Consider the following 42,780-nt stretch of genomic DNA (forward strand, 5'->3'; position numbering starts at 1 on the left):
ACGGTCCAGGTACCCGCGGGCGAGCTGCACCCCGGCGAGGTACAACTCGCCGGGAACGCCGGCGGGGACGGGCCGCAGGCGGGCGTCCAGGACGAGCGGGGACACGCCGGCGAGGCCCCGCCCGATCACGCTGCCGGGGGAACGCGCTCCGGTGTCCTCGACGCCGAGCGCCGCGCACGTCGCGTACACGGTCGCCTCGGTCGGGCCGTACATGTTCAGCAATACCGGCGCGGTGTCCCCGTGCCCGGCGTACCACGCTCCCAGCCGCGTCACGTCCAGCGCCTCGCCCGCGAGCACCACCATGCGCAGGGCGAGGTCCACCTCGGCGTCGGTCCGCATGAGCTGGTAGAAGGCCGACGGGGTCTGGCCGAGTACGGTCACCCTCTCCGCCGCGAGCAACCGCAGGAGGTCCGCGGGCGACCGGGATACCTCGAAGGGGACCACCACGAGCCGGCCGCCGTGGAGCAGCGCGCCCCACAGCTCCCACACCGACACGTCGAAGGAGAAGGAGTGGAACCAGGCCCACACGTCGGGCGAGCCGATGCCCAGCCGCTCACGGGTCGCGGCGAACAAGGACACGACGTTCTCGTGGGGCACGACCACGCCCTTGGGGCGGCCGGTGGATCCGGAGGTGTAGATCACGTAGGCCGGATGGGCGGGCAGCAGGGCGCCGTCCCGGTCGCTGTCGGACAGGTCGGTGCCGTCCGTGGCCCGGAGGCGGGCGAGGACGGCAGGGTCGGTCACGTCGATGAACGGCACCGCGTCAACGGGCGGCGTCGCCTCAACGGGCGACAGCGCGTCGACGGGCAGCACGGCGTCAACGGACGGCGTCGCGTCGACGAGTGGCACCGGCTCGCCGCCCGGCGCGCTCCCGTCCGTGATCAGCAGGGTCGCCCGGGAGTCGGCCAGCATGTAGGCGACGCGCTCGGCCGGGTAGGCCGGGTCGATCGGCACGTACGCCGCCCCGGACTTGACGACGGCCAGCAACGCGACGACCAGGTCGGCCGAGCGGTCCATCATGACCGCCACCCGGCGCTCCGGCCCGGCGCCGCGGGCGACCAGGAGCCGGGCCAGCCGGTTCGCCCGGCCGTTGAGCTCGGCGTAGGACAGGGCGCTGCCCTCGTGGACGACCGCGGAGGCGCCGGGAGTGCGAGCCGCCTGCGCCTGGAACAGGTCCGGCAGGGTCACCGCCGGCACCTCGGGCGCGGTGTCGTTCCACTCCACCAGCACCCGGTGACGCTCGGCCTCGCCCAGCGGTTCGAGGTCGTCGACACGGCGGGCGGGATCGCCGGCCACGGCGCCGAGCAGCCGGACGAACCGCTCGGCCAGTGTCTCGACGGTGTCGTGGTCGAACAGGTCGGCGGCGTAGGTGACGGTGCCGGTCAGGCCGGCGTGGGTCTCGTGGAGCTCGATGTCGAGGTCGAACCTGGCCGGCCGGTCGCCGGTGTCGAGCCGTTCGACGTCCAGGCCGGGCAGGTCGAGGCTCGCGGGCGCGGTGTTCTGCAGGACGAGCATGGTCTGGAAGAGGGGGTGGCGGGCCATGGACCGGGTGGGGGCCAGGTCCTCCACCAGCCGTTCGAACGGCACGTCCTGGTGGGCGAGGGCGTCCAGGGTCCGTTCGCGCACCCGGTGCAGGAGTTCGCGGAAGGTGGGGTCGCCGGACAGGTCGGTGCGGATGACCAGGGTGTTGACGAAGAAGCCGACGAGGTCGTCGAGGTTGTGGTCGGTGCGTCCGGCGACGGGGGTGCCGACGGGGATGTCGGTGCCGGCGCCGAGGCGTGACAGGAGGGTGGCGAGGGCGGCCTGGAGCACCATGAACATGGTGACGCCCTCGGCGCGCGCCAGCTCGGCGAGCCTCCGGTGCAGGTCGGCGTCGACGCGCACCTGCACGGTGCCGCCACGATGGGACGCCACCGCGGGCCGCGACCGGTCGGCGGGCAGGGAAAGCTCCCCGGGCAGGTCGGCCAGGGCCTCGCGCCAGTACTCCAGCTGGCGGTGAAGGGCGCTCGCCGGGTCGTTCTCGTCGCCGAGCAGATCGCGCTGCCACAGGGCGTAGTCGGCGTACTGCACCGGCAACGGCTCCCAGGCCGGAGCCGCGCCACCGGCCCGCGCGGCGTAGGCGGCGGACACGTCCCGCGCCAGCGGGGCGAGCGACCAGCCGTCACTCGCGATGTGGTGCACCACCACGAGCAGCACGTGCTCCCTCGGGCTCACGTGGAACAGCCACGATCGCAGCGGGATCTCGGCGGCCAGGTCGAACACGTGGCCCGCCACCGCGCCCACCGCCCGCCGGAGGCCGTCCCGCGTGGCGGGGACCACCGGCAGCTCAACCACCACGTCGCCGGCGGGCAGGATCCGCTGGTAAGGCCGGCCGTCCGTGCCGCCGAAGACCGTCCGCAGCACCTCGTGCCGCCCGACCACGTCGTGCAACGCCGCGCGCAGGGCGTCGACGTCCAGCTCGCCGGTCAGCCGCAGCACCATCGGGATGTCGTACGTCGCCGACGGCCCCTCGAGCTCGCCCAGGAACCACAGCCGCCGCTGCGCGAACGACAGCGGAACCCGCTCCGGCCTGTCGGCCGCTACGAGAGGGCTCCGGGCGGAACCCGGTGTCCCCAGCCGCCGCGCGAAGGCCCGCGGGGTGGGTGCCTCGAACAGCGCCCGGATCGGCACCTCCACCCCGAACACCGGCCGCACCCGGCCGGCCAGGCGCGTCGCCAGCAGGGAGTGCCCGCCCAGGTCGAAGAAGTCGTCGTCCACGCCGACGGCGGGCAGTCCGAGCACCTCGGCGAACAGCGCGCACAGGATCTCCTCCTGCGCCGTCGCCGGACCCCGGCCACCGGCGCCCGCACCGTAGTCCGGGGCCGGAAGCGCCCCGCGGTCGAGCTTGCCGTGCACCGTGAGCGGCAGTTCGTCCATGACCACCAGCGCGGCCGGGACCATGTGGTCCGGCAGCGCGCCGGCCAGGTGGGAGCGCACCTCCGCCACGTCGACCGGGTCGCGCAGGACCACGTACCCGGCCAGGCGCCTGTCTCCGGGCCGGTCCTCGCGCACCGTCACGGCCGCCCGGGCGACCGCCGGGTGGGCGAGCAGCGCCGCCTCCACCTCGCCGAGCTCGATCCGGTACCCGCGGACCTTCACCTGGTCGTCGGTGCGGCCCAGGTACTCCAGGTCGCCGTCGGCGTTCCAGCGGGCCAGGTCACCGGTGCGGTACATCCGCTCGCCGGGAGTGCCGTAGGGGTTCGCGACGAACCGCTCCGCGGTCAGGCCCGGCCGGTCGAGGTATCCCCGGGCCAGCTGCGCGCCGGCGAGATACAGCTCGCCGGCCGCACCGGGCGGCACCGGGCGCAGCGACCCGTCCAGCACGAACACCGCGGTGTTCCACACCGGGCGGCCGATCGGAACGCCGCCGTGAAGATCCGGACCCCCGGGGCGGACCTCGTGGGCGACACACCCGACGGCCGCCTCCGTCGGGCCGTACTCGTTGACGATCACGACTCCGGGGTGGGCGGACCGCCACCGGGCCAGCTGCTCCCCGGTCAGGCCCTCGCCGCCCAGGACGAGGTCGCCCGCGGGGAGGGACCCGGCGGGCCACTCCGACAGCACGCCCAGGTGGCTCGGCGTCGCCTTGACGAAGGTGGGGGCCTGATCGGCGGGGATCTCGTCGTGGATCCCCGCGACGTGCACGGTGCCGCCCGACGCCAGCGTCCCGTACAGCGGGGTGACGGTCAGGTCGAAGGCCGCCGACGAGTGCAGGAGGGTGCGTCCGGCCAGCGCCGGGTACGCGTGCGTCGCCCAGGCGAGATAGTGCGACACCGCCGCGTGGCTCACGACCACCCCCTTGGGGCGGCCGGTGGACCCGGAGGTGTAGATCACGTAGGCCGGGTGGGCGGGCAGCAGCGCGGCGCGCCGGTCGGCGTCGGACACGTCCCCGCCGTCCAGCCCGTCCAGCTCCCGGGCGGTGGCCGGGTCGTCCATCTCGACGCGCGTCACGCCCGCGCCGGTCGCCACGTCCGTGCGGGTGATCACCAGGTCGGCCCGGGAGTCGGCCAGCATGTAGGCGATCCGGCCGGCCGGGTAGTCCGGGTCGATCGGCACGTACGCCGCCCCCGACTTCACCACGGCGAGCAGGGCGACCACCAGGTCGGCCGAGCGGTCCATCATGACCGCCACCCGGCCCTCGGGCCCGGCCCCCCGGGAGATCAGCCACCGGGCCAGCCTGTTCGCCCGCGCGTTCAGCTCCGCGTACGTCAGGCTCAGGTCCGGTGACGCCACGGCCGTCGCCGAGGGGGTGCGCGCCGCCCGCGCCTCGAACGACGCCGTCAGCGTCGTGGCGGGCACCTCCCTGGCGGTGTCGTTCCACCGGAGCAGGATCCGGTCCCGTTCGGCGGCGTCCAGCACCTCGACCCGGGCGAGTCCCACCGGCGGCGCCGACTCCAGCGCGGACACGACGGCCTCGGCCGCCGTGGTCACCAGGGCCGCCAGGGAACGCGGATCGATCGGGGAGGCCGCCTGGACCGTCACGGCGAAGCCGTCGCCGGTGTCGTCGACGTTGACGGCGACCGGGTAGTTGGTGCGCTCGTGCGCGTGGAGCAGTTCCACGCCCTCCAGGCCGATGCCGGGGGCGTCCGCCTGGCCGTGCCGGTAGTTGAACAGCGAGGTGAACAGCGGCGTCTGCGCGGGGACCCCGGCCGCCCTCTGCGCCAGGGCGAGCGGCGCGTGCTCGTGCGCCAGCAGCTCCGCGAGCTGCCGCCGCATGCCGTCCACCGCGTCCAGCACGCTCCCGGCGCGCACGTCCAGCCGTACGGGAAGCGTGTTGATGAACAACCCCGGGACGCGGTCGGCTCCGGCCCCGGCGTCCATCCGGCCGAACAGCACCGTGCCGAAGACGACGTCGTCACGGCCGGAGGTGGCGGCCGCCACCCGCGCCCAGGCGACGTGGAACAGCGTCGCCGGGCTGACCGCGAGCCGCCGCGCCTGCTCCCGCACCCGCGCGGCCACACCGGCGTCGAGCCACGCCCGCGCCTCGGAGACGCCCCCGCCGTCGCCGTGCACGTCCAGCAGCCCGTAGGGCGCGGTCGGCTCGGTCACGTCGCCCAGCAGCCGGGCGAAGAACCGCTCGTGCTCCCGTGCCGGCGTCCCCAGCCGCGCCCGCGCCACGAACTCCCGGTACGGCAACGGCTCGGGGAGCGCGTCCTGCCGCCCCTCCAGGAAGGCCGCCAGCTCGCCCAGCACCACGTCCAGGGCCGTGTGGTCCTGGATCAGGTGGTGTGACCGCAGGGCCACCAGCCACCGGCCGCCGCCGGGCTCCCCGGCCACGTGCGCGTGCAGCAGCGGGGCGCGGGTGAGGTCCATCCGCGCCGGAAGCCCCGCCACCAGCCGTTCCACCAGCTGTTCCGCCGGCCCGCCGTCCAGGTCCGTCTCCCGAACGGGAAGCCGGGCCTCCCGCAGCACCACCTGGACCGGTTCGCGCAAGCCCTCCCACACGAACGCCGTGCGCATGACGTCGTGCCGGTCGATCACCCGCTGCAGGGCGGCGAGGAACGCGTCCACCCGTGCCCGGGAGTCGAACCGCAGCACCACCGGCATGATGTACGGATCGGCGCTGTCGCCGCCCTCCACCAGGTGGTGGAAGAAGATGCCCTCCTGCAGCGGCGCGAGCGGGTAGATGTCGGCGATGTTGGCCGCGCCGCCGGGAACGGCTGCCACGATCCGGTCGATCTCCCCGGCGGTGAGGCCGGCGAGGGGCGCCATGTCCGGCGTGATCACCGTGGTGCCGGCCGGGATCCCAGCCGGCGGACCCGCCGGCCGGACGGCCGTCTCCTGGACCGCCGTCTCCTGGACCGCCGCCGCGAGCCCCGCGACCGTCGGCGTGACGTACAGCGCCCGCGCGCTCACCGGGACGCCCCGCCGGCGCGCCCGCTCCATCAGCGTCACCGCCAGCAGCGAGTGCCCGCCCAGCTCGAAGAAGTTGTCGTCAGCGCCCACCCGCTCCACGCCGAGCACCTCGGCGAACAGGGCGCACAGCGCCTCCTCGCGCGGCGTGGCCGGCGCCCGGAACTCCGTGTCCCCGACGTGCTCGGGCGCGGGCAGCGCCTCGCGGTCCAGCTTGCCGTTCACCGTCAGCGGCAGCGCGTCGAGCACGACGATCCCCGCCGGGACCATGTACTCGGGGAGCGTCCCCTCAAGGTGGTGACGCATCTGGACGGCGTCCGTGCCGGCCGGCGCGACGACGTACCCCACCAGGCGCCTGTCGCCCGGCCGGTCCTCGCGCACCACCGCCGCCGCCTGGGAGACGGCCGGGTGGGTGCTCAGCGCCGCCTCGACCTCGCCGAGCTCGATCCGGAAGCCGCGGACCTTCACCTGGTCGTCGGTACGGCCCAGGTACTCGACCTGACCGCCGGCGTTCCAGCGGGCCAGGTCGCCGGTGCGGTACATCCGCTCGCCGGGAGCGCCGTAGGGGTTGGCGACGAACCGCCCGGCGGTCAGGCCGGGACGGTTCAGGTATCCGCGGGCCAGCTGGGCGCCGGCGACGTACAGCTCGCCCGCCGTGCCCACGGGCACCGGCCGCAGCCAGGCGTCCAGCACGAACACCCGGGTGTTCCACATCGGCCTGCCGATCGGCAGGACGCCCTCACCGTCCCAGCCCGCCTCCACGACGTGGTCCAGGCAGCCCACCGTGGTCTCCGTCGGCCCGTAGTGGTTGACCACGGCCACACCGGCGTGCTTCCCGATCCACTCCAGCACCTGGGTGGCCTGCGCGGCCTCACCGCCGACCATCAGCCGGCCTGTCGGCACGTGCGCGTCGCCGAACTGCCTCAGGAAGGCCAGATGGCTCGGCGTGAGATGAAGGAAGTCCGGCCGCTCCTCGCCCAGCACGGCCGGCAGGCGCTCGTCCAGCCCGGCCACGTGCACGCGACCACCGGAGATCAGCGCCCCGTACAGCTCGGTCACGCCCGCGTCGAACGACACCGACGTGTGGTAGACGACGTTGCCGGCCACCTCCGGGTACGCGCTCACCGCACGCGTCACGTAGTTGACCACGCTGCCGTGCTGGACCACGACACCCTTCGGACGGCCGGTCGAGCCGGACGTGAAGATCACATAAGCCGGGTGTCCCGGCAGCAGTCCGCCGCCCCGTTCGGCATCGGTCAGGTCCTCCCCGGACAGCGCCGACACGGCGGCCACGACGTCCGGGTCGTCGACCACGACGCCGGGCAGGCCGTGCCCGGCGGCCGGACCCCGCCGGCCGAGCACCAGGGCGGGCCGCGCGTCGGCCAGCATGCGCGCGATCCGCTCGGCCGGGTAGGCCGGGTCGACCGGCACGTACGCCGCCCCCGACTTCAGCACCGCCAGCAGTGCGACGACCAGGTCGGCGGAGCGGTCCATCAGCACCGCGACCCGCTCCTCCGGACCCACGCCACGGGAGACCAGCAACCGGGCCAGCCGGTTCGCCCGGGCGTTCACCTCGCCGTAGGTCAGGGCGCTCTCCGGTGTCACCACCGCGAGCGCCGAGGGAGTGCGGGCCACCTGCGCCTCGAACAGCGCCGTCAACGTCGTGGCGGGCACCTCGCGGGCGGTGTCGTTCCACTCCACCAGCAGCCGCTCGCGCTCGTCCGGGGCGAGCAGGTCCAGCCCGGCGATCGGCGCGCCGGGCTCCAGCCGGGCCAGCGTCGCGAGCAGGTTCAGGAAGCGCTCCTGGTGGGCGGCGTTCTCCTCGGCGGTGTAGCGCGCCGGGTTGGCCGCGAAGTCCACCCGCAGGCTGTCGTCCGACCGCTCGTAGACGAGGATCGTCAGGTCGTCCACCGCGCCGTTCGTCAGGTACGTCCGCGAGGTGGTCTCACACCGCCCGAAACGCGGGCTCTCGTCCGACGGCAGGATGTTGACGACCGGCCCGGACATCCGCCTGCCCGTGGCCGCGAGCCTCAGGTCGCGGTACAGGTCCCCGTGGCGGTACCGCTGGTGGGCCAGCAGCCCGCGGGTCCGCGCCGAGGCGTGACGCGCCAGCTCGCGCACGCTCATTCCCGGCTCCGGGCTCAGGCGGAGCGGAAGGTTGTTGGCCATCGTCGCCACCGTGCCCGCCACCCCGGACCCCTTGCGCGCGGGAACGGTCAGGCCCAGCACGACCTCCGGCGCCCCCGCCATCCGGTGCACGTACAACCCCGCCGCGCCGATCAGCAGCGCGGGCAGCGCGACGCCCGAGGACCGGGCCAGGCGCCGCAGCGGCCCGGCGATCCCGCCCGGTACCACCGCGCTGCGGCGATGGGCCGACGCCGACGCCGGCGCCGTCCCCGCCGTGAGCGAGACGGCGTCGGGGGCGTCCGCCATCTGCTCCGCCCAGTACGCCCGGTCCCGCGCGAACTGCTCGCTGCCTCGGTAGAGCTCGTCGTCGGCCAGGACCTCGTCGAGCGTCGCGAACGGCGACAGGGGGCAGGCGCGCCCGTCCTCCAGCGCGGAGTAGATCTCCGCCACCCGGTCCAGCCACAGCGTGTAACCCACGGCGTCCAGCGCGATGTGATGGGCCCGCAGGTACAGCACGGTCCGGTCCTCACCGACCCGGAACGCGGTGATGCCGAAGATCGGGCCGGCTTCGAGGTCGGCCGGGCGGGCCGCGTCGGCACGCATCCACGCCTCGGCGGCCGCCGTCGCATCGGGTTCGCCTCGCAGGTCCACCACGGGAAGCCGGTAGTCCGGCGGAGGCTCGACCATCTGCCAGGGGTCGCCGCCGTCCTGGCCGAAACGCAGGCGCGCCACCTCGGTCTCGGCCAGCGCCTGCCGGATGGCCTCCTCCAGCAGGGGAAGCCGCAGGTCCCCGGATATGTCCAGGTACTCCACCATGTTCTGGGCCGGGCTCTCCGGATCGAGAGCCTGGGCGGACCAGATGCCCCTCTGCGCCGCAGTCAGAGCCTTCTTCGCGTGTTCGAACATACCTCGTCAACCTCAGCTCTGAACTAGAGACGATCTCTATGGGAGTACAGGTGCTCCGGTCCCCGCCGCTCCGGCCGGCCGGAGCGAGAGGTGGGCGGGTACGGGGCGCGGCATCGCCTGACCGGCCGGAGTACGTGCCCTCGCTCCGTTTCCCCGTGGGAGCGAGCCGCCCGCGGAAGGGTTCGCGACGGTCGCCTCGCCCGGAACGAGCTGTCCGAGTGTGCGGTCATCGGTGAGCCGGAACGTGGACGGCGTGTGGCCGGACTGGGCCTGGGGGATGGTCGTTCAGTGTCCGGGCGGCGGTGTCCCGGTGCGGTCACCGTAAGCGAGCTTCCCGCCGCTCCGGGGTGGGCGCGACGGGCGCGTGCCACGTCGCCGTCTCGCGGCCGGATCCCACCGGTGCGCGGGCCTGAAGCCGACCGGCCATGGATCTTTACTCACCGATCGGGTGTGCCGGCTTCCGGCGGGTGAACGGTCGAGCATGCCGTGTGCCGGGCCGGTCGACCATCAACACGCGACGGACGCTCCTCGATCCGGACATGCTGGATACCTCGTTCGCTCGGTAGGAAGGGTGAGCGCAGCGTTCGATATCCGGCTCGCGGAGAGCCTTGCCTGTCCCGGTGACGAAATAGTGAACGATATATGTAGTCATCTTGTCTGTCAGACAAGATGACAGGGGGAGTGTGCCCCATCGGCATTTCGGAAAGGGCGATGTCGGGGGAGCGAACGGACCTGGTTAGGATCCCGTCGGCCGGATCGAGGTCCATCTCACCGGCCGTTCCCGATCGGCAGGGGAGAGGCCAGGATGCTCGACGGTCGCGCCGGAAGATCCGGCGCATGGCTCCGCACCATGACGCGGAGCCCGGTTCCGCGGCTGCGCCTCGTCTGCTTCCCGCACGCGGGAGGCGCGGCGAGCTTCTTCCGTCCGTGGGCGGATCACGTCTCCGCCGAGGTGGAACTGTCCGCGGTCCGCTACCCCGGGCGAGAGGACCGGGTCGCGGAACCGTTCGCCGAACGCCTCGACGACCTGGTCGAACCGGTGGTCCAGGAGTGCCTGCGGCTGGCGGACGTCCCGCTGGCGTTCTTCGGCCACAGCATGGGAGCGTCCGTCGCCTACGAGGTGGCCTTGCGCCTGCAGTTGGATCACGGAATCGGGCTTCGGGGCCTTTTCGTCTCCGCGCGCTCCGCCCCCGGCCACGAAAAGGAGCCGGACCTGGCCGGGGCCGCCGACGACAGGCTGATCGAACATCTGACAGGGCTCGGGGGTACGGACGGCCAGGCGCTGAGGCACCCCGAGTTGCTCGACCTGCTGCTTCCCGCCATCCGGGCCGACTACCGGCTGGCCGAGAGCTACGAGCCGACCATCAAGGGCGCTGCTCTGGACACCCCGATCTCGGTCTACTACGGCGACGCCGAGGAGGACCTGTCCGAGGAGTCCGTCATGGCGTGGTCGGCCGTGACCACCGGCCCCTTCCGGACGCGATCGTTCGAGGGCGGCCATTTCTACCTGGTCGATCACCTTCCGGTTCTCGTCGCGGATGTGCTCGCCGCCTTCGGCCGTACCTGAACGTCTCGCTGTGCGGCTGCGCAAGCATGAAAATCGACTCCTTAAGCAGGATTTCACCCGGCCTTCATCGAGTGATCAACCGAACGATTCGTTCTTCGGGTCGTATGTCGGACGCTGACGGGCGTTTTTGCCCCAGCCGCGATTCCACCTTCTCCTTCAGCCATGCTCTACCAATTGGGGGCCTGTCATGACCAATCCCTTCGAGGATCCCGATGCCTCGTATCTCGTGCTCGTGAACGACGAGGGTCAGCATTCGTTGTGGCCGGTCTTCGTCGACGTGCCCGAGGGGTGGGCCGTCGTCCACGGTGAGGCCGACCGGGCGAGCTGCCTTGAGTACATCGAGACCAACTGGACCGACATGCGGCCCAAGAGCCTGATCGCCCAGATGGACGACGCCACGCGTTGAACCTTGGCGGCGAGCCGCCGGCCGGGGGAGCGGTACGCCACCGGATCCAGGGGGGGCGGAGTGCGGCAGGGCGCGCGGGCCGCGTGCCCGACCGCGGGACGGACGTCCTCGCGCGACCTGTCAGCACGGATCAACTGGCTGCTACCGGTCAATTGTCAAACAATCGGGAAGTATGCTTATAAATCTACATTGTAAAGGCGTCGGCCTGAAATTCAAGATCATTTACAATGGCCTAAAGACTCACCACCTAGAAGCAAGGCTCACCGCCCCGTTTTCGTCGAGCGGGTCGTCCGACAGGGAACTCGGTCGCTCCGCCTGAGGTGCCCAGAGGGTTCGCCTGGTCACTGGCCGATGATCCCCGTCTCCGCTCCTTCGAGTCGGTCACCAGGCTGTCGATCTGGTGGATCCGCCGGCGAGGGTGACCTTCGTGGTCGGTGCCGGGCGACTGCCCGGAGTTCACCGAGCCGACGGAGTTCAGCGTCTCGGTGCTTTCCGGCGGGTCGAGGCCGACGCCGGGGGATTCATGCGAGTTCCGGTGCGACGACGGCGACCGCCCTCCGAGTGGCGTATTGGTGAACGGAAAGTGAATTGTCAATACGTTGTGAGTTCCTCGCTCCGCGCTGTCGTCATTAATCACATAATTCAATTACGACCGCTATTTCATAGCGATACGGGGCAAGCTTTCGAGGAATCACATGAGGCGTTGGATCGGTGTCGGGCTGGCGCTGCTCCTCGGCGCCGCCGTGGTGGCGGCGATCGTGGTGGGCAACGGCGGCGGTGCGGAGACGAGGGAGCTCACCCTGGTCCGGGGGGTGATCGGTTCGGAGAAGAAGCCGTTCTTCGACGATCCGAGGGTGCGGGCGGTCTTCGCGGCGCACGGCCTGCGGGTGGAGGTCGACACCGCCGGATCGCGCCAGATCGCGACCTCGGTGGACCTGGGGAAATACGGCTTCGCGTTCCCGTCCAGCGCTCCGGCGGCCGAGAAGATCAGGCGTGACCGGGGTGCTGCCCGCACGTTCGCGCCGTTCTCCTCGCCCATGGCGATCGCCGCTTTCACCCCGATCGTGGAGGTGCTCACCAGGGCGGGCGTCGTACGGGACTCCGGTCAGGGTTACCAGGTGTTCGATATCCAGAAATATCTAGTTCTGGTGGCGAAAGGCACTCGGTGGGACAAATTGCCGGGTAATACCGCTTACCCGGCGCGCAAGCGCGTGCTGCTTACCACCACCGACATCCGTACCTCCAACTCCGCGGCGATGTACCTGTCGATCGCCGGTTACGTGGCCAACGGCGACGACGTGGTCACCTCCGACGAGCAGGGGGCCAGGGTGGCCCGGGCCATAGCCCCTCTCTTCCTCGACCAGGGCTACTCCGAGACCTCCACCGAGGCGCCGTTCGAGGACTACCTGTCCCTGGGGATGGGGAAGACGCCCATGGTCGTGATCTACGAGGCGCAGTACGCCTCGCGCCTGTTCGCCGGGGACGGCTCGATCCGCCCCGACATGCGGCTGCTCTACCCCTCGCCCACGGTCCTGAGCAAGCACACGCTCGTACCGCTGGGCGAGCGGGGCACCGAGGTCGGCCGCCTCCTGCAGGAGGACCCGGAACTCGGGCGCCTCGCGGCCCTGTACGGCTTCCGCACCGCCGCCCCCCGGGCGTTCGACGACCTCGTGGCGAAGGCGAGGGCTCCGCTGCCACCCGTCCTGGTCGACGTGGTGGAGCCTCCCGACCACGAGCGGCTGGAGGGCATGATCTCCGCGGTCGAGACGCTCTACCGCTCCGGAGCGGTTCCCTCATCCGCCCCCTGACCTCACCTTCCCAGCGTTTCAAGGAGAGACCACCGTGAGCGATCTCGTGCTCAGCCCGCCCGAACCCGTGGCCAAGGTGCCCACGGAGAAGGCGGCCACCATGCTGCCGGTCCCGGAGGGGCGGGAGGCGGAGCTGGCGGAGAAGGCCCGCGGTTTCGCCGAGGAGCTGGGCGGCCTGGACCCCAGATCGCCGGAGTTCGCCCGGAAGGTGTACGACATCATCTCCATGGGCGACTCGGAGATCCGGGCCTCCTCCCAGGTGGCGAACCGCATGCTGGGGCGCCCGGTGGCCGCGCTGGCGTCCGCGCGGGGCGAGGGCCGGGACGCGCAGGCGGCGGTGGCGGGACAACTGGTCGCGCTGCGCCGCACGATCGTCGACCTCGATCCCAAGCAGACGTCCGGCCCGGCCAGGAAGCTGCTGGGACTGATCCCGTTCGGCGACAGGCTGCGCGACTACTTCGCGAAGTACCAGTCGGCGCAGAAACACCTCGACGACATCATCCGCGCTCTCAAATCCGGGCAGGACGAGCTGCGCAAGGACAACGCGGCCATCGAGGGCGAGAAGACCAACGTGTGGGAGTCGATGAAGCGCCTGCAGGAGTACGCCCTGCTCGCCGCCGCCCTCGACGCCGCGGTGGAAGAGAAGATCATGTATGTCGAGGCGGCCGAGCCGGAGAAGGCCACCGCGCTGCGCTCGGACGCGCTGTTCGGCATCCGGCAGAAGCACCAGGACCTGCTGACCCAGCTCGCGGTGTCCGCCCAGGGGTATCTCGCCCTGGATCTGATCCGCAGGAACAACCTCGAACTGGTCAAAGGCGTGGACCGGGCGACCACGACGACGGTCGCGGCGCTGCGCACGGCCGTGACCGTGGCCCAGGCCCTCGCCAACCAGAAACTCGTGCTCGACCAGATCACCGCGCTGAACGCCACCACCTCCGACCTGATCGTGGCGACCAGCGAGATGCTGCGCACGCAGGCCGCCGGCATCCAGACCCAGGCGGCCTCGACCACGGTCGGCATGGACGCGCTGCGCAAGGCGTTCGACAACATCTACGCCACCATGGACATGATCGACACGTTCAAGGCCAAGGCCGTGGAGAACATGGCGATCACCGTGGACAGCCTGACCGTCGAGCTGGATCACGCGCGCACGTACCTGGAGCGCTCCCGGCGCGGCGACGAGCAGGAACTCCCGCGATGAGGGGCCTTGCGCCCGGTGCGTCACCGGACTCCCGCCCGGCCTGGTCGGTATCCGGCGTGCCACTCGGTTCGCGCTCGGCTGGGCCGGCGCTCGGCGTGCGGGCGGGTGGCCGCCGGGTGAGGCGGGCGCTCGCCGTACTGGTCCCGCTGGTCCTGCTGGTGGTGTCGGCCGCGTGCGGCGGAGCCGGCACGCCCGACACCTCCGACACTCCCGCCGACGGCCCCGATGTGCTCCGCGTCCTCGTGGGAAGCGAGGTCGGCGACCTGGAACCGCTGCTCAGGCGGGCCCAGGACGCCGTCGGCGTGCGGGTCACGCTGTCGTACGCCGGAACGCTCGACGGGGCCGACCAGGTGGCGAGCGGTGGCGCGGACGGGCGGTACGACGCGACGTGGTTCTCCTCCAACCGCTACCTGTCGCTGATCGACGGGGCGGCCGCGCGGCTCTCGACCCAGACCAAGGTCATGGTCTCGCCCGTGCTGCTCGGGCTGAAGGCGTCCAAGGCCCGCGAGCTGGGCTGGGACGCCAAGCCGGTGACCTGGAGCGACATCGCCTCGGCCGCGAGCGCCGGGAAGTTCACCTTCGGCATGACCAGCCCCGCCGCGTCCAATTCCGGATTCTCGGCGCTGGTCGGGGTGACGGCGGCGCTCTCCGACGCCGGTGAGGCCCTGGAGGAGGCCCAGATCACCGCGGCGACCCCCCGGCTGAAGGAGTTCTTCTCGGCGCAGACGCTCACCTCCGGTTCCTCCGGCTGGCTCGCGGACGCGTACACCAAGGAGGGCACGGTGGACGGGCTCGTGAACTACGAGTCCGTGCTGCTCGGCCTCAACGCCTCCGGAAGGCTCTCCGAGCCGCTCACGCTGGTCTATCCGGGTGACGGGGTGGTGACGGCCGACTACCCGCTCACGCTCCTGAGCTCCGCGCCCCCGGAGAAGAGGGAGCTGTACGGCAAGCTCGCCGCCTGGCTGCGCACGCCGGAGATCCAGCGGGAGATCATGATCACCACCCATCGCAGGCCCATCGTCCCCGAGGTCAGGCCGGAGCCGCGTTTCGGGACCGCGTCGCTGGTGGAGCTGCCCTTCCCCAACCGGCGCGGCGCGGCCGACGAGCTGATCGGCGTCTACCTCAACCAGGTGCGCAGGCCGTCGCGGACCCTGTTCGTGCTGGACACCTCCGGCTCGATGAGAGGGGAGCGGATCGACGCGCTCAAGCAGGCGCTGACCGCTCTGTCGGGCGCCGACACCTCCGCCAGCGGGTCGTTCTCGCGCTTTCGTGACCGCGAGACGGTCACGATGATCCCGTTCAACACGGGTCCCGGCGCCCCGCGGACGTTCACCCTGCCCGACCGTGACGCCGAACCGGTGCTCCAGCGGATCCGCTCCTACGGTGAGGGGCTGCGGGCCGACGGTGGCACCGCGATCTTCGACAGCCTGCGGGCCGCCTACGAGCAGGTGCGGTCCTCGCCGTCGGAGGACTTCACCTCGATCGTGCTGATGACGGACGGCGAGAACACCGACGGTGGCTCCTACGACGACTTCGCCGCCTACTACGCGTCGCTGCCTGTGAAGTTCCGGACGTTCGTCGTGCTCTTCGGTGACAGCGACGTCGAGGAGATGCGGCGGATCGCCGAGCTCACCGGCGGGGCGACCTTCGACGCCCGGCAGGGGTCGCTGGCCGCGGCCTTCAAGGAGATCCGTGGCTACCAGTAGCCCGGGAGGGCGGATCCTCGCCTACGCCGGGTCGACCAGGAACATCGTCGGGTGTGCGCTGGCGCTCGTCGGGGTGGTCCTGGTCTTCCTCGGCGTCGCCGGGACGTTCTGGCCCGTCGTGGTCGCCGGGCTGTACGGCGTCGGGGCGCTGCTCGCTCCGGCGGACCGGGTGAGGCTGACGATCTCGCACGCAGAGGTGGAGTCGCGGCGGCTGCGTGCGGACCTGGGCACCCTGCTGGCCGAGGTTGGTAAAAACCGGTTCCCCGGCGACGTGACGACGCGCGTCAGCGCGCTCGCCGAGGTGCTGCGTGACATTCTCCGGCGGGCGGACACGCTCACCTCCTCACCCGATCACCTGCATATCGTGTCGCAGACGATCAGGGATTATCTGCCGTCCAGCCTGGAGGCGTACGCGAACCTGCCCCGCTCCCGCGCGCTCACGCGGCGCGGTGAGCGGGAGCGCAGCGCGCACGAGGAGTTGCTCGCCCAGCTCGACCTGCTGGATACCCGGCTGCGCGAGGTGGCCGAGTCGGTCTACCGGGGTGACGAGCAGGCCCTGCGCGACCAGGGCAGGTTCCTGCGGGACCGGTTCGGCGGCTCCGGCCTGGACCTTTGACCTGGTCGTCCGACGTCTCCGTGGGCGGGAATCGGCTGCGGCCTCTTCCGGTTGCGGATTCCCGCTTTCCTGATTCACGGCGAGTGGCACAGCCGAAGGAATCTGACCTGAGCGCGTGTAACTCCCACCGATCCGGTTCGGGTTGATCGGCTCAGTGAATCCGGCACCTGTGGAACCTCATGTGAGGTGCGGCGACGGGAGCGTGGCCGCATGCCGCGTTCGCTGAGCCGGTTCCATGTCTGCTGAGCCGCCGTGCCGACTTCAGCGAGCCGGTGCCAGGTTCACCGAGCCGGGACACCCAGGTCTCGAGCGACCCGCTGGTAGTCGTCCAGAACGACGATCTTCATTCGGACCTCGTGCGACTACGATCATGGGGTGACGTTCGCCGGCAATTGGGATCATCTGGAACCGGCCACCAGGGAGGCCTACCGGCGTTTCGACGCCCTCACCGAGCAGGGCCTCGACCCCGGCCCTGGCACCGACTGGCGCCTCTACGGCACCTATGCCCACACCAAGCTCTGGCTCAGCCCGCAGGGCGGCCACGACTACGACGAGCGTGTCCTGCGCCTGGTCCGCACCGTGGCCGGGCGCGCCGTCGGCTGGACGCCCGACGATGCCTGGAACCTGGCCGAACGCGCCGGCTACTGGGCCCGCCAGGGCCACACCTGCCACGAGGAGCTCTATCGGATCCCGCTGTCGGCCGCTCACCTGCTCCATCCGCAACAGCGCCGTGACCTGTTCGGCCACCTGACGGACCTCGGAGAGCTCCAGCCGCTCCTGGAGAGCCTGCTCACCGAGGAAGGCCCAGCCGGTGCGGTCAGGAACGTGATCGGGGAGGCCGACCCCTTCGCCACGATGCTGGCCGAGGAGTACGGCTCCCGCCTGGCCGGAATGCTGCCGCTGCTGCGCCACTGGGCCACCGCCGACGCACCGGCCCCAGGCGACGGCTGGTTGCCGGTCGTCTGCGATCTGCTCACCCCTGAGGCCATCGCCCTGGTCCACGAGCTGGTCACCCGCCTGGCCGCCTACCGGGGCGGCCCGTTCGTCTGCCACCACGCCGACATCAGCTGGAGCGAGGACCGCTTCCTGAAGGGCCGGACCGTCTCGGTGGCGCGCGGCCTGATCTGGACCTGCGAGGTCATTGACGAACCTTGGGTCCCGTCGCTGCTCGCCGACGCCGCTGTCACCTGCGGCACCGGCCACGATGGCCCCGGCTCCACCTGCCGCAGCGAGACCGTCGCCGACGGGGCCGTCGGCGTGCTGGCCCGCCGGGGCGCAGCCGAGACAGTCACCCCACTGGCGCTCATTCAGACGCGGGTACGGGCGGCGTCCGTACAGGAGAGGGTCGCTCGCGCGCTCGACGCGCTCGCCGACGCGGCCGCGCTGACCCGCGACCAGTTGCTCGACCGCATTCTGCCCGCTGCCGGCGCCACGCCCAGAGAGGTCGAGCAGGCGCGCACGGCCGCGCGCTACCGCCTGGAACAGGCGCTCATCCACCAGCGCGAATGGACCTGGCGTGAGGTCGGCGAGCACTTCCTCGACCACCCCGTCACTGGCCCCGACGCCCGCGCCCTGGTGTGGCGGATCCCCGGCGGTCCCTCAGGCCTGCCGGTCAGGACCGTCGACGGCTGGGAACTGGCCGGGCACCGCCCCGAGGGCACGGTCGCCTTGTGGCACCCGGCCGGCGCAAGCGCCGAGGAGGTGGACGCGTGGCGCGAGAGGGGTCTGGCGCAGCCGTTCGAACAGGTCCTCCGGGAGGTGTACGCGGAAGAGCCGGACCGCGTCGCCGGTCACGTCGTGCGCTACGAACTGGCTCGGACGGAGCTGATCCGGCACGGCTGGACCGGCGTGTCGATCGGCTACTGGGAGCACGACTGTCACGAGGGGCAGGGCGAGGTGGTGCGCGACCTTGCGGACTGGCAGGCCCGCTGGCTCCTGCGCGTCGTCGAGGGCATGTCCGACGAGGGCTGGGACCTGGACGCGCTGTGCGCGACCAACCCGATGACCTTTCACCGCGAGGGCCAGGAGAGGTGCCGGCGGCGTCGGTGCCGCCGCTGGTGCGGTCGGAGATCCTCCGAGAGGCCGACCTCACAGTCGCCGCCGCCTCGGCCGGCCCGGACGCCCAGCACCTGGTCGACTACTACGACGGGTATTGGCACTAGAAGTTATGCGGTATCGACACGACGATGCCCAGGATGACGGCCTCGTCGGCGTCGATGTCGCCGCGGGCGGGGTTGCGTGGTTTGGGGACGACGTCGCCGTCCCGTCGCCGGAACTCCTCGCTCGGCCACGCCCACCTCGACGTCCTGGGCCGCTATGCCATCTCCTCCGCACCGGCCGAAGGCCTGCGCCGGCTCGGCGAGATCCCCGACTTGCCCGACGGCGGGGACACGGCGCGGGGAGACGGTGGAGGGAGAGGGCGTGTAGGCCTCTGGCTTTGCGCCGACGGCTATCAGGATTCTCCCGTGCGGGATTCACCGTGACGGCGGCGTCTTCAGTTCCCCTCGTGGTCGAGGGCGGCGACCTCACGTACGGCCTCGGCGATGGCGCGATAGTCCTTACGCAGGATCGAACCGTGGTTGCTGGCGACTTTCGCGCTGATTTGGATGTTCGGATTGCGGGCGGTCACCGCAGGGAGGCTGGCGCGTATCCGTTCGTGCCCGCCCTGGCTTCCGAAGGACTCCCCAGAAGCGACCACGTAGCGCGCCGGGACGGTGATGCTGTCCAGCACGGGGCCCAGGTCACGCTCGCGGGCGATCTTGCCGACCTCGATGTTGCTGTCTGCCAGCTGGTCGCCGGTCATCCGTGGAGCCATACCGAACGGGCGCAGCAGCTGCATGGGCCACCAGATCCGCTTCCATATCTTGCGCATCCCCGGTTCCATGGACTCGTCGAACCAGTCGTAGGGCTGCGCGCCCTCCACCAAGACCGTGCCCACGGTACGGGCCGGATTCCGGCCGGCCCAGTGCGCCGCGACAAACGCTCCATAGGACCAGCCCACCATCACCGCCCGGGCCACATCCCGGGCTGCGAGGACAGCATCGACATCTCGGATGTTCGTCTCGAACGAATAATCCGCCGAACGCTTCGACTTGCCACGCCCTCGCATGTCGTAGGTGATATGCCGCCACTCCGTTCCCAACTCGGCAAGGACCCGCCGCCATTGCCGCTGAACGGCGGCGTGGCCGTTGAGGTAGATCACGGGGACACCGTCGGTGTCGGTGTCGGTGACGGCTAAGGCCGTATCGTCTACTGGGACCATGCCGGTCCAGGGGGATCGCTTGATGGTCATGCTCTTCCTTTCTCGGAAGTGAATCGGGAACGGTGGCTGGTGCCGGTGGCCAGGTCCCGGACGGCGCGCTCGTCGTAGGTGATGTGCCGGTAGTCGCCGCCGAGGTCAGCGATGACGCGCCGCCAGTGCGACTGGTCGGCATAGGCGCCGTTGAGGTAGACCCTGGTCCTGCACCCCGTCGCCCGCCGACATGAGTAGTGGACGTCCGGGTGTGAAACGACGCCCGCAGGTTAGCCGGGGGGCTCCGCCAGCCGCTCCATCCGGTGCCAACCGGCCCAGCCGCGCTCGCGCATCAGGTCCAGCAGCCGCTCCACCCGCGGGTCGGACTCGACGGCAAGTGCGTCCAGAAGGTCAACCGGTAGGTCGTCGTGCGCGACCTCGTCGGGGTTGATCTCGCCGGAGGTGTATGCCTGCTCGGCCAGGCCGGCCATGATGTCGGCGGCTTCTGCCAGACGCGGGTCGTCGTCGCCTGCGTCGTCGTCTTCGATGATCTCCGACAGGATCCGGTAGAGCCGAACGAGTTGCGGGTCATCGAGCTGCGCGAATTTTGCGGCCATGACCGCGGGGATGTCTTCGGGCCAGGAGGCAGCAACAACCAGGATCCACCCGTCCCGCTCCGCCTCCACCATCCGCTCTCCTACCCCGATCTCCCGAAGCAGATCGAGGTAGGAGATCACCTCCGGCGGGAGCGCCAGACTGTCCCCGGCGGCGAGCTGCGCGATCTGCTTGCGGCTGGTCTCAAGCCGTTCGATCTCGTCGTGCAGGCGACTGTCGATCCGTTGGACTGCTTCGGCAAAGGCCGATGCGTCGGCTTGGAGCATCTGACCGATCTGAGACAGCGGCACGCCGGCGTTGGCGAGGGTTCGGATCTTGATGAGCGACACGACCGCCTTCGCGCCGTAGCGCCGGTAGCCCGAGGCATCCCGGTCCGCTTCGGGCAGGAGTCCGATCTGGTGATAATGCCGCACCGCCCGCACCGTGACGCCGGCATACGCCGCCAATTGACTGATGGTCAGCATGTTCTGATCCTGCTCTCAACTTCGCCTAGACCCGGTCGGCGCCGGCTCAGGAGGTCCTGCGACGGTAGGAGAGATTGGCGAACAGGCAGGCAACGATGACCCACCACATCGGCAGCTGTACGGCCCCGCCACACGGCGGGGCCGTACAGCTGCCGTCAAGGGATCATGTCTGGCCACGTGGCTCCGGAGATTCCCGGCCATTTTTCGCCGGAACTTACATGCGGTCTCCTGGACCTGATCGGTTGTTGGCGGGATGCTCATGACAGCCAGCATGCAGGGTTGACGCAGCGTCAGGGTCAAGTCCGCCGGCAGATTCGTGTGTCTGGTGGCGATGGTAGGCGCACACGAGCCGGCGCGGACATCGTGCCGGTCTCCGAATTGCTCGGGCACGCCTCGCTGAACTCGATCCGGATCTGTACCCTGTCCACCGCTGCCGACCGGGCCCGCGCCGTCGAGCTGCTGCGTACAGACCACTGACCAGCGTCGGCAGGATCGAAAATTTGGCGGGCTGGGTCAGCTGCCCAAGCACCGGGCCGATTCCGACCACAACATCGCCTGCGTCGTCATCGCCCGCCTCGCCCCCGCAGGCTGACCCGGCAGTCCGGCCTGTCGGGACCGGGGTCCCGACAGTAATGGCCGTGAATCCAACGATGTTGCTTCTGACCTGCGGACACTCCTTGGGAAACATGATCACGGGACGGCGGGTCAGGCTCTATCCATGCAGGTCAGACCCATATCCGTTGGATTTTCCGCGATTGCTACCGGGACCCCTTTGATAACTGTCACCCTCCGTGAAGTGATCGCCGCGAATTAAGGCCGTGGGCTCCCTCGCCATCGCGGCCCAGATGAACTCTCCGGCCGGGGGCGGCCGTACGCCTCGATGACTTCGTTGAACAGAGACCTCTTGTCCCCGAACGCCGCGTAGAGGCTGCCGGGGCGCTGCGCGCCATGCTCGCCACCGTAGATCGCACCACCCTGGCCGGGAGGCGCGACGCCGCCGCGCTGCTGCTCGGCTACGCCTGCGCCGCCCGGGTCTCCGAACTGTCGGCCCTGGATGTCGCCGACATCCGCGAGACGCCCGACGGATTGTTGGTCGGCCTGTATCGGCGCAAGCTCAAGCGCTACGACGAGGTCGCAGTCCCCTGCGGCGCCAACCCGGCCACCTGCCCGGTGTCTACCAGGCCGGGCTCAGCCTGCGTCGCGGCCGGCCCCGTCTGCCCGGAGCGGTCGGCATGTGGCTGTGGACGGAGCCGCTGCGGGGCAGGTGCGGCTCGGTGTCGATCTGGCAGGATGAACAAGCCCGGCGCGATTTCGTCGCCTGGCCGGACCACGTCACCGTCATGCGGCGCCACCGAGGGCGGGGACGGCTCAGGTCCGTCACCTGGACAGCCATTCAACCCGACTGCGGCATCTGGGCACAGGCCCGCTCCTACCTGTCCGGCGACGGTACTCCGACACCATGACCGGCGCCGCGAAACGAGAAGGACATATGCAACGCGAACCGGTGACCGAGCCCGGCCGGCATGAGGTGCTGCGCGTCCTGGCCGACCGAATCCGCCACGGCAGCCGCCCGGGTGAGCGCCGAGACGGCCACCGGGTGGCCCTGGCCATCGAAGGCGGCGGCATGCGCGGCACGATCTCCGCGGGCATGGCCCTCGCCCTGTACGAAAGCGGAGTGACACACGCCTTCGACGCGGTCTACGGAGCGTCGGCAGGGGCCATCACGGCGGCCTGGCTGCTCAGCGGAACTCCCGAGCACCTGACCGGCTGGGCCGAACCCGTCTACGCGAGAGCGATGATCCGCCCGTCCAACCTGCTGCGCGGCCGGCCGATGGTCGATGTGCGTAACCTCGTCGAGTACCTGTACCTCGAGGTGGCCCGGATGGACTTCGACGCCGTCCTGGCCAACCCCGTCGAATATCACCCGCTCGCCACCGATGTCCGCACCGGGCGGTCCACCGATCTGCGCCCGCATCTGACCGGTCCCGCCGAACTGCGGTTGGCACTGCGAGCCAGTGCCGCACTGCCGTTCCTCGCCGGTCCGCCCATCGAACTGGCAGGGCGGCTCTACTACGACGCGGGGCTCGCAGAGTCCATCCCCTACCGTACGGCCCTGGCACAGGGTGCCAGCCATGTCCTTGTCCTGCGGTCCCGTCCCGCGCCTCCGGCCGGAATCGGAACACCGGCCGCCGGAATCGGAACACCGGCCGCCGGACCCGGCGCGCGCCCGTCCTACGGGGCACGCCTGATCGCCGTGACCGTTCTACGGAACCATCCGGAGGCACTGCACCGAAGTTTCTTCACACGCGGCCACCGCTTGCTACACGACGACGCGCTGCTCGCGCAGTACGACCAGGCCGCGCCGCCGATGACCCGTCCGCCCGCCGACAGCCAGGCCCCAGCGGTATTGTCCGTGCGTCCCGGGCCTGATACCCCGCACATCGGTCGCCTCACCCGCAACGGCAAACCCCTCAAAGCCGCGCTCGAAGCCGGCCGCGCGGCTGTCAACCGTCTGCTGCAGCCACCGGCCGGCTGACCGCCGCGCCGTAGGCGCGACCGGCACGCATCGGGAACCGAGTGCGCCGAGGCGGGGGTTGCCGCGTGGCGCCAACCGGAGGGGATCGACGGTACGCAGCAGCGCGGCCGGCTCATATGTCCCGTCTCATTCAACCTGAGGCACATCGACTAATCCGATTTGTGCTCATATTTTAGAACACATTATCGAGTATTGCTCTACTGGTCGCACTGAAACCGTCTCATTCAACTTGAGGCATCCTGCAGTTTTTCTCATCTACTTGAGGCAGTCGACATCCTGAGCAGGCACGATCGGTCCGATCACCAGGAGCAAACTGGAGATTTACCTCATGATCGATGAAACGGAAAAGCTACCTTTCGAGCTTCATGCGGCAGACGCAGCGTGGCGGCATGACGAAGGAAGCGCATCGTCCCTTCGTAGACGTCGGGCGGCGTATAAGCGCAGAGTTCGTGGCGGCGTGCCAAGACTGTCGGTGGGCCCAGGTCGTTGATGAGGATCTGCATGAGGAGGTAACCGGTCGCCTGCTGGAGTGGCATGTGGTCCACCCGGAGCAGGGGTGCGATCACCTGAGCGACCGCGACTTCGGGACATTCGCCTTTGATGAGTTCGGTCCTTTGGGCATCCGTCCCGCGCACGGCACGAGCTGGGCACCACAGGGCTGTCCGGACCGGCTGCCGGCCACTTACCACCGCACTCATGGGACCACCTACTTCCACGGCTGCTACTCCGTCGGCGACGACACGTTGTGGGGCGTCAACCGGCGCCGCAAAGGCATCGCTCCCACCTGGGCCGCGTTGCGGTCAATCCGTGCCGCCCGCCCGGACGGCGCTCCGATCCACGTGATCCTGGACAACCTGTCAGCGCACAAGAACTGGCGCATCCGCACCTGGGCCAGGCGCCACAAGGTCGAGTTGTGCTTCACCCCGACCTACGCCTCCTGGGCCAACCCGATCGAGGCGCACTTCGGGCCACTGCGGCAGTTCACCATCGCCAACTCCGACCATCCCAACCACACGGTGCAGACCCGAGCCCTGCACGCCTACCTGCGCTGGCGCAACGCCAACGCCCGCCACCCCACCCCCCTGGCCGCCCAACGCCGCGAACGTGCCCGCGTCCGCAGCGAAAAGGGCATCCGCTTCGGCGGACGCCCCCTTCCACTCGCCGCGTGATCGCTCAACCCGGCAAACGTTTCCGGTCACAGCACTAGCCATCGTGACGTTCCGCCCGTCACGCCGGGCGATCCGCCTTGGGGTGGTGGCCCGGACGGTTTGCGCCGTCGTGATGTTCCACCCGTCATGCCGGGGGCAGGCCGATCCGCCGAGGCCGGTGTCTACGCGGTGGTGCGACGGCGGGCTCGATCCCTGATCTCCTCCGGCAGGGCGTCGGCGGCGAGCAGCCGGGGCAGCAGGTCCGGTTCCGACGTCATCGCCCGGAAGGTGAGCGCGACGGTCACCTTGTGGGCGGGCCGGTGCACGATCTCGACCGGGTCGGCGGCGCGGATGTCGCCTGGCTCGATCACGCGCAGGTACGCGCCCGGCAGTGCGGCCCGGGTGAATCGTTTGGTCCAGCCCTCGCGCTCCAGCCAGCCCTGGAACGTCGCGCAGGGCAGGCGCGGGCACGACACCTCCAGCACGACGTCCGGCCCGATCCGCCACCGCTCACCGATCAGGGCCCCGTTGACGTCCAGGCCCGCGGTCGTGAGGTTCTCCCCGAAGACCCCGTTCGGCAGCGGCCTGTCCAGCTCGGCCTCCCAGCCGTCGAGATCCTCGCGGGCGTACGCGTAGACGGCCTGGTCGGAGCCGCCGTGGTGTTTCACGTCGTGGACACGGTCACCGGCGAGTCCGACCGCGCCGGTGCCCTTGGGGCCGGGGGCGGTGACCGCGACCGGGCCGTCGACGGGCCGCTTGTCGATGCCCGTCGAGTCGAGCCCCTTCCAGGGGTTGGGGCGTGGCCGGCCGACGTTGACCGAGAGCAGCTTCATAATGGCGACGGTACGTTCCCCCGCCCGTCCGGGCGATACCTTTTCCGCGCGGCGGCGCGTGGGCGTTCACGCCGGGGACGATCCGGGTCCCACCGGGCCCCACCGATCTGCGCCGGTCCGCGCCGGTTCGCGCCAAGGCCGGAACGCCCCGTGACGGGATGCCTGGAGAGGCCAGCCGGTTCGTCGGCCGCGACGCGCCTCGTGGGAGGCTTCCTGCCCGGTGATTCGCGATCTTTCGTTCGTGGTTCACCTCCTGACCGTCGCCGATACATGTCGGCGCCATCTGCCGCGGAGACCTTGATCAAGCACCGGTTTCGTGGTGCCGTGCAGGTGCGAGGCGCGCTCACATCGGTGCGGAGAACGCCGCCGACGAGCACCACGCCGACGCGTCGTCAGGTCATGGAGCAGTCCTTCGAGAAAGCGGAAGAATGCGAAAGCCGTGGTCGTTCACGTCCACCCCGAGGGCATCGAAGTCAGCGACCGGGCCGGAGAGGAGCCCATCCCTTCCCGCGTCCCCCGCGCGCGGGCGTTCCCGGTTCGGGATCGTGCTCGGTGTCACCGTTCTGGGGATCGTCCTCCCCGCGTCGGCGGCCTACGCCGATCCGCCCCGCAACCTGCCCCAGTCGGCCGGAGGGTACGAGTCGTCGTTCTCCCCGGCCTACGACTACGACGGTGACGGCTGCTACGCCACCCCCGGCATCGGGCCGGACGGGACCCTCGCTCCGGGGCTGAACCCGACCGGCGCGGTCAACGGCAACTGCCGTGACCAGTCGGACCTGGACAATTCCCAGACCTACGCCCGCGCCAAGTGCAACAACGGCTGGTGCGCCGTCGTGTACGCCAGCTACTTCGAGAAGGACCAGGCGCTGGCCGGCATCAGCCTCGGTGGCCACCGTCACGACTGGGAGCACGTCATCTCCTGGGTGAACCAGGCCTCCAACCAGGTGGAGTACGTCTCGACCACGCAGCACAGCGGCGTCGTGACCTACCCGCGCTCGCAGGTGCGCTTCGACGGGTCGCACCCCAAGGTCGTCTACCACAAGGACGGGGCGTCCACACACTTCTTCCGGCTCGCCAACGGCAACGACGAGCCGCCGGAGAACCACTACCACAACTGGCGCTACCCGCCGCTGGTGGACTGGAACGGCTGGCCCAGTACTTGGCTGCGCGACAGGCTGATGAACGCGAACTTCGGCTCCGCGACCATCAAGATCAATGACGGCAGGTTCGGGGACCTCCTCTCGCGCTCCAAGCCCGGCGGCATCCCCTTCGACCCCTGGGCCTGACGAAGGTCACAGGGGACGGCGGGCGAGGGGCGGCCGGGTCCGGGTGATCAGCGCCGCCGCGGTCGCCAGGACGGGCAGCCCCACCACCACGGCGACCACGAACGGCCACGGCACGGCGATCGTGGCGGGATCGCCGGCGCCGTGCGTCGTCATCGGCCGGCTCAGCGCCACGCCCGTCACCGCCCCCGCGACCAGTCCCACCAGCGCGCCGAGCCCGGAGATGTAGAGGGCCTGGCCGGCCACGACCATCCGCAAGGTCCCGGGCGGGGCGCCGATGGCCGCCATCGTCGCCCGCTCCGGCCGGGTGTCGGCGGCGGCCAGGCGGGTGGCGGCCAGCGTGCCGCCGACGACGAGGACGAGGGCGCCGACGAGCCAGCCCCACAGCCCGGGGTCGGGGGTGTTGCGGTAGCCCTCCTCGGAGGCGACCGTGACGCGGGGGGTCACCTTGTGGAGGTCACGCCACAGCCTTGAACCGGCCGGCAGGCGGTGCATGGCGTAGAGCTGGCTCTCGGTCGTCGAGAAACCGGCCTGTTCGACCAGGGCACGCGGCAGCAGGGCGCCGCCCTGGTGCTCGTCGGCGGGGGTGGCCAGTACGGCGGGCACCTCCAGCCTGCGCGGGGGGCCGGAGGTGGAGCTCGCCCGCAGGGCCAGCCTGCCGTTCCGCAGCGCGGCGGCGTCGAACACCACGGCCTTGCCGCTCGCCAGCGCCGCGGCCGCCCGCGGGTCGTGGCGCCCCTGCAGGAGCCTGAGCAGGGCCTGGTCGCCGATGGCCGCCGTGCGACGCGTGCGTATCCCGTTCCAGCGCACCGTGTACCGCAGGGCGTAGCGGCGGTTGTCGGCGTTCCTCGCCTGGTAGCCGGTGGCCAGCGGCACGCCGGGCAGTTGGCGGGCCGCCTCGGCGCGGAGTTTTTTCCAGGTCGCGTCGTTGATGGTGCCGGCCCAGATCGCCAGCATGCCGGCCGGGCGTGCCGAGGTGTAGGCGTTGCGCCGGTCCATGTACTCGCTGTGGGTGCCGATGCCCACCGCTACGACCGTGGCGGTGACCGCCATGACGGCCGCCACGGCGCTCGCCGTCCGGGACCGGTGGCGGACCGCGTCGCGGACGGCCACCCGCAGCGGGAGCCGCAGCCGCGCGGCCGGCCGTCCCGTCTGGCGGACCAGCCACGGCGTCAGCGCCACCAGCCCGAGCAGGACCAGCACCGCGGAGGAGAGCACCCACACCGAGCCCGGCTGGCGCCGCGCCACCACGGTCGCGCCCAGTCCGGCCAGTACCAGCGTGGCTCCGAGCAGGGGCCAGCCCCGCCGATCGGGTGCCGTGGGCGCGCGCCCGGCCAGCACGGTCGCGGTGTTCTGCCGGGCGGCCTGTACGGCGGGCACCAGCGCCGCCACGAGCCCGGTGAGCAGGCCCAACGCGGCGACGCACAGGACCGGCGGCCACGGCACTCCCGGCGGGCCGGCCTGCCCGCCCCAGCGTGCCAGGACCGGGGCGCCCAGCACCCCGGCCGCGATGCCCAGCGCCGTCGCGACGAGGGTGGCCGGGGCGCCGAGGACCAGCCCGTCGGCCAGCACGATCGTGCGCAGCTGCCCGGCCGAGCCGCCCTGCGCGGCGATCTCGGCCAGTTCCCTGCGCCGTCTGCGGAGCCCGACCGCGAAGGCGGGCCCGGCCAGCAGGACGGTCACCAGCACCACCATGATCACCATGGCGCCGATCCCGACCGTGTACTGGACCGTCGCGGCCGGGTCGCGAACCGGGGACCACGACGAGTCCGTGATCATGGTGCGGGAGGTGACGAACAGGCCGGCCGCGTTCAGCGCGGGCACGTCGGTCCAGGACACCGGCTTCGCGGTGTCGGCGAGCCAGCCGTCGCCGTACTCGCGCGGGGACCACAACTCGTCCGGCGCCAGGGGGAGGTCCGGGCCCACGACCTTGCGGAGCGAGGGCTGGTGCGGGTGCTCGACCACGCCCACCACCGTCAGCGGCGCCGCGCCGGACGGCCGCAGGAGGTCGCCGGGCCGCAGGCCGAGCGCGGGGGTCACCGCGACCTCGCGGGCGGAGGGGAGCCTGCCCTCGCTCAGCGTCAGCATCCCCCTGGTGAGGGGGTCGCGCAGGTCGGTCTCCAGCGCGTCGACCGGCTCGGTGCCCAGCCGGAGCATGCCGGTGTTGAAGGGGAGCAGCCGGGTGCCCGGTCCGAGCAGTGCCGCCACCTCGGCGGCGCCGGGCCTGGGCGCGGTCGCCCCGTCGTCGCCCGTGCTCCAGTTCCCTCCGGTCGGGTCCTGCTGGAGCACCGTACCCTCGGGTGCCTGCGAGAGGTGGACGTCGGCGGTGCCGAGCGTGGCCACCAGTCCTTCCCGCGGCGTGACCTGCATCGTCTCGGCGAGGGTGAGGAGCGCTGTGATCACCAGGACGGGCAGGCCGATCATCACCATGATGAGCGCGCTGCGTCCCCGGGAACGCCACGCGCTCCGTCGGGCGACGCGCAGCGCGACGCGGACGGCGCTCACCGGGCGCTCTCCAGTGACACGTCCGTGGAATCGGCGATCGTCCCGTCGCGGAGGAACACCACCCGGTCGGCCCAGGCGGCGTAGCGCGGCTCGTGGGTGACGAGCAGGACCGCCGCACCCGCGTCACAGCGGGCGCGCAGTATCTGCAGGATCTCGTCGCCGGCGCGCGTGTCGAGCGCGCCGGTCGGTTCGTCGGCGAGCAGCAGGCGCCGCTCGCCCACCAGGGCGCGGGCGATCGCGACCCGCTGGCGCTGGCCACCGGACAGCTCGTCGGGGAAGCGGTCGGCCAGGTGTGCCACGTCGATCTCCGCCAGCACGGCCACGGCCTCCTGCCTGGCGAGGCGTGACCGCACGCCGTCGAGCTCGCGCGGCAGCATCACGTTCTCCGCCGCCGTCAGCGAGGTGATCAGGTTGAGGTCCTGGAAGACGTAGCCGACCCCGCGGCGGCGCAGTGCCGCCAGGTCGCGTACGGCGGCCAGGTCCTGCTCTCCGAGGTGCGCCGTCCCCGACGTGGGCCGGTCGAGCCCGCCCGCGAGGTTGAGCAGGGTCGACTTGCCCGACCCGGACGGGCCCATGACCGCGACCAGCTCTCCCGCGCCGACCTCGAGACTCACGCCCCTCAGGGCGTGGACGGCCGTCGCTCCCTCGCCGTGGACCCTGGTCACCTCGGCCAATCGTACGACCGTCATCTTTCCTCCTTGAGAACGGCCTCGCAGTGGTCCAGCCACCGTTGCTCGGCCTCGGCCTGGAAGATCATGGAATCGAGCACGAGCCGCTGGGCCGCGCCTTCGGTGGCGGTTCGCTCCGTGGCCGCTCGTTTGGCCTTGGTCAGCTGCTGGAGGGCGCGCATGGTCGCGGTCCGCTGCCTGCGGATGACCTCGGCGACGTCCACCTCCTTCGCCGCGACGGCCATGGCCAGCTTGATGACCAGCTCGTCCCGCGGCCGGTCGGACTGGACGACCGGGGTGCCGAACCATCGCGCCATCTCCGCCAGGCCGGCCGCGGTGATCGTGTAGACGACCCGGCCCTGCTCGTCCGACTCGCCCGGCTCGACCAGCCCGTCGCGCTCCAGGCGGGACAGCGTCGTGTAGACCTGGCCGATGTTGAGCGGCCAGGTCGCCCCGGTCGACCCCTCGAACTCCACCCGCAGCTGATAGCCGTGCCGAGGCCCCCTGCTGAGCAGGGCGAGCAGCCCGTGCCTGATCGACATAGATACTAAGTATGCATATTCAGTATGCAGGGCTCAAGGAGATCCGCCATATTCCGCATGAAACGAGGCCGGGTGCCTCCCACGACATGGAGGGCACCCGGCGAGAACGACAGTGGATCAGGAGGGTCAGGAGGCGAGGACCCGTAGCTCCGAGAGCTGGCCGGCAGCCCACGCGGTGTTGGCGGTGAACACCAGCCGGACGTACCGTACGGCGACCATGTTGAAGCTCGTCGACACGGCGTTCCCGGAGGCCGGGTTGAAGGCGTACGCCCGCGAGCCGACGATCGGCCTGTAGGTGACGCCGTCCGTGCTGCCCTCGACGGACAGCGTCTGGGTGCGGGCACCCCACGACGGCGGTATCGCCATCTCCACCTGGTAGATCCGGCAGGTCGCGCCGAGGTCGACGGTCAGGGACTGCGGGAAGGCGTTGTTGGTGCTCTCCCAGTAGGTGGAGGGGTTACCGCCAACCGTGTTCGCCGTGCCGTACCCCGGCTGCGCGCTTCCCCGGACCGGCCGGCCGAGGGCCGCGTTCTTGCCGGCCGCGGAGAACGCCTGCACCTCGGCGATCTTGATGGTCGGCGACCAGGGGCCGCTCGGGAAGCTCGGCGACAGGCAGCACCCGTGGACCGGCGGGAAGGTGATCGTGACCTTGTTGCCGGTGGCCGGGTTGCCGTGCCTCGATCACCGCGATCCGCAAGGCGCTGCGCGGCGCGGGCGCCGAACGGCTCCTCGAGACGCGGGCTGGCGGCTACGTCGCGCAGCCCGAGGCCGGGCAGCTCGACGCGCGGGAGTTCACCGAGCTGGTGGCCGCCGGTGAGCTGCGAAAAGCCCTGGACCTGTGGAGCGGCGAGGCGCTGGAGGACGTGCACGCCCACTACGTCGACGGCGTCCGGGAGCTGTGGCGGGACCGGCGGCTGTCGGCGTACGAGCGCCTGGTGGAGGCCGAGCTCGCCGCCGGGCGGCACGGCGAGCTGCTCGACGAGCTCGCCGCCCAGGTGAGCGCCGACCCGCTGCGCGAGAGGCTCGCCGGCCACCTCGTCCTGGCCCTGCACCGGGCGGGATGCCAGGCCGACGCCCTGGCGGCGGCGCGTTCCTACCGCAGGGCCCTCGCCGACGAGCAGGGCCTCGACCCCAGGCGCGCCTTCACCGAGCTGGAACGGGCGGTCCTGGCCGACGATCCGGCCCTGCGCTCCGACGGCGTGGAGCCGGTGCCCGCCGGCCCCGCCGCGGCGCTCCACCTTCCTGCCCTACGACATCCCCGACTTCTCCGGCCGGGCCGCCGAGCTGGAGCGGCTCGCGGGCGAGTACCGCGGCCCGGCGGTCGTCACGATCGACGGCATGGCCGGGATCGGCAAGACCGCCCTCGCCGTCCACGCGGCCCACCGGCTCGCCGCCCGCCATCCGGACGGACGGCTCTTCATCGACCTGCTGGCCCATACCGCGGACCGCGAGCCGGTCGACCCCGCCGCCGCGTTGGAGGCACTCCTGCGCCGGCTCGGGGTGCCCGCCGACCGCATCCCGGTCACATCGGCCGAGCGGAGCGCCCTGTGGCGTGCCGAGCTGGCCGACCGCCGCGTGCTCGCCGTGCTGGACAACGCCTTCGACGCCGAGCACGTGCGTCCTTTGCTGCCGGGGCGCTCCGACACCCTCGTCCTGGTCACCAGCAGGCGGCGGCTCGTCGACCTGGACGGCGCCCACGCCCTCTCGGTCGACGTGCTGGGGGAGGAGGACGCCGCCGGGCTGTTCGAGCGGATCGTGGGAGAGCGCGCCCGCCGCGAGCCCGGCGCCGTACGCGAGGTGTTGCGGTTGTGCGGGCACCTGCCGCTCGCCATCCGCATCTCGGCCGCCCGCCTGCAGCACCGTCCGCGCTGGACCGTGTCCTACCTGGCGGGCCGGCTGCGGGAGCATCGCCGGCTCCTGGACGGGGTGTCGGCGGCCTTCGCCCTGTCCTACGAGCAGCTCCACGAGGCCGAGCAGCGCATGTTCCGCCTGCTCGGGCTGGTGCCCGGCCGCGACATCGACCCGTGCGGCGCGGCCGCGCTGGCCGGGATCTCGGAGGAGGAGGCGGAGGAGCTTCTCGAAGGACTTCTCGATGCCCACATGCTCCTGCAGCTCGAACCGGGCCGCTACACCTTCCACGACCTGCTGCGCGAGCACGCCCGCTCGATCGCCGAGGACGACGGCGCCGTCATGCGGCTGCTCGCCTACTACCTGCACCGCTCCCGCGCGGCGATGGACCGGCTCTTCCCCGACAGCGTCGGCCAGCGCGAGGGCGTCCCCCAGCCGGCCACCCCGGTCGCGCCCGTCCGCGACGCCGCGCAGGCGCTCGCCTGGCTCGACACCGAACGCTCCAACATCATCGCGACCGCCGTCCACGGCCCCGAGATCTGCCTCGGCCTCCTGGCCCTGACGATGCGCCCCTTCCTCGACCGGCAGGCACACCACGACGACGCGCTCACCCTGCACTCCCTGACGCTCCAGCGCAGCCGCAAGCTCGGCGACCGCGCGGTCCAGGCGCGCGCCCTCGCCGACCTGGCGTGGACCCACTGGCGGCTCGGCGAGTACGAGCGAGCGGAGGAGCACGCCCACCAGGCTCTCGAGGTGTGCGAGGAGGCCGGCGAACGGGCCCTGGCGCTGCTCACGCTGGGCAACGTGGCCCTGCGGCGGCGGGACGAGCGGGCCGAGCCGTACCTCAAGCAGGCACTCGACCTCACCCGGATCGGCGCCGACACCTGGGGCGAGGCCCACGTGCTCGGCATCCTCGCCCTCGTCCTCGACCGGGCCGGCCGTCCGCAGGAGGCCCGGCGCTACCTCGACCTGGCACTGGTGCTGCACCGCAAGGTCGGCAACCCGGCGGGGGAGTCGATGACCCTCGACCAACTCGGCGTCGTCCTGCGGCGTCAGGGCGAGCTCGGCAACACCGCCGACGAGGCGGCCGCGCTCAACGGGCTGGCCGAGGCGGCCGACGACCCCGCCCGGGCGGTCGAGGAGCACACGGCCGCGCTCGCGCTCACCGGCCGGACGCGCAACCGGCCGGAGCGGGCGCGTGCCCACGACGGGCTGGCACGCGCCCACCTCGCGCTCGGGCGCTCGGGGCAGGCCGGGGAGCACGGGCGGCTGGCCCTCAGCCTCTACCGGGAGCTCGGCGTCCCGGAGGCCGAGCAGGTCCGCGCCCTGCTGAAACGGGCCGGGGGCCCGGGGAGCCGGACCGCCCCGCCCGTACCTCATGACGGCTCACGCGTCGGGCACCGCCACCGGGGCGGCCTGGAGGACCTGGTAGGTCACCTCGGCGAGGGCCCGCTGCCCGCTGGTGCTGGGATGGAAGTAGTCCCAGGTGCTGAGCTGCCCGAGCGTGAAGGGGTAGGAGAAGACGGCGCCGCCGTCGTACCTGCACGTGCCGTACTCCGCGCAGATCCGGGCGAGCACGCCGTTGAAGTCGACGACCCGCTGCCTGACCCGGTCACGGCGCGCCTCGTCCTCGGCAGAGGTCGAACGGGGAGCGGCCAGCATCGACTGGCAGATGCCGAAGGCGGCCCAGGCCGTGCGCGCCGAGGAGCTGTCCTTGCCGACGGCCCACAGGCGCTTGATGTCGGGGATGCTGGCGACGAACACCGACGCCTGCGGGATCCCGGCCGCCAGCTCCTGCATCGCCGCCCGGAAGCGGCTCTCGAAGTCGGCGACCGAGGTCATCGACGACTCCGAGGAGGCGCACGCGTCGTTGGCGCCCATCAGGATCGTCACGTAGTCGACCCCCCGGGAGGCCGCGGTCCTCGCCTGCCCGGCGAGGTCGGCGATCTTCGCGCCCGACCGGGCGTCGTTGTAGGCGGTGAGGTCGGGGTTCTGCGTCCTGATCCGGTTGCGGTGGCTGTCGACCGAGGTGCTCGACCCCGTCGACCACGACCGGCTGGTGCAGTCGGCGAACCAGCCGCAGGCGTTGAACCCGCGGGTGATCGAGTCGCCCAGCCCCGACATGGAGCCGGGCGGCGCGACGGAGTCGGAGGTCGCTGTACCGGCGGGGACCACGGTCCAGCCGAGGACCGCGGCGATGACGAGGGCGATGCGGAGGGCATGGCGTTTGGACAAGGGGCCTACCTTTGCCGGGGGGGTGTGCCGGATGTTGATCGTGCATCGCCCGGGGGCCGCCGTACATAGGGAAAACAGAAAACTTACGCCCCGGTCAAGGTCGCGGTCAGAGACGGGGCGCCAGGTGGCCTTGTGCGGTCGGCTCGGGGCGCGGTGTCGGTGTCGCCACCGGTCCGTTTCCCCGAGCCGCCGTCCCGAACCCGCCGTGCGCCTTTCAACGCAACGGGCTCTCCACGTGTCTTGCCCGGTGGTCAGCTTGTCGCCGCCGGTTCGATGGTCCACGGAGTGGAAATGGCCGCTCCGCGGTATCGGTAGCGGACGATCGCGACACTGGACGCGCCGCGGAAGGCCACCGATCCTTCAGCGAACCTCCACCCCTGGTCACAGAATCTTCGCAGCTGACTGCGAAGAATCCGGTGCTTGCGAAGGAGCCATCGCGCGATTCGCTGCCACGCGTGGTGGTCGATCGCGGCGAAGGTCTTCTTGGACACGCCGTGGCGGAAGTAGTTCGCCCACCCGGCCAGCATCCGGTTCAAGCTCGCCAGGAGCGTGCCCAGACTCTGGTTGAGGGTGTGTCTGTAGGTCCGTTCCGAGATCCGGTCCTTGATCGCCTTAACGGCTTTCGCGGACGGCTTGGTGTAGACGACGAGCTTGGCCGTGCCGCGTCTCCGCTGGCGGCGGATGTGCTGGCCGAGGAAGTCGAACCCGTCGTCAACGTGGACCACACGGGTCTTGTCCGTTGCCAGGCGCAGACCGAGTCGGGCCAGGACTGCCGTGATCTGCTCTCGCAGCATCTCGGCCTGATCGGCTGTCCCGGACACCATGACGACGAAGTCGTCGCAGTAACGGATCAGCCGCCAGTTACCCTGCCCGACGCGTCTGCGCTTGGTGCGCTGGTAGCCGGTGCCCATCAGGGTGAGCCACTGGGTGTGGAAGTGCTCATCCAGTGCCGTCAGGGCGATGTTGGCCGGCAGCGGGGACAAGATCCCGCCCTGGGGAGCGCCGGTGAGACTGTCTTTGAACAGGCCGTGGTGCATCACCCCGGCCTTGAGGAACGCCTTCACCAGCGCCAGGACGCGCTTGTCGGAGATCCTGGATCGGATCTGCTCCAGCAACGCGGTGTGATCGATCTGATCGAAGCACGCCTCGATGTCGGCCTCCAGCACGACGTGATAGCCACGCCGGGCCAGGTAGACGATCTCCTCGATGGCGTCCTGGGCGCGCCGGTTGGGCCGAAACCCGTAGGAGACCGGCAGAAAGTCGGCCTCGAAGATGGGTTCCAGCACCGCCTTGAGCACGGCCTGCACGACACGATCCTTCACCGTCGGGATGCCCAGGTCACGCAGCTTCCCGTTGGCTTTGGGGATCTGCGTCCGCCGCACCGGCGACGGACGATAGGTACGGGCCTTCAACTCGTCCCTGAGCTGCATCAGGAACGGCTGCACTCCCAGCCGGGCCTCGATCGCGGCCACGGTCAGCCCGTCGATCCCGGCCGTCTGCGCACCGGAGTTCGTCGAGACGCGTCGCCACGCCTCGGACAGGAACGCCGGATCACAGACCAGGTTGTACAGATCATCGAATTGGCGCAAGTTGTCGGCTCGCGCCCACTGGTGCAAGTTGACCTGCATCCTTCGTACCGAGACGCCGGACCTCCACGAGGAGTTTCCGTCCCTCTCGGCCCCGGTGTTCACCGGGGCGTCTTCGACCATTGCAGTGTGCTCCTTGTCTGACACGCTGCCGCCCTTCCCCAGGTGACCGGCTTTCCCGGCCGCGGAGTACTACGGCGGCTCCGCCCCGTCCGCGCTCTTGGGCGGGCAACGCGCCTATCGCGCCCCAAGACGCCGGATGCGCCCGGGAGCGGGACTGATGCGCGGACGGTTCCCACGTTCACTGCCGACCGAGAGCAATGATCGAAACCTGTGGATCTGCCGGGGAGGGGTGTACCTTCCCGGATCATCCGATGATGGTTTCGAGATAAGGCCGACGTTGGCGCGTCGGTCGGGAAGGCACACCCGTGCCGCTCACCGTAGTGCCCGAACCGCCCGCTGACGACAGCTCATCGACGGCCGCCTCGTCCTCGTTGATCGACCAGATCGTCCGTGAGGGCGCCCGTAAGATGCTGGCCGCCGCGTTGCAGGCCGAGGTGGACGCCTACATCGCCGCCTTCGCCGACGAGCGCGATGCGGCCGGTCGCCGCCTGGTGGTCCGTAACGGCTCCCATCAGCCGCGCGAGATCCTCACCGCGGCCGGCGCAATCGAGGTCACGGCCCCGCGCGTCAACGACAAGCGCATCGACGAGCAGACGGGTGAGCGTCAGCGGTTCTCCTCGGCGATCCTGCCGGCCTGGGCGCGCAAGACCCCGCAGGTCAGCGAGGTGCTGCCGCTGTTGTACCTGCACGGCCTGTCCTCGGGCGATTTCATCCCCGCGCTGGGCCAATTCCTCGGCTCGACCGCGGGCCTGTCCGCGCCGGTGATCACGAAGCTGACCGAGACCTGGAAGGGCGAGCAGCGTGCCTTCGCCGCCCGCGACCTGTCCGGCGCCGACTACGTCTACCTGTGGGTCGACGGCATCCACGTCAACATCCGGCTGGAGGAGCACAAGCTGTGCCTGCTGGTGATGGTCGGGGTGCGCGCCGACGGCCGCAAGGAACGCGTCGCGCTGAGCGACGGCTATCGGGAGTCGGCTGAGTCGTGGGCCGATCTGCTGCGCGATGCCAAAAGGCGCGGGATGCGGGCGCCGGTGCTGGCGATGGGGGACGGTGCGCTGGGGTTCTGGTCCGCGCTGCGGGAGGTGTTTCCGCAGGCCAGAGAGCAGAGGTGTTGGTTTCACAAGATCGCGAATGTTTTGGGGGCGCTGCCGAAGTCCGCCCACCCCGCAGCGAAGAAGGCCCTGGCCGAGATCTGGAACGCCGAGGACAAAGACCATGCCCAGGCCGCGGTCAAGGGCTTCCAGGCCGCCTACGGCGCCAAGTATCCCAAGGCCGTGGCCAAGGTGGTCGACGACATCGAGGAGCTGCTGGCCTTCTATGACTTCCCGGCCGAGCACTGGGTGCACCTGCGCACGACCAACCCCATCGAGTCGACCTTCGCCACCGTCCGGCACCGTACCAAGGTCACCAAGGGGCCCGGCTCACGCGCCGCCGGGCTGGCCATGGCGTTCAAGCTGATCGAGTCGGCCCAGGCCCGCTGGCGCGCGGTCAACGCCCCTCATCTGGTCGCGCTGGTCCGCACCGGGGCGACTTTCTTCAACGGCAAGCTCGTCGAACGACCCGACGACCGAGTCTCATCCGCAGCCGCTTAAAAGATCTTGATCCACAGGTATTGACGATTGCTCTCAGGAGTCGCGGCGGGCATTCCTTCGCGGCGCGACGAAGACGGCCCAGGCGGCCACACCCAGAGCCGGACCCAAGGACGAACCCAGCCCGGCACCGTAGGTGACGTTGTCGAAAAAACCCCCGACGACGACGCCGACGAGGACGCCGAAGGCAGCGCCGAATGCGATCCAGATCCCGAGATTCGCCCAGATCCCGGGACCTGCAGCGGGCGGGGGCGTGTTGTTGCTCGTCATTGCATCTCTCCCAGGGACGCGGGCGGACAGGGTTGACAATCTGGCGGTCCATCACGGCGGATGTCGGCGTTCGCGTGTCCGGTGTCCGGAGCGGCCGAGTGCCCGCCGCGCCTACGCCGTGGCACGGCGGATGAGCCTGTATCCGCCGACCGCGAACGCGGCGGCCACCAGGAGCGGCCAGCCGGCGAGCAGCGCCGTGGGGGACTGGTCGAGCAACCAGCGGCCGATCGCGTGCCATTGCCGGGTCCACGTGATCAGCGCGGCGGCCAGCCCGAGCGCTGTGAACATCAGGGTGAGGCTGGCGAGGACGCCGGTGGTGCCCCAGCGCAGGTGCAACGCGCCGAGCAGGATCCCGAGGTGGGTCACGACCAGCATGGGTACCGCGTACCCGAGCAGGAGCAGCACCGGGTTGGCGTCATCCATGAACGGCAGGCCGAAGAAGCGCATCCCCACCCCCCAGTGGCCGGTGGCCTGTTCCACGGCGCGCAGCAGGCAGAGCACCAGCGCGTAGACCACCGACTGGACGACCGCGAGCAGCGACCAGGCCAGGTAGAACTCCCGGCGGGTCACGCTCATGCCCAGCGCGTACGGGAAGATCTGGGTGACCGAGACGGTGGCCATCGCGATCGCGACGCCGCACAGGCTGACCAGGCCGCCGGTGGTCGTCACGCCGTCGCCCGGGTCGTGGTTCGCCATGACGCTCAACAGGTTGATGCCGAACGCGACGGCCGTCATGCTCCACGTCCAGCCCAGGATCTGCGGCCAGGCAGGCATCTGGAGACGGACCACCTGACGGATGCGGTTCATCGGGCGGCCTCCCGGTCCGCCGACGCCGTTGTCGTCGGCGGTACGGTCAGGCGGACCACGAGTTGCTGCAACGACAGCGGCTCCAGCTCGACGTCCATCGCCTGCGCGAGCGCCTTCGCGTGCGGTCCGAGCCCACCGAGGATGGTCGACCGGACCAGGCCGCTCAACCGCTCGCGGTGCAACTCGGTGCGTCCGGCGGCGAACTCGTTCACGGCCTCCGCCCGTCCGGTGGCCACCACCGCCCGCCCGCGCAGGTCGTCGGCGTCCTCATCGAGCAGCAGCCGGCCACGGTCGATGAGCAGCACCCGCTCGACCAGATCGCTCACCTCGTCGATGAGGTGGGTGGACAGCACCACGGTGCGGGGATGCCTGGCGTAGTCGGCGAGCAGGTGGTCGTAGAAAAGCTGCCGGGCGGCCGGGTCGAGCCCGAGGTACGGCTCGTCGAAGAACGTCAGGGGCGCCCGCGCGGCCAGCCCGACGGTCACGCCGAGGGCCGACAGCATGCCCCGCGAGAGCCCGCGGACCAGCCGCCCGGCCGGTAGCTGGAAGTCCGCGGCGAGGCCGTGCGCGAACGTGTCGTCCCAGTTCGCAAACAGCCGGCGTGCGGTGCGAAAGACGTGGCGCACGGTGTAGACGTGGGGGTAGCGCTGGCTCTCCCGGACGAAACAGACCTTCGACAGGACGGCCGGGTTCTCCACCGGTGGCGCGTCGAAGACCGACACCTTCCCCGACGACGCGAACGCCTGCCCGGTGAGGATCTGCATCAGGGTGGTCTTGCCCGCCCCGTTGCGCCCGAGCAGGCCGTAGATCGTGTGCTCGGCCAGCGCGAAGCTCACGTCGTCGAGCGCCGTGACGTCACTGAAGCGCTTGGTCACCCCGTGTGCGGTTACCACCGCCGTCATCCCAGGTCCCTCCCGACAACCGCACCGAATGAATCGATCATCTTCGTCAGCTCGTCGTGGCCGATGCCGAGCTTGCGGGCCTCGGCGAGCAGGGGTTCCACGTACTGTTCGGTGAACCGTTCCCGTCGCCGCTCGCGCAGCCTGGCCCGGGCGCCACCGGCGACGAACATGCCGATGCCGCGTCGCTTGTAGAGCGTTCCCTCCGACACGAGCTGGTTGACGCCCTTGGCCGCGGTGGCCGGGTTGATCCGGTGAAAGGCGGCAAGCTCGTTGGTGGACGGGACCTGGGCCTCCTCCACCAGCGACCCGTCGATGATCGAGTTCTCGATCAGCTCGGCGATCTGAAGGAAGATCGGTCGGTCGTCGTCCATCGTCGGCTTAGCCGCCCAACTGGTTAGCTACCTGTGTAGGTAACCATGCAACCTTGTGCCGCGGCTGTCAAGCCGCCCGGGCGTCCCGCGACCTCAGCCGGCGGCGGCGCCGGGACCCGTTTCCCGCTCGGGAAAGGCAGCCGGGGATGCGTGGGCGGCGTTGTCTCGACGCGGCGGGCGGTGTGATCGGGCCGTACGGCAGGCGGCGCCGTGCGCACCTGGGCAGAGTGGACGCAGACACCGACATGAGGAACGGTGGCCGAGCAGGACGAGCAACAGCACCGTCCGCGGGACCGCGCCCTTAAGGAGCGCGTGCGCCTGGTCCGCGACTCGGCGCTGAAGCTGACCGAGTATGAAGACGATGCCGACGCACGGGACCGGGCGGCGAATGCCCGGAACCGCACCGCCGATCAGCGGGATCACCGTGCCGATGAGCGAGACAGGGCGTTGGAGCCTGACTGTGGTGACATCGCGGCCATGCTCGACGGCGCCGTGTGGTTAGGACGGCTTCAGGTGGCCCCATTTGACAGCTTGACCTGGACCCATTTGTTGATCACTGGGTGAAAAGGCGACGGCTTGACATGGTCCCACCCTGATGGGATGTATCAGGCCAGTGGGACTGTGTCAGCTCTCTGTCTGTTCGGTGAGCCTGGTCCGCACCTGATGGTTGTGCTCGGTATGCGAGATGACCTCGCCGGTCACGAAGGCGCCCAGGCGAGGGAGCTCAAAATCTGGAGGCATGGCGATGCTCTCAGCAAGGCCGATCGCCTCGGGCGTGCCATCGATGCGAAGAAACACGCCGAAGGGCTGCCGACTGGTAACCGTCCCGGTCACCTGAGTCCCGATAGGCAAGGCTCGACACGTAGCGGACCAGGCTGCCTGAGCCCTTCTCCCGATCTCAGCGCCGTCATCCGGCCACGAGTACTCGGTCATGTCCTGATCTTGCCGTCGCCGACCCAACTCCGCAACACGCCCTCTAGCAGGGATGAGGGATAACGGGACGATCTTCAGACGCATCAGATCACCAGAACTGTATCCGCCGTGATGAGACGGAATGTCTGTGGTCTCGGGGGCTGCCGCCCCCGAACCCTTGCCCCGCGAGGGCATCGCCCGCTGGCCGGGCGCGACGGCGGGGCGGGGCGGGCGACGCCCTCGCCTCGATGGGCGAGGTAAGGGGGGCAGGATTTGCCGTTGTGCTGAGTTTTGGTGTGGGCCAGCCGGTAGGACAGGGCTGGCCTGGGTGCTGGGTTCGGGCGCGGCGTGGGTGCTGGAACACTTCGACGGGCAACCCGGCCTCGTGAAAATGCTGGTCGAGATGAAGTTCATAGCGGTTGCGCCGACCAACGCGCTCACGCGTGAGAAAGCCCGCCTGCCGCAGGTCGGTCACGATGGCCTGAACCCTGCCTTCGGTGATGCTGGCTGTGTTGGGTTCTTCGGGAGGCGTTTGTCGCTGACTTCGGGAGGCGGCTGGGGGCCGATTCCTTGATCAATGTCGGTGAGTTTTGACGTCACTCCGGGCTGTCTGGGTGGCCGGGCGGTGGCTGTTTGGCGGGAATGTCGTGGAGGGGCAGTAGGTCTCGCAGGGCGTTTCGAGACCCGTTGCGAACCTGAACGCCCCGAGCGCCCGAATCGGTCGCGCGCTCGGTCTGCGGTCTGGTTCGCATCACGACGGTGTTGAGCAGGTGGGATCGGGCGCCGATGAGAAATGGCGCCGACAGTCGTCTAAGTAGACGTCCGGTGAAAACGCGCTGCGCGCACCAAGGGAGAGCAACGAGATGAGACCACTTCGATACTCGATCAACGTCACGCTCGACGGCTGCTGCCATCACGAGGCAGGGCTCCCCCCGGACGAGGAGTCGATGCGTTACTGGACCGCTGAGATGGAGCGAGCCGATGCCCTGCTGTTCGGCCGGGTGACCTACGAGATGATGGAGTCGGCGTGGCGGAAGCCGGCCACGGACACGTGGCCTGACTGGATGGATGAGTGGCAGATCCCGTTCGCCGAGACCATCGACCGGGCGAAGAAGTACGTCGTGTCGAGCACGCTGAGCGCGGTCGATTGGAATGCCGAGCTGGTGCGAGGCGACTTCGGGCAAGCGGTTCAGCGGCTCAAGCAGGAGTCAGGCGAGGGCCTGTGGGTGGGTGGCGTGACGCTCCCCCTGGCGTTGGCGGATCTGGGACTGATCGACGAGTACGAGTTCCTTGTGCAGCCGGTCCTTGCCGGACACGGGCCGACGTTGCTCGCCGGTCTGCGCGAGCGTATCCAGCTCGAGCCCGTGGACCGCCGTGAGTTCCGGTCGGGGGCGGTCGCCCTGCGATACCGGCCCACGCGAGTTACGGCTTGACATGATTTGTCCTGACACGTTGGCCGCTCCCTCGCGACGGAACGACGGCTCGGAGTCGCGTTGGCCGTGCTGGCCGTGCTGGCCGTGCCCCGAACGCGCGGACATGTCGACCGGGGGCATCGCCTCGAGGTGCCGGTAGCGGACAGGGCAAACGTTGCGAATCGCCATATACAGCTCGACCTTGGTCGCCGATATGCGCATGGGCCCCCAAACGAGAGAAGCACACCGACTCTCCCACCGCGAGAACCCCACTGCCGTCAAAACTCGGCGACATCACCCCTCACCACACGAAGCCGCCTTCCCCGCCCCAGCAACAAACGCCTCGGCAACTTACGTACATATCCAGTGATGCCCAGCGTGACAGCGATGTCGCGGATCCGTGCCTCTGGGGCGCGAGCGATCGCGATCAGCACGCGGGCGCGGTGGGTGATGAACGTCCAGGTGCCGGGGCATGCCGAGCATCGGACCGAAAAGTTCCGTTAGTGGAATGAGTCAGGCCGTCCTATCGTGCCTTTCCGTTCGGATGCGTCTCATGCCCCGTAACTGCCTTTATCTGTGGTGAGGCCCCATCAAGGCCGTCATCGCAGAAAAGAGCGGCCGGGCGGGGGGGTCCGCGGGGGGGTGGGGGTAGAGGCCGCGGGGCGCGCGC

29 protein-coding genes and 3 pseudogenes are annotated in these 42,780 nt (G+C 70.6%); 16 read left to right on the forward strand and 16 right to left on the reverse strand.

Annotation, left to right across the window (positions count from 1 at the left end):
• The coding region (locus AB0F88_RS42770) for an amino acid adenylation domain-containing protein (protein ID WP_362697866.1) at positions 1–8,925 on the reverse strand (8,925 nt) is incomplete at its 3' end.
• 850 nt (positions 8,926–9,775) lie between these two features.
• On the opposite strand from AB0F88_RS42770, the gene AB0F88_RS42775 reads away from it, so the two are divergent.
• The 7 genes from AB0F88_RS42775 to AB0F88_RS42805 all read left to right on the forward strand — a co-directional run bounded on the left by AB0F88_RS42775 (position 9,776) and on the right by AB0F88_RS42805 (position 18,428).
• Positions 9,776–10,492: an alpha/beta fold hydrolase gene (locus AB0F88_RS42775; RefSeq protein WP_362697869.1), complete on the forward strand. Its 717-nt coding sequence runs from the start codon at positions 9,776–9,778 to the stop codon at positions 10,490–10,492.
• A gap of 187 nt (positions 10,493–10,679) precedes the next feature.
• Positions 10,680–10,898 (forward strand): MbtH family protein, encoded by a 219-nt coding sequence (locus AB0F88_RS42780; RefSeq protein WP_362697872.1) that lies wholly within the window; start codon positions 10,680–10,682, stop codon positions 10,896–10,898.
• Positions 10,899–11,593: 695 nt separating this feature from the next.
• The gene (locus AB0F88_RS42785) at positions 11,594–12,706 is read left to right on the forward strand and encodes a hypothetical protein (protein WP_362697876.1); all 1,113 of its coding nucleotides are present in this window, start codon (positions 11,594–11,596) and stop codon (positions 12,704–12,706) included.
• Between the two features lie 34 nt (positions 12,707–12,740).
• Complete coding sequence (locus AB0F88_RS42790; protein ID WP_362697879.1) at positions 12,741–13,907, forward strand: toxic anion resistance protein; 1,167 nt, start codon at positions 12,741–12,743, stop codon at positions 13,905–13,907.
• A 116-nt stretch (positions 13,908–14,023) separates the two neighbouring features.
• Positions 14,024–15,613 carry a VWA domain-containing protein gene (locus AB0F88_RS42795; RefSeq protein ID WP_362697882.1) on the forward strand — a complete coding sequence of 530 codons (1,590 nt, stop codon included), beginning with the start codon at positions 14,024–14,026 and terminating at the stop codon, positions 15,611–15,613.
• A complete protein-coding gene (locus tag AB0F88_RS42800) occupies positions 15,600–16,229 on the forward strand; it encodes a hypothetical protein (protein ID WP_362697885.1) in 630 nt (209 codons plus the stop codon). The genes AB0F88_RS42795 and AB0F88_RS42800 overlap by 14 nt, the downstream gene beginning before the upstream one ends.
• A gap of 375 nt (positions 16,230–16,604) precedes the next feature.
• A complete protein-coding gene (locus AB0F88_RS42805) occupies positions 16,605–18,428 on the forward strand; it encodes a DUF4132 domain-containing protein (RefSeq protein ID WP_362697888.1) in 1,824 nt (607 codons plus the stop codon).
• Positions 18,429–18,723: 295 nt separating this feature from the next.
• Here the strand turns inward: AB0F88_RS42805 and AB0F88_RS42810 are convergent, their stop codons facing one another.
• Both AB0F88_RS42810 and AB0F88_RS42815 read right to left on the reverse strand, forming a co-directional pair.
• Positions 18,724–19,521: an alpha/beta hydrolase gene (locus AB0F88_RS42810; protein WP_362697891.1), complete on the reverse strand. Its 798-nt coding sequence runs from the start codon at positions 19,519–19,521 to the stop codon at positions 18,724–18,726.
• 230 nt (positions 19,522–19,751) lie between these two features.
• Positions 19,752–20,540: a MerR family transcriptional regulator gene (locus tag AB0F88_RS42815; RefSeq protein ID WP_362697894.1), complete on the reverse strand. Its 789-nt coding sequence runs from the start codon at positions 20,538–20,540 to the stop codon at positions 19,752–19,754.
• A 1,489-nt stretch (positions 20,541–22,029) separates the two neighbouring features.
• On the opposite strand from AB0F88_RS42815, the gene AB0F88_RS42820 reads away from it, so the two are divergent.
• Positions 22,030–23,076, forward strand: coding sequence for a patatin-like phospholipase family protein (locus AB0F88_RS42820; protein ID WP_362697897.1), 1,047 nt, complete (start codon positions 22,030–22,032; stop codon positions 23,074–23,076).
• Between the two features lie 326 nt (positions 23,077–23,402).
• Here AB0F88_RS42820 and AB0F88_RS42825 read toward each other — a convergent pair whose 3' ends face one another.
• Positions 23,403–23,612: a hypothetical protein gene (locus AB0F88_RS42825; RefSeq protein ID WP_362697900.1), complete on the reverse strand. Its 210-nt coding sequence runs from the start codon at positions 23,610–23,612 to the stop codon at positions 23,403–23,405.
• Between the two features lie 24 nt (positions 23,613–23,636).
• Between AB0F88_RS42825 and AB0F88_RS42830 the strand changes: the two are divergent.
• Positions 23,637–24,245: pseudogene (locus AB0F88_RS42830) on the forward strand (transposase); the annotation flags it as partial.
• 161 nt (positions 24,246–24,406) lie between these two features.
• On the opposite strand, the gene AB0F88_RS42835 reads toward AB0F88_RS42830, so the two are convergent.
• On the reverse strand, positions 24,407–25,057 hold the full coding sequence (locus AB0F88_RS42835; protein WP_362697903.1) for an MOSC domain-containing protein: 651 nt from the start codon (positions 25,055–25,057) through the stop codon (positions 24,407–24,409).
• Positions 25,058–25,602: 545 nt separating this feature from the next.
• On the opposite strand from AB0F88_RS42835, the gene AB0F88_RS42840 reads away from it, so the two are divergent.
• Entirely contained in the window at positions 25,603–26,343 is a 741-nt protein-coding gene (locus AB0F88_RS42840) for an NPP1 family protein (RefSeq protein WP_362697906.1), read from the forward strand.
• Between the two features lie 6 nt (positions 26,344–26,349).
• On the opposite strand, the gene AB0F88_RS42845 is transcribed toward AB0F88_RS42840, so the two are convergent.
• The 4 genes from AB0F88_RS42845 to AB0F88_RS42860 form a co-directional block, all read right to left on the reverse strand.
• Complete coding sequence (locus AB0F88_RS42845) at positions 26,350–28,845, reverse strand: FtsX-like permease family protein (protein WP_362697908.1); 2,496 nt, start codon at positions 28,843–28,845, stop codon at positions 26,350–26,352.
• Positions 28,842–29,534 (reverse strand): ABC transporter ATP-binding protein, encoded by a 693-nt coding sequence (locus tag AB0F88_RS42850; protein WP_362697911.1) that lies wholly within the window; start codon positions 29,532–29,534, stop codon positions 28,842–28,844. Before AB0F88_RS42850 ends, AB0F88_RS42845 begins: the two co-directional genes overlap by 4 nt.
• Positions 29,531–30,055, reverse strand: a complete 525-nt coding sequence (locus tag AB0F88_RS42855; RefSeq protein WP_362697914.1) for a PadR family transcriptional regulator — start codon at positions 30,053–30,055, stop codon at positions 29,531–29,533. The genes AB0F88_RS42850 and AB0F88_RS42855 overlap by 4 nt, the downstream gene beginning before the upstream one ends.
• A 126-nt stretch (positions 30,056–30,181) precedes the next feature.
• Positions 30,182–30,613 carry a discoidin domain-containing protein gene (locus AB0F88_RS42860; protein ID WP_362697917.1) on the reverse strand — a complete coding sequence of 144 codons (432 nt, stop codon included), beginning with the start codon at positions 30,611–30,613 and terminating at the stop codon, positions 30,182–30,184.
• Positions 30,614–30,858: 245 nt separating this feature from the next.
• On the opposite strand from AB0F88_RS42860, the pseudogene AB0F88_RS42865 reads away from it, so the two are divergent.
• Positions 30,859–31,212, forward strand: a pseudogene (locus tag AB0F88_RS42865) (AfsR/SARP family transcriptional regulator); the annotation flags it as partial.
• Between the two features lie 127 nt (positions 31,213–31,339).
• A pseudogene (locus AB0F88_RS42870) lies at positions 31,340–32,668 on the forward strand (NB-ARC domain-containing protein); the annotation flags it as partial.
• A gap of 621 nt (positions 32,669–33,289) precedes the next feature.
• On the opposite strand, the gene AB0F88_RS42875 reads toward AB0F88_RS42870, so the two are convergent.
• Positions 33,290–34,027 (reverse strand): SGNH/GDSL hydrolase family protein, encoded by a 738-nt coding sequence (locus AB0F88_RS42875; protein ID WP_362698018.1) that lies wholly within the window; start codon positions 34,025–34,027, stop codon positions 33,290–33,292.
• A 362-nt stretch (positions 34,028–34,389) separates the two neighbouring features.
• The gene (ltrA, locus tag AB0F88_RS42880; RefSeq protein WP_362697920.1) at positions 34,390–35,766 is read right to left on the reverse strand and encodes a group II intron reverse transcriptase/maturase; all 1,377 of its coding nucleotides are present in this window, start codon (positions 35,764–35,766) and stop codon (positions 34,390–34,392) included.
• A 401-nt stretch (positions 35,767–36,167) separates the two neighbouring features.
• Here ltrA and AB0F88_RS42885 point away from each other — a divergent pair, with 401 nt between their 5' ends.
• Positions 36,168–37,439, forward strand: coding sequence for an IS256 family transposase (locus AB0F88_RS42885; protein WP_362698021.1), 1,272 nt, complete (start codon positions 36,168–36,170; stop codon positions 37,437–37,439).
• 33 nt (positions 37,440–37,472) lie between these two features.
• Here AB0F88_RS42885 and AB0F88_RS42890 read toward each other — a convergent pair whose 3' ends face one another.
• The 4 genes from AB0F88_RS42890 to AB0F88_RS42905 form a co-directional block, all read right to left on the reverse strand.
• The gene (locus AB0F88_RS42890) at positions 37,473–37,706 is read right to left on the reverse strand and encodes a hypothetical protein (RefSeq protein ID WP_362697923.1); all 234 of its coding nucleotides are present in this window, start codon (positions 37,704–37,706) and stop codon (positions 37,473–37,475) included.
• A gap of 111 nt (positions 37,707–37,817) precedes the next feature.
• Positions 37,818–38,513, reverse strand: coding sequence for a hypothetical protein (locus AB0F88_RS42895; protein ID WP_362697925.1), 696 nt, complete (start codon positions 38,511–38,513; stop codon positions 37,818–37,820).
• Positions 38,510–39,415 carry an ABC transporter ATP-binding protein gene (locus AB0F88_RS42900; RefSeq protein WP_362697928.1) on the reverse strand — a complete coding sequence of 302 codons (906 nt, stop codon included), beginning with the start codon at positions 39,413–39,415 and terminating at the stop codon, positions 38,510–38,512. Before AB0F88_RS42900 ends, AB0F88_RS42895 begins: the two co-directional genes overlap by 4 nt.
• Positions 39,412–39,786, reverse strand: coding sequence for a GntR family transcriptional regulator (locus AB0F88_RS42905; protein ID WP_362697931.1), 375 nt, complete (start codon positions 39,784–39,786; stop codon positions 39,412–39,414). The genes AB0F88_RS42900 and AB0F88_RS42905 overlap by 4 nt, the downstream gene beginning before the upstream one ends.
• Positions 39,787–40,041: 255 nt before the next feature.
• Between AB0F88_RS42905 and AB0F88_RS42910 the strand changes: the two genes are divergently transcribed.
• Positions 40,042–40,350 carry a hypothetical protein gene (locus tag AB0F88_RS42910; protein WP_362697934.1) on the forward strand — a complete coding sequence of 103 codons (309 nt, stop codon included), beginning with the start codon at positions 40,042–40,044 and terminating at the stop codon, positions 40,348–40,350.
• A gap of 60 nt (positions 40,351–40,410) precedes the next feature.
• Here AB0F88_RS42910 and AB0F88_RS42915 read toward each other — a convergent pair whose 3' ends face one another.
• A complete protein-coding gene (locus tag AB0F88_RS42915) occupies positions 40,411–40,719 on the reverse strand; it encodes a hypothetical protein (protein ID WP_362697936.1) in 309 nt (102 codons plus the stop codon).
• Positions 40,720–41,026: 307 nt separating this feature from the next.
• Here AB0F88_RS42915 and AB0F88_RS42920 point away from each other — a divergent pair, with 307 nt between their 5' ends.
• Together AB0F88_RS42920 and AB0F88_RS42925 are read left to right on the forward strand one after the other, a co-directional pair.
• Positions 41,027–41,272, forward strand: a complete 246-nt coding sequence (locus tag AB0F88_RS42920; protein ID WP_362697939.1) for a hypothetical protein — start codon at positions 41,027–41,029, stop codon at positions 41,270–41,272.
• Between the two features lie 289 nt (positions 41,273–41,561).
• Positions 41,562–42,131 carry a dihydrofolate reductase family protein gene (locus tag AB0F88_RS42925; protein WP_030925166.1) on the forward strand — a complete coding sequence of 190 codons (570 nt, stop codon included), beginning with the start codon at positions 41,562–41,564 and terminating at the stop codon, positions 42,129–42,131.
• Positions 42,132–42,780: the final 649 nt, after the last annotated feature.

The sequence above is a fragment of the Streptosporangium sp. NPDC023963 genome (assembly GCF_040639135.1).
Classification (GTDB): domain Bacteria; phylum Actinomycetota; class Actinomycetes; order Streptosporangiales; family Streptosporangiaceae; genus Streptosporangium.

Bases quoted from the DNA above. Each gene is read 5' to 3' on its own strand.
- AB0F88_RS42775 (WP_362697869.1), top strand. From the start codon at position 9,776: ATGACGCGGAGCCCGGTTCCGCGGCTGCGCCTCGTCTGCTTCCCGCAC.
- AB0F88_RS42780 (WP_362697872.1), top strand. From the start codon at position 10,680: ATGACCAATCCCTTCGAGGATCCCGATGCCTCGTATCTCGTGCTCGTG.
- AB0F88_RS42785 (WP_362697876.1), top strand. From the start codon at position 11,594: ATGAGGCGTTGGATCGGTGTCGGGCTGGCGCTGCTCCTCGGCGCCGCC.
- AB0F88_RS42810 (WP_362697891.1), bottom strand. From the start codon at position 19,521: ATGACCATCAAGCGATCCCCCTGGACCGGCATGGTCCCAGTAGACGAT.
- AB0F88_RS42815 (WP_362697894.1), bottom strand. From the start codon at position 20,540: ATGCTGACCATCAGTCAATTGGCGGCGTATGCCGGCGTCACGGTGCGG.
- AB0F88_RS42820 (WP_362697897.1), top strand. From the start codon at position 22,030: ATGCAACGCGAACCGGTGACCGAGCCCGGCCGGCATGAGGTGCTGCGC.
- AB0F88_RS42825 (WP_362697900.1), bottom strand. From the start codon at position 23,612: ATGCCACTCCAGCAGGCGACCGGTTACCTCCTCATGCAGATCCTCATC.
- AB0F88_RS42835 (WP_362697903.1), bottom strand. From the start codon at position 25,057: ATGAAGCTGCTCTCGGTCAACGTCGGCCGGCCACGCCCCAACCCCTGG.
- AB0F88_RS42850 (WP_362697911.1), bottom strand. From the start codon at position 29,534: ATGACGGTCGTACGATTGGCCGAGGTGACCAGGGTCCACGGCGAGGGA.
- AB0F88_RS42855 (WP_362697914.1), bottom strand. From the start codon at position 30,055: ATGTCGATCAGGCACGGGCTGCTCGCCCTGCTCAGCAGGGGGCCTCGG.
- AB0F88_RS42875 (WP_362698018.1), bottom strand. From the start codon at position 34,027: ATGTCGGGGCTGGGCGACTCGATCACCCGCGGGTTCAACGCCTGCGGC.
- ltrA (WP_362697920.1), bottom strand. From the start codon at position 35,766: ATGCAGGTCAACTTGCACCAGTGGGCGCGAGCCGACAACTTGCGCCAA.
- AB0F88_RS42890 (WP_362697923.1), bottom strand. From the start codon at position 37,706: ATGACGAGCAACAACACGCCCCCGCCCGCTGCAGGTCCCGGGATCTGG.
- AB0F88_RS42895 (WP_362697925.1), bottom strand. From the start codon at position 38,513: ATGAACCGCATCCGTCAGGTGGTCCGTCTCCAGATGCCTGCCTGGCCG.
- AB0F88_RS42900 (WP_362697928.1), bottom strand. From the start codon at position 39,415: ATGACGGCGGTGGTAACCGCACACGGGGTGACCAAGCGCTTCAGTGAC.
- AB0F88_RS42905 (WP_362697931.1), bottom strand. From the start codon at position 39,786: ATGGACGACGACCGACCGATCTTCCTTCAGATCGCCGAGCTGATCGAG.
- AB0F88_RS42915 (WP_362697936.1), bottom strand. From the start codon at position 40,719: ATGACCGAGTACTCGTGGCCGGATGACGGCGCTGAGATCGGGAGAAGG.
- AB0F88_RS42925 (WP_030925166.1), top strand. From the start codon at position 41,562: ATGAGACCACTTCGATACTCGATCAACGTCACGCTCGACGGCTGCTGC.